Consider the following 57,671-nt stretch of genomic DNA (forward strand, 5'->3'; position numbering starts at 1 on the left):
CAGGCGCTGATTGAGCGGAGTTCCTTCGATCGTATAGCCACCATGTTGCGCGATGGTAATCGCGAGTCGATGATAACGCTGGATTTCGAGTCCTGCGCCAATAATATCTTCCTGGACCGTGGCATCATCAACGCCATTGAGGCTGGTAAAGGTTTGAGCCGTAGCGATTTGGCCGGGCAGGAAAAGCGTCAGCAGTACCTGGCAACGGCGCTGGGGAGCGGAAAGTACAGATGGCGGAGCAAGCGTTGACATCATCTGTAGGATCTCCCGTAAGTATGTTTGATAAGAATAGCTAAAGTTTGCTCATAGATTTGGGGAATGGAATGCTTTCCACCAGGAATGCTGGAGGGCGTCACAGAATTTTTCACGTGGGGATCAGATAGCGGGAGTGGAACGCAGCGCGTTAATCCGCTTTTTCACTGTTTTATCTTTTGTTGAGATATAAAAAATGCCAGAGGGGGTAATGCTGGCGGAGGGTGGTATGAACATGCTCTCGCAGAGAAAGGGTTCCGTTCACCTCAGCAGTGTCATTTCTCTGAAGCGCTGATACCCTTAACACGTTCACAGGGAATATCGTTTCAGAGAAGTGAAAATTTTAGGTGAACGTAGCAATACGACGGAGGCAACAAATTCATTACCTCCGTAACAGCTGTCTGGCGTTACCGCCCACGACTTAGCGTTAATCCCACATCGCCGCCCGGATGGACCGCCAGCAGCGTTTCCTTTGAGTAGCCGCTCTCGCTCATCAGACAGGCACAGGCGGCGTCAAAGATAGCCAGCACCAGTAAAATAGAGGTGGTAGCCAACATGTTCAACGGGTCAGCCTCTCGCTGGACACCGGTGGATATCACCAACCTCGACGCTTTAGCGATGGCCGAATCGGCGTTTTCAGTCACGCTCAGGATTGGCACATTCCTCGCTGTTAGCCCTGGCAGCAGTCGGGTGAGTTCATCCGAATTTCCCCCACGCGACAGCATAATCACCAGGTCGTTAGCGCGTAAGAAGCCCAAATCGCCATGCGCTGCATCCGTCGCGTTGAGATAAATCGCCGGACGTTCCACGCAGGCAAGCATATGCGCGACTTTACGCGCCGCAATACCGGATGTACCGACGCCGGTAACGACGATTTTACCCTGACAACCGCGCAACTCCGCCATCAGCGACTGCCAGAGCGGTTCAGTCAAATGCTGCCCCAGACCCGCAAGGGCATCGCTATAGAGCTGGAATACGCCGCTGGCCTGAGACCATGAATCACTCATGCGTCCTCCTGCATCAACTGGCGGTATTTCATATGGTCCTGATACATCTCGTGGAACACCCGATATTTGCGATCGTAGTACTGCTTGATGCGATTGGTCTGCGGGGTGACCGTTTTACCAATCCGGCTCATTGCCGACATCGCTTCCGGGAAGGTGTCGAATACGCCTGCGGCGATAGTCCCCATCATGGCGCCGCCCAGCAGCATGGCTTCGCTTTCTTCAGGCAGTAGCATGGCGCAGCCAGTGGCGTTGGCATGCTCCTGGACGAAGATCGGGTTTTTCGTTCCGCCGCCGCTGGCCATAATCGTATCGATGGTATAGCCGCTTTGATTCATCGTTTCAATAATATGGCGCGTTCCCAGCGCAATAGCCTGGATGGTCGCGAGGTACTGTAGCGCCATATCTTCCGGCGTGCGCGACAGTTTCAGTCCGGTGATCCCCCCCGTGAGTGTGGGGTTGGCACGCGGCGAGCGGTTGCCGTGGAAATAGGGCAAGATGTGCATGTCGCGGGTCAGAAAGGCGATATCTTCCGGCTCTCCGGCCATTTTACGCAGCAGCGCATTCAGTACTTCATAAATGGTTTGCCCCTGAGACTTCGCCTGGGTCAACAAGGTTTCGTAACAGGGATGCGACTGAATTACGTGGTCGATTAACGCCCCGGTTGCTGACTGTCCACCTTCGTTGAGCCAGTACTCCGGCAGTACTGCTGAGTAGTAAGGCCCCCAGACACCGCCGATAAAACGTGGCTCTTTGGAAATCGCCATGTGCCCGGTGGAGGTGCCGCCAATCAGTGCGACGCGGCGATCGAAATCAGCCACCTCGCCGGAAACACCGCAGGCACCAAGCGTGCCGAGCGTACCGGCGTGGGCATCGATGATCGAGACGCTGACCGCGGTTCCGGGTATCAGCCCCATTTCGCTGGCGGCGCGTGCTGACAGCCCGTGACCAAGCGGTTCGCCCATAGTTTTCACGTAACGGCCAATTTTGGCGGCATCATGTTCCAGCAAGTCTTCCAGCCCAATCTGGCGGAAATAGCTGGCATCCCATTTGTCTTCATGGCCCATGTAGGTCCATTTGCACACTGTTGAACACAATGAGCGCGTGTCATCGCCCGTTGCGCGCCATGTCAGGAAATCGGGCAGGTCAAAGTAATAACCTGCATTGGCCCACGTATTGGGCATATGTTGCTTCAGCCACAGCAGCTTTGGCGTCTGCATTTCCGGCGAAATAATGCCGCCAACGTAGTCCAGCACCCGATGATGCAGGGCGTTGATGCGTTCGGCCTGGGTAATCGCGCGGTGATCCATCCACACAATGATGTTTTGTTCACTGCGCCCGGACGGGCTGATGGTCAGCGGTTTACCTTCTTTATCCAACACCACCAGTGAACAGGTCGCGTCAAAGCCCAGACCTTTCACCTGGATAGGGTTGATATCCGACTGGTTAATCGCATCGCGAACCGCGTTACACACTGCCTGCCAGATGTTATCGGAAGACTGCTCAACAAAATCGGCCTGCGGACGGTAAATTTCGATGGCCCGACTGGCCTGACCGACCATTCTGCCGTTGAGATCAAACACGCCAGCGCGGGCGCTTCCGGTTCCGACATCCACACCAATAAAGTAACTTGCCATAATTTTTTCTCCTGAAATCAGGCTTTACGATTCTGTAATGCGATAAAGAGGATCAGCACCGCGCCCCACAGCGCCATCGTCAGATAGCTGCTAACCCCCAGCAAGTTAAGGCCGCTTTCCAGCATTTGCAGCACAATCAGCGCCAATACCAGGCCGATAATGCGTCCGAAGCCGCCATCCGGATTGATGCCGCCGAGTACGGAGGCAAGGATGGTGACCAGCAGGTAGGACTCACCGTATCCGGCTTTTGCCGAGTTGAATTTCGCCATCATCAGAATGGCGGCGACCCAGCCGAGCAGGGCTGAAATAACGTACACGGAAATTTGTACCCGCACGGTATTCACGCCGCTGTAGCGGGTAGCCTGTTCATTGGAGCCGACGAGATAAAGACTGCGCCCCAGCGTGGTGTGCTCCAGCAGTACCCATAGCAGGATTGCCACCAGGAAAAAGAGCAACAGCGCCACCGGAATACCCGCAATCGTGGCGTTGCCAAGATACTGAATGGCAGTCGGGAAACCCGAAATCACCGTCCCGTTGGAGAGCAGAATATTCAGCCCGGAGATAAGTGTCATCGTGCCGAGGGTGGCGAGAATCGGTGAGACGCCGACCCAGGCAATCAGCGCGCCGTTGAGCGTACCGATAGCCACCGCCACGGCAGCGCCTGCCAGCAGCGCCAGCACCAGAAACAGCGGGTTATCCGGATGGGTGACGATAATCGCTGCCATCACCAGCGAGCAGGCGTTCGCTCCGGCAATAATTGACAGGTTAATGCCGCCGGTCAGCATGGTCATACCCATTCCGAGGGCCAGCATGCCGAGGATCGGTAACTGTGAGCCTATCGACTGGAAGTTAGCGACGCTAAAAAAGCGGCTGCCAAGCAGGGCTGAGAAGACCACGGCAACGACCACAATAATGACGCATTGCAGACGAATGATGGCATCACCGGGTAAAAATCTGGCGATTGTTTTCATCTCAAAGCTCCCTTGCCAGTTTGCGTTTTTCGTTCCAGGCCGTGGCACTAATGCTGACCAGGATAATGGCACCGCTGAACACGGTGTGCCAGTAAGAGGAGACGCTGAGCAGCGTCAGACCATTTTGTAAGAAGGCGAGCAGGACAACGCCGAGCAGGGTTCCGGTCAACGTACCGCGTCCGCCGCTCATGCTGGTTCCGCCGAGTACGACCGCCGCCAGCACCGTCAGCTCAAAACCGAGCAGCGAATTGGGCGCAACTGACTGGGTAATTTGCGCCTGAACCACGGCGGCAATGCCTGCCAGAATACCCATGTAACCATACACGTAGAAATGCAGCTTCAGCAGGTTCAGACCGAGGCGTGACGCTGCGTCGCGATTACCGCCCATGGCGTAAACCTGACGGCCAAGACGGGTATAGTTCATCAGCACAGCGGTAAAGACGATCACCGCCGCCAGGCACAGCAGAGGCAGGGTCAGGCCGTAGTCGTAGCCATCTGCCGCGGTGAACGACAACCAGTTAATGCCGTTCATAAACCAGTCAGGGAAACCGTACAGCCAGGTGCCTTTGGTGGTGTAAACCAGAAGGCCGTAGTAGACGTTAAGCGTGGCGATGGTAATGATGATTGCCGGAACGCGCAGCCAGTAGACCAGGAAGCCATTAATCAGCCCAAGAAGCAGCCCCACCGCAATCGCAATGGTTAACGCCAGTGCGAAGTTGCCGCCGTGGCCGATCACCCAACTGGCCATCGCATACTGGGCAATTGCGGTCATCGCCGGAAATGAGATGTCGATCCCGCCGGAAATCAACACCACAAACAACCCGCAGGCAAGAATGCCGAGAATCGCGTAGCTGGTGGCCACATCTGTCAGATTGCCGAGCGAGAGGAACTCATCGGTGCTGACACTTAGCCCAACCGCCAGCGCCACGACCAGCAGGCCCAGCCAGAATTCATGTTGCCCGATTAAACGGGAGAGATGCATCTTATTCATTGATTACCTCGACCACTTCAGCAATCTCCTCTTCACGGCAGTGATGAGGATTAAATTCCGCCACCAGCCTGCCGCGACGCATCACCAGCACGCGGTGGCTGTTGTAATACGCTTCCGGAATTTCATCGCAAATCATCAGCACCGCCATACCTTGTTCCGCCAGATCGCGGGCGATCTGGTAAATACCCTCTTTGTTGGCGATATCCACGCCAACAGTCGGGGAGTCGAGGATCAGAATGCGCGGATTGGTTGCCACCCATTTGGCAATGGCGATACGCTGGGCATTGCCGCCGGAAAGCGTTTTGACCGGCAGGTGCGGATCGGACACTTTGATATTCAGTTCGCGGATTAAATCGGCGACCAGCTTTTGCGCTTTACGATGATCGAGCAAGCCGCTACCGGTGTGCAGCTGATCAAAGACCGTGACGATGGTGTTGTCGTAGATCGACTGCTCCATGATCAGCCCCTGCGTCAGGCGATCTTCTGAGACGTAGCCGATCCCGTGCTTAATGGCGTCGTGGTTATTACGAAGCGTGACCGGCTGACCGTTAATATGCATCTCGCCGCTTTCCGGGTGCGTCATGCCGAACAGGCTCAAACAAAGCTCGGTACGCCCGGCGCCCAGCAGGCCGACAATGGAAACAATCTCGCCGCCATGCAGCGACAGATTAATGTTTTGGTATTTGCCTCTGCGGCTGAGGTTGCGCAGCTCAAGCAGGGGTTCTCGATCGTCGAATGATTTCTCCGGCAGCGGGCTGTAGTGGAAGCGTTGTCCGGTCATCAGGAAAGCCAGCTCGTGGCTGTCCAGTTCGCTGGCAGGGTACGTGCCCACCAGTTTGCCGTCGCGCATCACGCTGATGCGGTCAGCGACTTCCATTACTTCATCCAGGCGATGGCTGACAAACACCACGCAAATGCCAGCCGCTTTCAGTTCGTTAACCACCTTCAGCAGGCCATTGACCTCCTGACGGGTCAGCGAGGCGGTGGGTTCATCCATAATGACCAGACGTGCATCGGCGGCAATCGCCCGGCAAATGGCGACCAGCTGTCGGTCGGCAATCGAGAGTTTTTCAACTTTTTTGTCGGGATCGATGTTCACACCGATACGCTTCATGGCTGCCAGCGCCTGCTGTTTCATAGCACCACGACGCACCCAGATATCACCGCCCGGCAGATAGCGGTTGACCGCGATATTTTCTGCGACGCTAAAGTTGGGGAACAGCGACAGGTCCTGATAAATAACCTGAATGCCATAATGGGAAGATAGCTGCGGCGTCAGGTGATGGAACAATTTTCCGTCGAGTAAAATCTGCGCGCCTTTTTCCGGGTGATAAACCCCGGAGATCACTTTAATAATGGTGCTTTTACCACAGCCGTTTTGACCCGCCAGACAGTGAACTTCGCCTTTTCTCAGCGTCAGATTCACGTTATCCAGCGCCAGCACGCCCGGGAATTGTTTGCTGATATTCTCAAGAGTGATAAATGCGGTGGTGTCTGTCATGGACAATACCCCTGCGAGCGCCCTGACGGACGCTGAGTGTTAGTTTGGTTGATAGCGCCGACCAGACGGTCGGCGTTAAGGTTCCCTGGTGTTGGCTAAAGCCTTAGAAACCAAGTGATTGTGCGTTGTCTTTGGTGACTTCGAGGATCTTATTAAAGCGGATCACTTTCTTCTCCGTGTCGATATCGGCTTTCCCTAAACCGTCGATACTCAGATCGGCATTGACTTCTTTGCCCTGCAACAGCTGATCGGCGACCGTTACCAGCGCATAGCCCGCATCTTTTGGATCCCACAGCAGCGCTTTTTTGATATCACCGCGCATCAGGTAAGGCGCAGCTTGTGCTGGCATGGCGATCCCGACGACGGCAATTTTATCTTTGGCGCGTTTTTTCTGTACAGCCTGACCCGCACCGATTGGACCCAGCGAGCCGAAACCAATAATCCCCTTCATCTGCGGATAGGTTTTCATCAGATCCAGCGTTGTGGCGTAGGATTTATCGATGCTTTCCGCAACCGGCAGACGTGAAGTGACTTCGAACATTTCCGGATATTTTTCTTTCTGGTACTTGATTGCATAATCCGCCCACGCGTTATGCAGCGGGACCGTCAGCGAACCAACATAGATGGCATAACCCCCTTTGCCGCCCATGTTTTTTGCTAGCTCATCGACGTTGGCTTGTGCGTATTTTTCACTATCGATGGTTTCGATATCCCACTGACCGATTTGCTCGTCCGGGGATTCGTGCGTCAGGACCACAATGCCTTTATCGCGCGCTTTTTTCAGTACTGGCTCAAGAACTTTGGCATCGTTCGGTACCACGATGATCGCGTTGACGTTTTTGGCGATCAGATCCTCAATCACTTTGACCTGCTGTGCCGGATCCGGCGTAGACGGACCGGTCTGGTAAGCGTTCACATCCAGTTTTTTTGCTGCTTCGTTAACACCGGTTTCCATGCGGTTAAACCAGGGAATACCGGTGACTTTGGCAACCACAGCAATTTCATATTTTTCCGCCGCAAAGGACGTGCCGGACAACATGCATGCAGAAACCAGGGTTGCACTGAGTAATGCGAGTTTGAATTTCATAGTTGTACCTTTTGTAGGGGGCAGGACATGTCACGGCGTGAAGTTAACAACGAATGGAAGAGGGAATGAACCACAAGTTTGATGAATGTGATCTATATCCGTTATTGTTAATTTGTGGAAAATAAACAGTTATATTTTGGTTAAAATTGAGCGGATTTTTATTGATGAGAATGAATTTAAAGTTAAAAAAACATTAAAATTAAACCATTAATTAACATTTTATTTTCATTTAACTTAAGTTGTGGCGTAAAAAAGGGATTTAGGCTGACATTGATGAAGAATAAATTATCGAAATTGAGAACTGAATCGATACCGGAAAAGGGTGCTCAACTTTTTTTCGTTCGATGGTATCCTCGGCACACTTGCGCCAAATACGGCATCATTATTTGTGGCGGTGTTGATTTTTAACGTGGAGAACTCATGCAAGGCGTTAAACGTATCATTATGACGTTGTTTCTCGCTGTCCTGTCCTTTGGCGCAGGTGCGCATCCCCACAGCTTTATTCATCTGAAAACCGAAGTCGTGAGCGAGAATGATCGGTTCGTCGCGCTGAAAATGCGCTGGACGATGGATGAAATCACGTCGGCGGATCTGCTTTACGACGCGGGGAATGCTAAACCTGGCGATGAAATTTGGAAGAAACTGGCGGCGGAAGTGATGGCCAACGTTCTCGGGCAGCACTATTTCACCGAAGTGTGGCACGATGGGAAAAAGGTAAAGTTTAAAAACAGACCGACGGAATATGGCATGGAGCGTGAAGAACACCAGGCGGTGCTGACGTTCGTTCTGCCGCTGGCCGAAGCTCAACCACTGAGCGGTCAAAAATATACTATTTCAACCTTCGATCCGACCTACTACGTCGATATGAGCTATGACAAAGACAGCGACGCCCGGCTTTCGCAGACTATAAGCCAGCAATGCCATATTTCAATGCATACGCCGACGCCGAATGAACACATGCTGAGCTTTGCGCAGTCGCTGGATAAAGAAGACGCTCCGCCGGAGGATATGGAATTGGGTAAACAGTTTGCACAGACGGTGACGCTGCAATGTCAGTAGTTTATCAACAACGCGCAGCCAGACGCCGTTGGCTCACGCTATGGCCGCTGGCGGTCTTTTTGTTGCTGGCGACAGGCGGGGGGCTGTGGCTATGGCAAGCCTGGCCTCAGGTAATGATGCAAAGTGTCGTCTGGCAGCGCGACGTTAACCAGCAGATGAGCGGGTTGTTGAAAGCGGTTGCCGCGAATCCCACTCGTGCGGGCGGATCTCTGCTGCTGTTTAGCTTTCTTTATGGGGTATTGCACGCATTGGGGCCGGGGCACGGCAAAATTGTCATCACGACCTGGCTTGCGACGCATCCGTCGAAGCTCAAGTCGAGCATTGGGCTGACGCTGGCGTCTTCACTATTGCAGGGGCTGGTGGCAATAGGACTGGTGGTTGTAGTCCTCACGGTGCTTCAACTGCCTGCCCGGCAGCTGCATATGAGCAGTTTCTGGCTGGAGAAGGGAAGTTATGCGCTGGTTGGCATGTTGGGCGTTTTATTGTGCGTCCGTGCGCTGAAGAAATTGCGCCAGCTGCTGCGTCGCCCGAAATTCACCGCCTTTACGCCGTACCATGTGCATCACGAGGGCTGCGGTTGTGGGCATCAGCATTTGCCCAAGCCGGAACAACTGCAAAGCGGAGATGACTGGCGCGCGCGGCTGATGATTATTCTCTCCATGGGCATGCGTCCCTGCTCTGGTGCAATTATGGTGCTGCTGTTCAGTAAAGTGGTTGGCGTCTTTAGCTGGGGCATGGCGTCGGCGTTGGCGATGGCGGCAGGAACCTCTTTGACGATTACGTCACTGGCTCTGCTGGTACACAGTTTTCGCTCACTGGCGGTGAGACTTAGCGGACATAAAGCGCCGGTGCTGTGGCGACAGATTGGCTGGACAACGCTGGCATTAGCCGGTGGTGCAGTGCTTATTGTTGCTGCGGTAGTGATGTGGATGAGCGCGGTGCCGGTAGGGCGAGGGATAAGACCGTTTTAGGTTAGTGAGCGGAATGGTATGACTTGTAGGCCGGATAAGACGCGAAAGCGTCGCATCCGGCACCACAGCAGATTAACGCTTCAGCGCATCGCTCAGTTCGTCACGCATGTTAGCCAGCATGGCTTTAACAACGCGCGGGTTACCTGCAACGATGTTGCCGGTCGCCAGGTAGTTATGACCACCGGTGAAGTCGCAAACCAGTGCGCCGGCTTCACGCGCAATCAGCTCGCCTGCGGCGAAATCCCAGGGTTTCAAACCAATTTCGAAGTAACCGTCAACGCGCGCAGCGGCCACATAAGCCAGATCCAGCGCAGCAGAACCCGTGCGGCGGAAGTCAGCGCACTCGGTAAACATTTTGCCAAGAATTTTCATATAAGAAGCAGCGTGCTGCTTCGCTTTGAACGGGAAACCGGTGGCGATGATGGTGCCGTCCAGATCGCGGGCGGTGCTGCCACGCAGACGATAGCCGTTCAGCTGTGCGCCCTGGCCGCGAGTTGCGGTGAACAGTTCGTTACGCATTGGATCGTAAACAACGGCGACTTCAGTACGGCCTTTAATGCGTACTGCGATGGATACCGCGAAGTGCGGCAGACGTTTTACGAAGTTAGTAGTGCCATCCAGTGGATCGATAACCCATTGAACATCCTGATCTTCACCAGCGTGCTCACCGCTTTCTTCGGTGATGATGGTGTGCTGTGGGTAAGATTTGCGAATAGTTTCGATAATAATCGCTTCGGCGGCTTTATCGACGTTAGTCACGAAATCATTGCTGCCTTTCTGGCTGGTTTCTACAGAGTCGGGGGTTTCGTAGTGTTTGGCAATTACATTACCCGCCTTGCGCGCTGCGCGCACGGCGATGGTCAGCATCGGATGCATCGGTCTCTCTCACTGGATGTTAAAGAACGGGAAAACGGCGCAGAGTATAGCAGCGAGTTCGGAATATGTCTTCGTTTTATGATAATATGGTCGAATAATCTTTAGCCGAAGAAATACAATGCTGCAAAATATTCGAATTGTGCTGGTGGAAACCTCTCACACTGGCAACATGGGCTCTGTAGCCCGCGCAATGAAAACCATGGGTTTAACCAATCTGTGGTTGGTAAATCCACTGGTTAAACCGGATTCCCAGGCCATCGCTCTGGCGGCAGGTGCCAGCGATGTGATCGGCAGCGCGCAGATCGTCGATACTCTCGATGAAGCGCTGGCAGGTTGCAGCCTGGTGGTAGGCACCAGCGCCCGCTCCCGTACGCTGCCGTGGCCGATGCTGGATCCGCGCGAATGCGGCTTAAAAAGCGTCTCTGAAGCGACGAATTCGCCCGTGGCGCTGGTGTTTGGTCGTGAACGCGTTGGCCTGACGAATGAAGAACTGCAGAAGTGCCATTACCACGTCGCTATTGCCGCGAACCCGGAATACAGTTCGCTGAATCTGGCGATGGCGGTACAGGTCATTTCTTATGAAGTGCGCATGGCCTGGCTGGCGACGCAGGAAAGCGAGAAGACCGCAGAATACGAAGACGCTGAGTACCCGCTGGTCGATGATTTAGAGCGTTTTTACGGTCATCTGGAACAAACGCTGCTGTCGACCGGGTTTATCCGCGAAGGGCATCCGGGACAGGTGATGAACAAGCTGCGCCGTCTGTTTACGCGCGCACGTCCTGAGAGCCAGGAGCTGAACATTTTGCGCGGAATTTTAGCTTCAATTGAGCAACAGAATAAAGGCAAGTAAACGTAACGCCTCCGGCAAGTAAAAATGGCACTGAAGGTTAAATACCTGACTAAATTAGTCAAGTAAATAGTTGACTGATTTAGTCGGGAATGTCAGACTTGCCCCTGCTATGCAATACCCCCATTTTACAATAAAAAACCCCGGGCAGGGGCGAGTTTGAGGCTAAGTAAGACATGAGACTGACATCAAAAGGGCGTTATGCCGTGACCGCAATGTTGGACGTTGCGCTCAACTCCGAAACGGGCCCGGTACCGTTGGCTGATATTTCTGAACGTCAGGGAATTTCCCTGTCATATCTGGAGCAGCTGTTTTCCCGTTTGCGTAAAAACGGTCTGGTTTCCAGCGTACGTGGGCCAGGCGGCGGGTATCTGCTGGGTAAAGATGCCGGCAGCATCGCAGTAGGTGAAGTAATCAGCGCTGTGGACGAGTCAGTAGATGCGACTCGTTGCCAGGGCAAAGGCGGTTGTCAGGGCGGCGATAAATGCCTGACCCACGCGCTGTGGCGCGATCTCAGCGATCGTCTGACCGGCTTCCTCAACAACATTACGTTGGGCGAACTGGTGAATAATCAGGAAGTCCTGGATGTGTCTGGTCGCCAGCACACACATGACGCTCCACGCACTAATCGTGCACAAGACGCGATCGACGTTAAGTTACGCGCATAATTTGCCCGTTATATTTCGTGCCGCAACTGCGTTAGCCGCACTTGCTCGCCCCAGTCACTTACATGATGTAAGCTCCTGGGCACTCTCAAGTTTGCCGCCTTGCTGCAACACGAACTATTTAGGGTAAAGATAATAAGATATTAGAATCAGGCCGGGGTGCCAGACGCCCCGTTAACTCGGTCGTACATCCAGCCGGTTGCCTGATTCCTTGCATTGAAGCGATGTACGGAGTTTATAGAGCAATGAAATTACCGATTTATCTCGATTACTCCGCAACCACGCCGGTGGACCCGCGTGTTGCCGAGAAAATGATGCAGTGTCTGACCCTGGACGGAAACTTTGGTAACCCAGCTTCCCGTTCACACCGTTTTGGCTGGCATGCTGAAGAGGCGGTTGATATCGCCCGTAATCAGATTGCTGACCTGGTGGGTGCCGACCCGCGTGAGATTGTTTTCACCTCCGGTGCGACCGAATCCGACAACCTGGCGATCAAAGGTGCAGCCAACTTTTATCAGAAAAAAGGCAAGCACATCATCACCAGCAAAACCGAACACAAAGCCGTGCTGGACACCTGTCGCCAGCTGGAGCGCGAAGGGTTTGAAGTCACCTACCTCGCCCCGCAGCGTAACGGCATTATCGACCTGAAAGAACTTGAAGCGGCAATGCGTGACGACACCATTCTCGTCTCCATCATGCACGTGAATAACGAAATCGGCGTGGTGCAGGATATCGCGACTATCGGCGAAATGTGCCGTGCGCGCGGCATCATCTATCACGTCGATGCAACCCAGAGCGTGGGCAAACTGCCTATCGATCTGAGCCAGCTGAAAGTCGACCTGATGTCCTTCTCCGGTCACAAAATCTATGGCCCGAAAGGTATCGGTGCGCTGTACGTGCGTCGTAAACCGCGTATTCGTATTGAAGCCCAGATGCACGGCGGCGGTCACGAGCGTGGCATGCGTTCCGGTACACTGCCTGTGCACCAGATCGTTGGTATGGGTGAAGCATATCGTATCGCCAAAGAAGAGATGGAAACAGAGATGGCGCGCCTGCGCAGCCTGCGTAACCGTCTGTGGGACGGCGTGAAAGATATGGAAGAAGTGTATCTTAACGGCGATCTCGAGCAGGGCGCACCGAACATTCTCAACGTCAGCTTCAACTATGTTGAAGGCGAATCGCTGATTATGGCACTGAAAGATTTGGCAGTATCCTCCGGTTCTGCATGTACTTCTGCAAGCCTGGAGCCATCCTACGTGCTGCGTGCGCTGGGGATGACCGACGAGCTGGCACACAGCTCAATTCGTTTCTCTTTAGGTCGTTTCACTACCGAAGAAGAGATTGACTACACCATCAATCTGGTTCGCAACTCCATCGGCCGTCTGCGTGACCTTTCCCCACTGTGGGAAATGTTCAAACAGGGCGTGGATTTGAACAGTATTGAATGGTCACATCACTAATTCGGCACCAATAAGGAGAATTCATCATGGCTTACAGCGAAAAAGTAATCGATCATTACGAGAATCCACGCAACGTGGGCTCTTTTGACAACAGCGACGAGAACGTGGGCAGCGGCATGGTGGGTGCACCGGCCTGTGGCGACGTGATGAAGTTGCAGATTAAAGTCAACAATGAAGGTATCATTGAAGACGCGCGTTTCAAGACTTACGGCTGCGGTTCCGCTATTGCCTCCAGCTCTCTGGTTACCGAATGGGTGAAAGGGAAATCTCTGGACGAAGCACAGGCGATTAAAAACACCGATATCGCCGACGAGCTTGAACTGCCACCGGTGAAAATTCACTGCTCTATTCTGGCTGAAGACGCAATTAAAGCCGCGATTGCGGATTACAAAAGCAAACGTGAAGCAAAATAATTAAGAGTTGAGGTTTTATTATGTCGATTACCTTAAGCGACAGTGCAGCAGCGCGTGTAAATACCTTCCTGGCAAACCGCGGTAAAGGGTTTGGTCTGCGTCTGGGCGTGAGAACCTCCGGCTGCTCAGGTATGGCCTATGTACTGGAATTTGTTGACGAGCCGGCGGCTGAAGATACCGTGTTTGAAGACAAAGGCGTTAAAGTTGTGGTCGACGGTAAGAGCCTGCAATTCCTCGACGGTACGCAGTTAGACTTCGTCAAAGAAGGTCTTAACGAAGGGTTTAAGTTTACTAACCCGAATGTGAAAGACGAATGTGGATGTGGCGAAAGCTTCCACGTATAACGTGCGTCACCCGAAAACCCCACCGTGGCTTTGCTACGTGTGGGGTTTGTTCTAACAGGCTACCCTGAGAATGTTATGGACTACTTCACCCTCTTTGGCTTACCGGCCCGTTATCAGCTCGATACTCAGGCGCTGAGCCTACGTTTTCAGGATCTACAACGTCAGTATCATCCTGATAAATTCGCCAGCGGTTCCCAGGCGGAACAACTTGCTGCGGTTTCGCAGTCCGCCACGATCAACCAGGCCTGGCAAACGCTGCGTCATCCTTTGATGCGCGCGGAATACTTACTGTCTTTACACGGCTTTGATATCCGTAGCGAGCAACACACGGTGCGCGACACCGCGTTCCTGATGGAACAGCTGGAGCTGCGCGAAGAGCTGGACGAAATTGAACAGGCAAAAGACAGTCAACGTCTGGATACGTTTATGCAACGCGTTAGCGAAATGTATAACGTACGCCATCAATTGATGGTGGAACAACTGGATAGCGAGACGTGGGACGCGGCGGCAGATACCGTGCGTAAACTGCGTTTTCTCGATAAACTGCGAAGCAGTGCAGAACAACTCGAAGAAAAACTGCTCGATTTTTAATTTCCGGAAGCGAAAATGGCCTTATTACAAATTAGTGAGCCTGGTCTGAGCGCCGCACCGCACCAGCGTCGTCTGGCGGTAGGTATCGATTTAGGCACCACCAACTCCCTGGTTGCGACCGTACGCAGCGGCCAGGCCGAAACGCTGGCAGACCATGAAGGTCGCCACCTGTTGCCGTCAGTGGTTCACTATCAGCAACAGGGCTACTCTGTCGGTTACGATGCCCGCGCCAATGCCGCGCTGGATACGGCAAACACCGTCAGTTCGGTAAAACGCATGATGGGCCGCTCTCTGACGGATATCCAGGCGCGTTACCCGCATTTACCTTATACCTTCCAGGCAAGCGAAAATGGCTTGCCGATGATTGAAACCGCTGCCGGTTTGCTTAATCCGGTGCGCGTCTCCGCTGACATTCTGAAAGCGCTGGCCGCGCGGGCAACCGAATCGCTGTCCGGAGAACTGGACGGCGTGGTGATCACCGTTCCGGCTTACTTTGACGATGCACAGCGTCAGGGGACCAAAGACGCCGCGCGTCTGGCGGGTCTGCACGTATTGCGTTTGCTGAACGAACCGACAGCTGCGGCGATCGCCTATGGCCTGGACTCAGGTCAGGAAGGCGTGATCGCCGTCTATGACCTTGGCGGCGGCACGTTTGATATTTCTATTCTGCGCCTGAGTCGCGGCGTGTTCGAAGTGCTGGCGACCGGCGGTGATTCCGCGCTCGGCGGCGACGACTTTGACCATCTGCTGGCAGATTACATTCGCGAGCAGGCGGGTGTTGCCGATCGCAGTGATAACCGCGTACAGCGCGAGCTGCTGGATGCCGCGATTGCTGCGAAAATCGCGCTTAGCGACGCCGATTCTGTGACGGTTAACGTGGCGGGATGGCAGGGTGAAATCACCCGTGAAACCTTTAATGAACTCATTTCCGCACTGGTTAAGCGTACGCTGTTGGCCTGCCGTCGCGCGCTGAAAGATGCGGGCGTTGAGCCGCAGGATGTGCTGGAAGTGGTGATGGTCGGTGGTTCAACACGCGTGCCGCTGGTGCGTGAACGCGTCGGTGAATTTTTTGGCCGTACGCCGCTGACCTCTATCGACCCGGACAAAGTGGTCGCTATTGGTGCGGCAATCCAGGCAGATATTCTGGTCGGAAATAAACCGGACAGCGAAATGCTGCTGCTGGACGTTATCCCGCTGTCGCTTGGTCTTGAAACCATGGGCGGTCTGGTGGAGAAAGTGATCCCACGTAACACCACGATTCCGGTGGCGCGCGCGCAGGATTTTACCACCTTTAAAGATGGCCAAACCGCGATGTCCATTCACGTGATGCAAGGCGAGCGTGAGCTGGTGCAGGACTGCCGTTCCCTGGCGCGTTTTGCGCTGCGCGGTATCCCGGCGTTGCCGGCGGGTGGCGCGCATATCCGCGTGACCTTCCAGGTGGACGCCGACGGCCTGCTCAGCGTCACCGCGATGGAAAAATCTACCGGCGTTGAGTCCTCAATTCAGGTTAAACCGTCCTACGGTCTGACCGACAGTGAAATCGCCTCCATGATTCAGGATTCGATGAGTTTTGCCGAGCAGGACGTTAAAGCGCGTATGCTGGCAGAACAGAAAGTCGAAGCGGCACGCGTGCTGGAGAGTTTATCCGGTGCGCTGAACGCTGATGCCGCGCTGTTAAGCGCCGCAGAACGTCAGGCTATCGACACCGCCGCCGCGCATTTGAGCGAGGTTGCACAGGGTGACGATGTTGACGCGATAGAACAAGCCATTAAAAACGTAGACAAACAAACCCAGGAATTCGCCGCTCGCCGCATGGACAAATCCGTCCGTAGCGCGCTGAAGGGCCATTCCGTGGACGAGGTTTAATATGCCAAAGATTGTTATTTTGCCTCATCAGGATCTCTGTCCCGATGGCGCAGTTCTGGAAGCTGAGACCGGCGAAACCATTCTTGACGTTGCCCTGCGTAACGGTATTGAGATTGAACACGCCTGTGAAAAATCCTGTGCCTGCACAACCTGCCACTGCATCGTACGTGAAGGTTTTGATTCTTTGCCGGAAAGCACAGAAGAAGAAGACGATATGCTGGATAAAGCCTGGGGACTGGAGCCGGAGAGCCGTTTAAGCTGTCAGGCGCGCGTCACCGAGGACGATTTAGTGGTCGAAATCCCACGTTACACAATCAATCATGCACGTGAGCATTAACAGAGGGTAGTATGGGACTGAAGTGGACCGATAGCCGTGAAATTGGCGAGGCGCTGTACGACGCGTTCCCCGATCTCGACCCTAAGACCGTTCGTTTCACCGATCTGCACCAGTGGATCTGTGACCTGGAAGAGTTCGATGATGATCCGCAGGCATCGAACGAAAAAATCCTTGAGGCCATTTTGCTGGTCTGGCTGGACGAAGCCGAATAAGTCAACGGGCTGCCCACGGGTGGCCCGTTTTCCTGTATGCGCGAAAATAAGGATAAATAAAATGACAGAAGCCATGAAAATTACGCTTTCCACGCAACCCGCCGACGCCCGCTGGGGTGAAAAGGCGACATACAGCATTAATAATGACGGCATTACCCTGCACCTGAACGGAAAAGATGACCTCGGCCTTATCCAGCGCGCTGCCCGTAAAATTGACGGCCTGGGTATTAAACATGTCCAACTGGAAGGTGAAGGCTGGGATACCGAACGTAGCTGGGCGTTCTGGCAGGGCTACAAAGGACCAAAAGGCACCCGCAACGTTGAGTGGGCTGCTCTGGACGAGACACAGCGCAAAGAGCTGGATAACCGTCTGAAGATTATTGACTGGGTGCGCGATACCATTAACGCCCCGGCAGAAGAGCTGGGCCCGGAACAGCTGGCGCAACGCGCAGTAGACCTGCTGTGTTCTGTTGCCTGCGATAACATCTCTTATCGGATCACTAAAGGCGAAGATCTGCGCGAGCAGAACTACATGGGATTGCATACCGTAGGTCGTGGCTCCGAACGTCCTCCGGTGCTGCTGGCACTGGATTACAATCCAACTGGCGATAAAGAAGCTCCGGTTTATGCCTGTCTGGTTGGCAAGGGAATTACCTTTGACTCCGGCGGATACAGCATCAAGCAAAGCGCATTTATGGACTCGATGAAGTCTGATATGGGCGGCGCGGCAACGGTGACCGGCGCGCTGGCGTTCGCCATCACCCGTGGTCTGAACAAGCGCGTGAAGCTGTATCTGTGCTGCGCGGATAACCTGATCAGCGGTAACGCCTTTAAGCTCGGCGATATTATTCACTATCGCAACGGTAAAAAAGTTGAAGTGATGAATACTGATGCTGAAGGGCGTCTGGTGCTGGCCGATGGCCTGATCGACGCCAGCGCGCAAAAACCAGAATTGATCATTGATGCTGCCACGCTGACCGGTGCGGCAAAAACGGCACTGGGCAACGATTACCACGCGCTGTTTAGCTTTGATGATCAACTGGCTGCCCGTCTGCTGGCAAGTGCGGCGCAAGAAAACGAGCCGTTCTGGCGTCTGCCGTTGGCAGAGTTCCACCGTAGCCAGTTGCCGTCTAACTTTGCCGAGCTGAATAATACCGGCAGCGCGGCTTATCCGGCGGGTGCAAGCACTGCGGCGGGCTTCCTGTCCCATTTCGTGGAAAACTATCAGCAAGGCTGGCTGCACATCGACTGCTCTGCAACCTATCGCAAAGCGCCGGTTGAGCAGTGGGCTGCGGGCGCAACCGGTTTAGGTGTGCGTACTATCGCGAATCTGTTGACCGCATAATTCATGATTGTATGGCCGGATGGCGCTACGCTTATCCGGCCTACATGTATTTACCCAATTTGTGATCCTTATGTCCGAAACGAAAAACGAATTAGAAATCCTGCTGGAGCAAGCGGCGACAGAGCCTGCGCATCGTCCGGCATTTTTCCGTACTTTACTGGAGTCTACCGTCTGGGTGCCAGGTACTGCCGCAGAAGGTGAGACGGTGGTTGAAGATAGTGCGCTCGACCTTCAGCACTGGGAAAAAGAAGATGGCACGACCGTGATCCCGTTCTTCACCTCTCTGGAAGCCTTGCAGCAGGCGGTTGAAGAGGAGCAGGCATTTGTTGTCATGCCTGTGCGCACGTTGTTTGAAATGACGCTTGGCGAAACGCTGTTTCTCAACGCGAAACTGCCGACCGGCAAAGAATTTATGCCGCGTGAAATAAGCCTGCTGATGGGAGATGAAGGGAATCCGCTCAGTACCCAGGAAGTACTGGAAGGCGGTGAATCGCTGATCCTCTCTGAAGTCGCTGAACCTCCGGCGCAGATGATTGACTCGCTGACCACGCTGTTTAAAACCATTAAACCGGTAAAACGGGCATTTCTTTGCTCAATCAAAGAAAGTCCGGATGCCCAACCCAACCTGTTGATTGGCATTGAAGCCGACGGTGATATTGAAGAGATCATTCATGTCGCGGGCAGCGTGGCGACTGATACGTTGCCAGGTGATGAACCGATTGATATCTGCCTGGTGGTCAAAGGTGAGAAGGGCGTGAGCCACTTTATCACTGAGCACATCGCACCGTTCTACGAACGCCGCTGGGGCGGTTTCCTGCGCGACTTTAAACAGAATCGGATTATCTAAATTGTAAGCCGGATAAGCGAAGCGCTATCCGGCATTTCCAGCTTTATAATACCGGTTCTACCGGTAAATCGTTGCGAGCACCCCACTCGCTCCATGCGCCGTCATACAACGCGACGTTGGACACACCCAGCGTGGCAAGTGCCAGCACCACCACGGCAGCCGTTACGCCTGAGCCACAGCTGGCGATAATTGGGCGGTCAAAGCTCACGCCGTGGCTGAAGAAGATAGCATCCAGCTCTTCGGTGGTTTTCAGTTCGCCGTCACGAACCAGTTCGGTCCACGGCACGTTAAGCGCACCGGGCACATGACCACGCTTGAGGCCTGGTCGCGGCTCATCAACTTCGGCGTTAAAACGCGCTGCCGGGCGAGCATCGACAATCTGTGCGGTTTTTTCATGGCTGGCCAGCAGGACATCGGTCACCCGCACTACGGCCTCTGGCGTAAACGCAGCGTCAAACTCGCCTTCGGGCAAATCAACGTTCCCTTTCTGCAACGGTAACGCATCACGCTGCCAGCTCGCAAAACCGCCTGCCAAAATGGAGACATTTTCGACGCCAAACGTGCGCAGCATCCACCAGGCTCGCGGGGCAGAAAACAGATTGCCATCATCGTAGATGACCAGGTGTTTATCCTGATGTACACCCAGCTCGCGCATGGCTACGGCGAAAGCCTCCGGACGTGGCAGCATATGCGGCAACGCAGAAGTATGGTCGGAGAGCGCTTCGATATCAAAAAAGACCGCGCCAGGGATATGGCCGGCGCGATACTCCTCGCCAACATCGCGTTCTTCCTGTCCTGGAGGAGCCATCCGGGCATCAATAATTTGTATTTCCGGATCGTCAATGTGTTCGACAAGCCAGTCGGCAGCGACAAAGAAGGCGGTGGTCATAGGCATCTCCATTTTTACCAGGTTTCGGCAAATTGTCGGCTGTTTACCGTAAAGCGACAAGTAAAAGAGGCTGATTTGTCAGGTGGACCCACATTAATCACGAAAATTCAGACAACAACATCTCATTACTGACTTCCACCGCCTGAAATCTGACGCATAATAGTTGTTCTACGTAGCTAACGGGCCACTCAGGCCAGGGATGAAAAATGAAACGATTACACGTAGTGGCCTGTCTGCTGATATTGGCGTTGGCGGGGTGCGATAATAACGATAAGCCGTCGATGGCGGCAAAAAATGATACGCCCGCCCCACAGACCACGTTGGCAAAAGATCCGGCGCAATTACATAAGCTGATGCAGCAAAGCCAGGGCAAGCCGCTGACGCTGCTGGATGCCTCAGAAGTCCAGTTGGATGGTGCGGCGACGCTGGTGCTGACTTTTTCTATTCCTCTCGATCCTGAACAAGATTTTTCTCGCGTACTACACGTGGTTGATAAAAAAAGCGGCAAAGTGGATGGAGCCTGGGAACTGGCGCCAAATTTGAAAGAGCTACGCTTACGCCATCTCGAACCTAATCGCGAACTGGTGGTGAGCATCGAGCGTGAGTTGCTGGCGCTGAATAAAGCAACGTTCGCTATCGACTATGAAAAAAACATTACCACCCGCGATGTCCAGCCAAGCGTAGGCTTCGCCAGTCGTGGCTCGCTGCTGCCAAGCAAAGTGATTGAAGGGCTGCCGGTGATGGCCCTTAACGTTAATAGCGTGGATGTGAACTTCTTTCGCGTTAAGCCTGAATCGCTCGGTGCGTTTGTCAGCCAGTGGGAATACCGCAACTCGCTGTCTAACTGGGAGTCTGACAATCTGCTGAAGATGGCTGAACTGGTTTATACCGGGCGCTTTGACCTTAATCCTGTGCGTAACACCCGCGAGAAACTGCTGCTACCGCTTAGCGATATCAAACCGCTGCAGCAGGCGGGAGTTTACATTGCGGTTATGAATCAGGCTGGAAAATACAACTACAGCAATGCCGCTACGCTGTTTACGCTCAGTGATATTGGCGTGTCTGTGCACCGTTACCACACTCAACTGGATGTCTTTACGCAGAGTCTGGAAAATGGCGCTGCGCAGCAGGGTATTGAGGTCACGTTACTCAACGAAAAAGGGCAGACGCTGGCGCAGGCGACCAGCGATGCGCAAGGACATGTAAAGCTGGAGAATGATAAAGACGCTGCCTTATTGCTGGCTCGCAAAGACGGACAAACCACGCTGCTGGACCTGAAGCTCCCGGCGTTAGATCTGGCTGAGTTTGATATCGCTGGCGCGCCGGGATACAGCAAACAGTTCTTTATGTTTGGTCCTCGTGACCTCTATCGCCCCGGCGAAACGGTGATCCTCAACGGATTACTGCGTGACAGCGACGGCAAAACGTTACCCGACCAGCCGGTGAAGCTGGAAGTCGTGAAACCCGACGGACAGGTTTTACGCTCGGTAGTTAGCCAACCGGAAAACGGCTTGTACCGCTTTAGCTGGCCGCTGGACAGCAGCGCACCAACCGGCATGTGGCATATTCGTGCCAATACTGGTGACAACCAGTCACGGATGTGGGATTTCCATGTCGAAGATTTTATGCCGGAGCGGATGGCGCTTAACCTCACCGCCAGTAAGATGCCGGTGGCGCCAACTGATGAAGTGAAGTTCTCTGCGGTGGGCTATTACCTGTATGGCGCGCCCGCCAACGGCAATGCTCTGCAAGGACAGCTTTATCTGCGACCATTGCGGGATGCGGTGCAGGCATTGCCGGGGTTCCAGTTTGGGAATATCGCTGAAGAAAACCTTTCCCGTAGCCTCGATGAAGTTCAGCTCACGCTGGATGACCACGGACGCGGCGAAGTAATCACTAACAGCCAGTGGCAGGAGACGCATTCCCCGTTACAGGTCATTCTGCAAGCCAGCCTGCTGGAATCAGGTGGTCGCCCGGTGACGCGTCGGGTTGAACAGGCCATCTGGCCTGCGGATACGCTGCCGGGTATTCGTCCGCAGTTTGCAGCGAAAGCCGTTTATGACTACCGCACCGATACCACCGTGAATCAGCCCATCGTTGATGAGGGCAGCAATGCCGCGTTTGATATTGTGTATGCCAACGCACAAGGCGAGAAAAAAGCGGTATCCGGTTTGCAGGTGCGCTTGATCCGTGAACGTCGTGATTATTACTGGAACTGGTCTGAAGGCGAGGGGTGGCAATCACAGTTCGATCAAAAAGATCTGATTGAGGGGGAGCAGACCCTGGATCTTAAGGCCGATGAAACCGGTAAAGTCAGCTTCCCGGTTGAGTGGGGTGCTTACCGTCTGGAAGTGAAAGCTCCGAATGATGCGGTGAGCAGCGTGCGCTTCTGGGCCGGTTATAGCTGGCAGGATAACAGCGACGGCAGCGGGTCAGTGCGTCCTGATCGTGTGACCCTGAAACTGGATAAACCCAGTTATCGTCCCGGTGATACCATGAAGCTGCACATTGCCGCACCCGCCGCCGGCAAAGGTTATGCGATGGTGGAGTCCAGCGAAGGCCCGCTATGGTGGCAAGAGATAAACGTGCCGGCAGAGGGGCTTGATATCTCCATTCCGGTCGATAAAACCTGGAACCGCCACGATTTGTATCTCAGCGCACTGGTGGTTCGTCCGGGCGATAAGTCTCGCTCGGCAACGCCCAAAAGGGCTGTCGGCCTTCTGCATTTACCGTTAGGTGATGAAAACCGTCGTTTGGGGCTGGCGCTGGAAAGCCCGGCGAAAATACGGCCAAATCAGCCGTTGACCGTCAAGATTAAAGCCAGCGTTAAAAATGGCGACGTGCCTAAACAGGTTAACGTACTGGTCTCTGCCGTTGACAGCGGGGTATTGAACATTACCGATTACGCCACGCCGGATCCGTGGCAGGCGTTTTTCGGGCAAAAACGCTATGGCGCGGATATTTATGATATTTACGGCCAGGTGATAGAAGGGCAAGGACGTTTGGCGGCGCTGCGCTTTGGTGGTGATGGCGATGAGTTAAAACGCGGCGGCAAACCTCCAGTCAATCACGTTAATATTGTGGCGCAACAGGCATTGCCAGTCATGCTTAACGACCAGGGCGAAGGTACGGTGACATTACCGATTGGTGATTTCAACGGCGAGTTGCGGGTTATGGCGCAAGGCTGGACGGCGGATGATTTTGGCAGCAGTGAAAGCAAAGTGATTGTCGCCGCACCGGTGATTGCTGAACTGAACATGCCGCGCTTTCTGGCTGGGGGGGATACGTCGCGCCTGACGATGGACGTGACCAACCTGACTGACAAACCACAAACGCTGGACATTAAGCTCGTGGCCAGCGGTTTACTGGAGCTGATGGGGCAAGATCCCGCGCCGGTAAATCTGGCACCGGGCGTACGGACAACATTGTTTGTTCCGGTACGTGCACGAGAGGGTTTTGGCGATGGCGAAATTCAGGCGCAGATTAGCGGTCTGACGTTACCGGGCGAAACGCTGCCGGTTCAGCATAAGCAGTGGAAGATTGGCGTGCGTCCGGCGTTCCCGGCGCAAACCATCAACAACGGTGTCGCACTTCAGCCGGGTGCAACCTGGCAGCTTCCGGGCGAAGAACTGATGAGCTTCTCTCCAGCGACGATGCAGGGACAACTGCTGTTCAGCGGTAAACCGCCGTTGAATCTGGCGCGCTACATCCGTGAACTGAAAGCTTATCCTTACGGTTGCCTCGAGCAAACGGCGAGCGGGTTATTCCCGTCATTATACACCAACGCCGCGCAGATGAAGGCATTAGGTATCGCGGGCGACAGCGATGAAAAACGCCGCGCGGCAATAGAGATTGGTATCTCTCGTTTACTGCAAATGCAACGTGATAACGGCGGTTTCGCACTGTGGGATAAGAACGGGTCGGAAGAGTACTGGTTGACCGCGTATGTGATGGATTTCCTCGTTCGGGCGAATGAACAAGGCTATAGCGTTCCGACAGAGGTCATTAACCGGGGCAATGAGCGATTGCTGCGCTACTTGCAGGATCCGGGCATGATGTCGATTCGTTATACCGACGACGCTTCAGCGAGCCGGTTTGCCGTCCAGGCCTACTCCGCGCTGGTACTGGCTCGTCAGCAGAAAGCCCCGCTAGGTGCGCTGCGTGAAATCTGGGAGCGTCGTACGCAGGCGGCTTCGGGTTTACCGTTGTTACAATTGGGGATTGCGCTGAAAAACATGGGCGATGCTAACCGCAGTGAACAGGCGCTGACGCTGGCGTTGAATACACCACGCCGCGATGCGCATCAGTGGATGGCGGATTACGGCAGTCAACTTCGCGACAACGCGCTGATGCTGGCATTGCTGGAAGAAAACAAACTTAAACCTGAGGTGCAAAATACGTTGCTGAACACCTTGTCAGAACAGGCCTTTGGGCAGCGTTGGCTCTCTACTCAGGAAAATAATGCGCTGTTCCTTGCCGCACATACGTTGCAGGACTTGCCTGGCTCATGGCAGGCGCAAACGTCATTCTCTGAACAACCGTTAGCCGCAGAGAAATCACAGACGCGTAATCTGGATGCCGACGCGCTGTCTACGCTGAGCGTGACCAATACAGGTAGCCTGCCGCTGTGGCTGCGTTTGGATGTGAGTGGTTACCCGCAAACCTCGCCGACGCCTGCCAGTAATGTGCTGCACATTGAGCGTCAGATCCTGGGACTCGACGGGAACAGCAAATCGTTGGATTCTCTGCGCAGCGGCGAGCTGGTGCTGGTCTGGCTGGAGGTGAAAGCCAGTCAGAACGTACCGGATGCGCTGGTGGTCGACTTACTGCCTGCGGGCCTGGAACTTGAAAACCAGAATCTGGCCAACGGCAGCGCCAGCCTGCAGGATAGCGGCAGCGAAGTGGCGAATCTGCTCAATCAGATGCAGCAGGCGGATATCCAGCATGTTGAGTTCCGTGATGATCGCTTTGTCGCCGCGGTGGCGGTTAACGAAGGACAACCGGTTACGCTGGTGTATCTGGCGAGGGCGGTAACGCCGGGGACCTACCAGGTTCCTGTCCCGCAGGTGGAATCAATGTATGTTCCGCAGTGGCGCGCGACCGGTGCGACAGAGGGACTTTTGATTGTCAGACCGTAAATGATGCGCGTGTTGGGTAAGCGCGGCTGCTGGCACTGGCTGGTAGCCGCTACGCTATTGTTTGTGGTGGCGGTTTGGGCAGCAGATAAAATCTGGCCGCTGCCGCTTCACGAAGTCGATCCGGCGCGTGTCGTGGTGGCCTATGATGGTACGCCGCTCTGGCGCTTCGCCGATGCAGACGGCATCTGGCGTTATCCGGTGACAATTGATGAAGTGTCACCCCGGTATCTCGAGGCGTTAATCAACTACGAAGACCGCTGGTTCTGGAAACATCCTGGCGTTAATCCTTTTTCAGTGCTGCGCGCGGCATGGCAGGACCTCTCCTCTGGGCGTGTGGTTTCTGGCGGCAGCACGCTCACCATGCAGGTCGCACGATTGCTCGATCCCCATCCCCGCACCTTCGGCGGCAAGTTCCGCCAACTCTGGCGCGCATTGCAACTGGAATGGCATCTCTCCAAGCGCGACATCCTGACGCTGTATCTCAACCGTGCGCCGTTTGGCGGTACGCTACAGGGCGTGGGGGCGGCAAGCTGGGCCTATCTGGGGAAATCGCCAGCACAATTGAGTTATTCCGATGCCGCGCTGCTGGCCGTCCTGCCGCAGGCACCGAGCCGCCTACGACCGGATCGTTGGCCGGACCGTGCTGAAGTGGCGCGCAATAAAGTGCTGGAACGCATGGCAACGCAGGGCATTTGGTCAGTCAGGCAGGTGCAGGAATCACGCGAAGAACCAGTTTGGCTGGCGCCCAGACAAATGCCGCAGTTAGCGCCGTTATTCTCGCGCATGATGCTGGGAAAAAGCCGGAGCGATAAAATCGTGACTACCCTTGATGCCGGATTACAGCGCCAACTGGAAGAACTGGCGCAAAACTGGAAAGGACGCTTACCTGCGCGCAGTTCGCTGGCGATGATCGTGGTCGATCACACCGATATGAGCGTGCGTGGCTGGGTGGGGTCGGTAGATATGAATGACGACTCCCGTTTTGGTCATGTGGATATGGTGAATGCGATCCGTTCGCCGGGCTCGGTGCTAAAGCCGTTTGTTTATGGTCTGGCGCTGGATGACGGACTCATCCATCCCGCTTCGTTATTGCAGGATGTACCGCGTCGAACCGGGGATTATCGACCAGGAAATTTTGACAGTGGTTTTCATGGCCCGGTGAGTATGAGTGAAGCGTTGGTGCGTTCGCTGAATTTACCCGCTGTGCAGGTACTCGAAGCCTATGGCCCGAAGCGTTTTGCCGCATCCTTACGTAACGTTGGCTTATCGCTGTATCTACCCGCCGGGGCCGCACCGAATCTGTCGCTGATTTTGGGCGGTGCGGGAGCAAAGCTTGAGGATATGGCAGCGGCTTACAGCGCCTTTGCCCGCCAGGGGAAAGCGGGAAAATTGCGCCTACAGCCAGACGATCCGCTGCTGGAGCGTCCGCTGATGTCGGCGGGCGCGGCGTGGATTATTCGCCGCATTATGGCCGATGAAGGGCAGCCGTTGCCGGATAACGCGCTGAGCCGGGTGGTCCCTCTGGCGTGGAAAACGGGCACCAGCTATGGCTATCGCGACGCATGGGCGATTGGCGTTAACGCCCGTTATGTGATTGGAATCTGGACCGGCAGACCCGACGGTACGCCAGTAGTGGGTCAGTTTGGTTTCGCCAGTGCCGTGCCGTTGCTCAATCAGGTCAACAATCTTTTGCTCTCTCGCGGGACAAATCAGCCGGAAGATCCACGCCCTGAATCCGTGAGTCGCGGTGTGGTGTGCTGGCCGGGCGGGCAATCTCTTGCCCCCGGTGACAGCAACTGCCGACGCCGTCTGTCTACCTGGCTACTGGACGATAGCCAGCCGCCAACGTTGTTATTGCCCGAACAGGAAGGAGTGAGTGGCATTCGTTTCCCCGTCTGGCTGGACGATGAAGGTCAACGTGTGGCAGCGGATTGCCCGCAGGCGCACGAGCAAACGTTAATCGTCTGGCCTTTGCCACTGGAGCCGTGGTTACCGGAGTCAGAGCGACGTGGGGCAAGGCTACCGCCGGTCTCAGCCACGTGTCCGCCACTGGGACAGGATGTTTCACTGCCGCTGCAGTTGACAGGCGTTCGCGATGGCGCGATTGTAAGGCGTTTACCCGGTTCTGCGCAGGCCTCATTGCCGGTACAAACCAGCGGCGGGACAGGCGAACGTTGGTGGTTTCTTAACGGTGAACGGCTGGATGAACGAGGACGTCGCCTGACGCTACGGTTGGCGAACAAAGGGGATTATCAATTGCTGGTGATGGATGATGCCGGACAGGTGGCGACGGTGAGATTTTCATTGCAGTAGACCAATTGGTTACTGTTTGTTGCTAAAATTCATCTTATTTTAAAGAAATGTTATCTTCGTCAATAGTCAATTGCCAGGATGCTCTTTATAATCCGCGCCAGGTAAACCACAACAAAACATCTTTTTCAGAGGTAATCATGGCTATTGAACGTACTTTTTCCATCATCAAACCAAACGCGGTGGCAAAAAACGTTATTGGGAGCATCTTTGCGCGCTTTGAAGCTGCAGGGTTCAAAATTGTCGGTACTAAAATGCTGCACCTGACCGTTGAGCAGGCGCGCGGCTTCTACGCCGAGCATGATGGCAAGCCGTTTTTTGACGGTCTGGTTGAGTTCATGACCTCTGGTCCGATCGTTGTTTCTGTTCTGGAAAGCGAAAATGCCGTACAGCGCCACCGCGATCTGCTGGGCGCAACTAACCCGGCAAATGCGCTGGCAGGCACTCTGCGCGCAGATTACGCTGACAGCTTTACTGAGAACGGTACCCACGGTTCCGATTCCGTTGAGTCAGCGGCGCGCGAAATCGCCTATTTCTTTGGGGAAGGCGAGGTTTGCCCTCGTACTCGCTAATCTCCCGCGTCTTTCACGTCGCAGATGCGTTGGCTGCGTTCGTTTACTCCGGTCACATAGTTTTCTATGCTCCCGGAGATGCTCGAACTTGCCGCCTTCCTGCGACGCGAAATCCTTTGGAGATGAATTAGCGATTTACATATTATTTTCGCTAATGCTTCGTGCAAACGTGGCATCCCTGCGCCAGACTTTGTACAATGCAACGCCCCGGAAGAGCAGATCGCTTGCCGGGGCGTTTCTTTTTAACCCTCCACGGGCCACAACGTGTAACAACGAGGCCGGAAAAAATTATGTCTGAATTAGTTAACACCTCTGAAGTCGTCATTCCTGCGGTTCCAAATAAAAATGGAAAAATTAACCTGCTGGATCTGAACCGTCAGCAAATGCGCGAATTCTTCAAAGAAATGGGCGAAAAACCGTTTCGTGCCGATCAGGTCATGAAGTGGATGTATCACTATTGCAGCGACAACTTTGATGACATGACTGACATCAATAAAGTGCTGCGTAACAAGCTGAAAGAAGTGGCTGAAATTCGCGCCCCGGAAGTGGTGGAAGAGCAGCGTTCCTCTGACGGTACGATCAAATGGGCCATTGCGGTTGGCGATCAACGCGTAGAAACCGTGTATATCCCGGAAGACGATCGCGCTACCCTGTGTGTTTCTTCACAAGTCGGTTGTGCATTAGAGTGTAAATTCTGCTCTACAGCGCAACAGGGCTTTAACCGTAACCTGCGGGTGTCGGAAATCATTGGTCAGGTCTGGCGTGCGGCGAAAATCGTCGGCGCGGTGAAAGCAACGGGCGTGCGTCCTATCACCAACGTGGTGATGATGGGGATGGGCGAGCCTCTGCTCAACCTGACCAACGTGGTGCCAGCGATGGAAATCATGCTGGACGACTTTGGTTTCGGGCTGTCCAAGCGTCGCGTTACGCTCTCCACCTCGGGCGTTGTGCCTGCGCTGGATAAGCTGGGCGATATGATCGACGTCGCGCTGGCGATTTCTCTGCATGCGCCGAACGATGAAATTCGTGACGAAATTGTGCCTATCAACAAAAAGTACAATATCGAAACGTTCCTTGGCGCCGTCCGTCGTTATCTGGAGAAATCCAACGCTAACCAGGGTCGTGTAACCATTGAATATGTGATGTTGGATCACATCAATGATGGCACTGAACACGCGCATCAGTTGGCCGAACTGCTGAAAGATACGCCGTGTAAGATCAACCTGATCCCGTGGAACCCGTTCCCGGGCGCGCCGTATGGTCGTAGCTCTAACAGCCGTATCGATCGTTTCTCCAAAGTGTTGATGAGCTATGGTTTCACCACCATCGTGCGTAAAACACGTGGCGATGACATTGATGCAGCCTGCGGTCAGCTGGCGGGCGACGTTATCGACCGTACCAAGCGTACTCTGCGTAAGCGTATGCAGGGCGACGCTATCGACATCAAGACCGTTTGATGTTGAGTGCACTACGGTATAATTCATGTACCGTAGTGCAACGTAAGCCAGATGAGGTTCCTTGTTGTTGTCGTCAGGTCAATAATAACGGTGCGTTTTTGTCGACTTTAAGGCAGTATGTAACGGCGCAACAAGCGTTTAACCCTCAGGTTTACGCTGTTTTGTCATTGATGGTCTGACGGTTTTATACTGTCTGACGAAGGTTAACTGACCAGATGTTTCGCGGTGTGGGTGAGCATTATGGCTCGCCGGCATCAGAACCCAAATATTACGCAGCTGTAGCGAATGAATACTGAAGCCACGCACGACAAAAATGAAGCACTCTCCACCGGCGTTCGTCTGCGCAATGCCCGTGAACAACTCGGATTCAGCCAGCAGGCAGTCGCGGAGCGACTTTGCCTGAAGGTCTCCACGGTACGCGATATTGAAGAAGATAAGGCGCCAGCCGATCTCGCTTCAACATTCCTGCGCGGGTATATCCGTTCTTATGCGCGTCTGGTGCATATTCCTGAAGAAGAACTGTTGCCAGGGCTGGAAAAACAGGCTCCGATTCGTCCTGCTAAAGTCGCGCCGATGCAGAGCTTTTCGCTCGGTAAGCGTCGTAAGAAACGCGACGGCTGGTTAATGACCTTTACCTGGCTGGTACTGTTTGTCGTTGTCGGACTGACAGGTGCCTGGTGGTGGCAGAACCATAAAGCGCAGCAGGAAGAGATCACCACCATGGCCGATCAATCCTCCGCTGAGTTGAATGCCGGTAAAGAGGGGGCGCAGAATGTACCGTTAGATACCAGCGCTGCGGCAAGCCAGGATACCACGTCGGTAGCTGAAAATGGCGCGGTAACGGATGCGGCGCCAGCGCAACAAGATGCCGCAGCGACTCAGGCTCCGGCTGCTGATGCGCAACAGAACGCCGTTGTAGCACCTTCTCAGGCTAACGTTGATACCGCAACCACAGCGCCAACCGCTCCGGCCGCCGCAGCACCGTTGCCGACTGACCAGGCGGGCGTTACAACACCGGCTGGCGATCCTAACGCGCTGGTAATGAACTTTACCGCCGACTGCTGGCTGGAAGTCACCGATGCGACCGGTAAGAAACTGTTCAGCGGGATGCAACGTAAAGATGGCAATCTGAATCTGACCGGTCAGGCGCCGTACAAACTGAAAATTGGCGCTCCGGCGGCAGTGCAGATTCAGTTCCAGGGTAAACCTGTCGACCTGAGTCGTTTTATCAGAACTAACCAGGTTGCGCGTCTGACCGTTAATGCCGAACAATCACCGGCTCAGTAACAGACGGCAATGCGGGAGATTTTTTAATGCATAACCAGGCTCCAATTCAACGTAGAAAATCGACACGAATTTACGTTGGGAACGTGCCGATCGGCGATGGCGCTCCCATCGCCGTACAGTCGATGACCAATACGCGTACCACAGATGTGGAAGCAACGGTTAATCAGATTAAAGCGCTGGAACGCGTAGGCGCAGACATTGTTCGTGTCTCTGTACCGACAATGGATGCAGCAGAGGCGTTCAAGCTTATCAAACAGCAGGTTAACGTCCCGCTGGTTGCCGATATTCACTTCGACTATCGTATCGCGCTGAAGGTGGCGGAATACGGCGTTGATTGCCTGCGTATTAACCCAGGCAATATCGGCAACGAAGAGCGCATTCGCATGGTGGTTGACTGCGCTCGTGATAAAAATATTCCGATCCGCATCGGCGTTAATGCCGGTTCGCTGGAAAAAGATCTGCAGGAAAAATACGGAGAACCGACGCCGCAAGCGCTGCTGGAATCTGCTATGCGCCATGTGGATCACCTCGATCGCCTCAACTTCGATCAATTCAAAGTCAGCGTTAAAGCGTCTGACGTTTTCCTCGCCGTAGAGTCTTATCGCTTGCTGGCGAAACAGATTGATCAGCCGTTGCATCTGGGGATCACCGAAGCCGGTGGTGCACGCAGCGGGGCGGTAAAATCCGCGATCGGTTTAGGATTGCTGCTGTCTGAAGGGATCGGCGATACGCTGCGCGTTTCTTTGGCTGCCGATCCGGTGGAAGAGATCAAAGTTGGCTTCGACATCCTGAAATCGCTGCGCATTCGTGCGCGCGGGATCAACTTTATCGCTTGCCCAACCTGCTCGCGTCAGGAGTTTGACGTTATCGGCACGGTGAACGCGCTGGAGCAACGCCTGGAAGATATCATTACGCCAATGGATGTTTCGATCATCGGTTGCGTGGTAAACGGCCCTGGTGAAGCGCTGGTTTCTACGCTGGGCGTGACGGGCGGTAACAAGAAAAGCGGTCTGTATGAAGACGGAGTGCGTAAGGACAGACTCGATAACGACGACATGATTACGCAGCTTGAAGCCCGCATTCGTGCTAAAGCAAGTATTCTGGACGAAGCGCGTCGTATCGACGTGCAGCAGCTTGAAAAATAACAACGTGATGGGAAGCGGCGTGCTTCCCGTGTATGATTGAACCCGCATGGCGCCCGCATTGTTCGGGTTAGCGCTGAGGGTTCATTTTTATATTCATAAAGAGAATAAACGTGGCAAAAAACATTCAAGCCATTCGCGGCATGAACGATTATCTGCCTGGCGAAACCGCCATCTGGCAGCGCATTGAAGGCACTCTCAAAAACGTGCTCGGCAGCTATGGTTACAGTGAAATCCGCTTGCCGATTGTAGAGCAGACCCCGTTATTCAAACGCGCGATTGGTGAAGTCACCGACGTGGTTGAAAAAGAGATGTATACCTTTGAGGACCGTAATGGCGACAGCCTGACGTTGCGTCCTGAAGGGACTGCGGGCTGCGTACGCGCCGGCATCGAACATGGTCTCCTGTACAATCAGGAACAGCGTCTGTGGTATATCGGGCCGATGTTCCGCCACGAACGTCCGCAAAAAGGGCGCTATCGTCAATTCCATCAGTTGGGTTGCGAAGTTTTTGGCCTGCAAGGCCCGGACATCGATGCTGAACTCATTCTGCTGACCGCCCGCTGGTGGCGTGCGCTGGGTATTTCCCAGCATGTGAGACTTGAACTGAACTCCATTGGTTCGCTTGAAGCACGTGCGAACTACCGTGATGCGCTGGTCGCTTATCTGGAACAGTATAAAGATAAACTGGACGAAGACTGTAAGCGCCGCATGTACACCAACCCGTTGCGCGTGCTCGACTCCAAAAACCCGGAAGTACAGGCACTGCTCAACGATGCGCCTGCGCTGGGCGACTATCTGGATGACGACTCGCGCGAGCATTTTGCAGGCTTGTGCAAACTGCTGGAATCCGCAGGTATTGCCTACACCGTCAATCAGCGTCTGGTTCGTGGTCTTGATTACTACAACCGTACCGTATTTGAGTGGGTCACCACCAGTCTGGGTTCACAAGGTACCGTGTGTGCAGGTGGTCGTTATGACGGTCTGGTAGAGCAACTTGGCGGCCGCGCAACGCCGGCGGTAGGCTTTGCTATGGGCCTTGAACGACTTGTTTTGTTAGTTCAGGCAGTTAATCCGGAATTTAACGCAGATCCTGTTGTCGATATATACCTGGTCGCTTCAGGGGCAGACACGCAGTCAGCGGCAATGCGACTTGCAGAACGTCTGCGCGATGAAGTTCCTGGTGTGAAACTGATGACAAACCACGGCGGCGGCAACTTTAAGAAACAGTTTGCCCGCGCCGATAAGTGGGGCGCCCGCGTTGCACTAGTACTGGGCGAGTCCGAAGTGGCTGACGGTACTGTTGTAGTGAAGGATTTGCGCTCTGGTGAGCAAACGGCAGTAGCGCAGGATAGCGTTGCCGCGCATTTGCGCACTCTATTGGGCTAAGGAGAAGGACAGCGTGGAAATTTACGAGAACGAAAACGACCAGGTTGATGCGGTAAAACGCTTCTTTGCTGAAAATGGCAAAGCGCTGGCTGTTGGGATCATTTTAGGGGTTGGCGCGCTGGTTGGCTGGCGTTACTGGACCAGCCATCAGACAGAGTCCGCACGCTCTGCTTCTCTGGCTTATCAAAATACGGTGACTGCGGTTAGCGCGGGTAAACCGGATAGCATTCCTGCTGCAGAGAAATTTGCCGCAGAGAACAAAAATACTTACGGCGCGTTAGCTTCACTGGAACTGGCGCAACAGTTTGTTGACCAAAATGAACTAGAGAAAGCTGCAAGCCAATTGCAACAAGGCTTAGCTGCGACCAGCGATGAAAATCTCAAAGCGGTGATTAACCTGCGTCTGGCTCGTGTTCAGGTTCAGCTTAAACAGGCTGATACCGCGCTGAAAACGCTCGACACCATTAAGGGTGAAGGGTGGGCGGCCATTGTTGCCGATCTGCGCGGTGAAGCGTTGCTGAGCAAAGGCGACAAACAAGGCGCGCGTAGCGCATGGGAAGCGGGCGTGAAAAGCGATGCCTCTCCTGCTCTGAGCGAAATGATGCAGATGAAAATCAATAATTTGTCCATCTGAGAGGGACCCGATGCAATTGCGTAAATTACTTCTGCCAGGGCTGCTTTCTGTTACCCTATTGAGCGGCTGTTCACTGTTTAGTGGCGAAGAAGATGTCGTTAAGATGTCCCCATTACCGGTGGTTGAAAACCAGTTTACTCCGTCCACTGCATGGAGCACCTCTGTAGGCAACGGTATTGGTGATTTCTATTCCAATCTTCATCCTGCGCTGGCGGATAATGTTGTCTATGCAGCTTCACGCGCCGGTGTCGTGAAAGCGTTGAATGCAGACGACGGTAAAGAAGTCTGGTCTGTTAATCTGGGTGAGAAAGACGGCTGGTTCTCCCGTGCATCAGCACAGCTTTCTGGCGGTGTCACCGTGTCCGGCGGGCATGTTTATATCGGCAGTGAGAAAGCGCAGGTTTATGCGCTGAACACCAGCGACGGTACCACCGCATGGCAGACGAAAGTTGCCGGGGAAGCGCTGTCTCGTCCGGTTGTTAGCGATGGCATGGTGTTGATCCACACCAGTAACGGCCAACTGCAAGCCTTGAACGAAGCTGACGGCGCCATCAAATGGACCGTTAACCTCGATATGCCTTCTCTGTCACTGCGCGGAGAATCTGCGCCAGCGACCGCTTTTGGCGCTGCCATTGTCGGTGGCGATAATGGTCGCGTAAGCGCCGTGCTGATGCAGCAGGGCCAGATGATTTGGCAGCAACGCATTTCGCAGGCGACAGGTCCAACGGAAATCGATCGTCTGAGCGACGTTGATACCACACCGGTTATCGTCAATGGCGTTGTTTACGCGCTGGCTTATAATGGTAACCTGACGGCGCTGGATCTGCGTAGCGGGCAGATCATGTGGAAACGTGAACTGGGCTCGGTGAATGATTTTATCGTCGACGGTAACCGTATCTACCTGGTTGACCAGAACGACCGCGTACTGGCGCTGACCACCGACGGCGGCGTGACGCTGTGGACGCAAAGCGATCTGCTGCACCGTCTGCTGACGTCCCCGGTATTGTATAACGGCAATCTGGTTGTGGGTGATAGCGAAGGCTACCTGCACTGGATCAACGTTGACGATGGCCGTTTTGTTGCCCAGCAGAAAGTTGACAGCTCTGGTTTCCTGACTGAGCCGGTCTCTGCTGATGGTAAACTGCTGATCCAGGCGAAAGACGGTACGCTGTACTCTATTACGCGTTAATCGTCCCGGCCGCTCGCTTTGAAAAACGGCTCCTGGTGCAGGGGCCGTTTTACTGTTTTTAACAACGGCGCAAAATGCGCCCGTTGTCTGATGATTTTTTAAATGAGGCTTTAAACATGGTACCTGTGGTCGCGCTTGTCGGGCGCCCTAACGTTGGCAAATCCACGTTATTTAACCGTCTAACTCGCACCCGAGATGCGCTGGTTGCGGATTTCCCGGGTCTGACTCGTGACCGTAAGTACGGTCGTGCGGAAATTGAAGGCCGCGAGTTTATCTGTATTGATACCGGCGGTATTGATGGCACCGAAGACGGTGTTGAAACCCGTATGGCGGAACAGTCGCTGTTGGCTATTGAAGAAGCGGACGTTGTGCTGTTCATGGTGGATGCGCGTGCTGGCCTGATGCCTGCAGATGAAGCTATTGCGAAGCATCTGCGTTCACGCCAGAAACCGACGTTCCTGGTCGCCAACAAAACTGACGGACTCGATCCTGACCAGGCGGTTGTTGATTTTTACTCACTGGGGTTGGGCGAAATTTATCCGATCGCGGCGTCTCATGGTCGTGGCGTTCTTAGCCTGCTGGAACATGTTCTGCTGCCGTGGATGGATGACGTTGCTCCGCAGGAAGAAGTGGACGAAGACGCGGAATATTGGGCGCAACTGGAAGCCAAAGAAAACGGCGAAGAAGAGCCTGAAGACGATTTCAACCCGCAGGATCTGCCGATCAAACTGGCGATTGTTGGTCGTCCGAACGTAGGTAAGTCCACGCTTACTAACCGTATTCTCGGCGAAGATCGTGTGGTGGTTTACGACATGCCGGGGACCACGCGTGACAGTATTTATATCCCAATGCAGCGTGATGAACGCGAATATGTGCTCATCGATACCGCAGGCGTGCGCAAGCGCGGCAAAATTACCGAAGCGGTAGAAAAATTTTCAGTTATCAAAACGCTGCAGGCGATTGAAGACGCCAACGTGGTGATGCTGGTGATTGACGCGCGCGAAGGTATTTCCGATCAGGACCTGTCGCTGCTGGGCTTTATCCTCAATAGTGGACGCTCACTCGTTATCGTAGTCAATAAGTGGGATGGCCTGACACAGGAAGTGAAAGAGCAGGTCAAAGAGACGCTGGACTTCCGTCTGGGCTTTATTGATTTTGCGCGCGTACACTTTATCTCTGCGCTGCACGGCAGCGGTGTCGGTAATCTGTTTGAATCGGTCCGTGAAGCGTACGACAGCTCCACCCGCCGCGTTAGCACCGCGATGCTGACTCGCATCATGACCATGGCGGTAGAAGATCATCAGCCGCCGCTGGTGCGTGGTCGTCGCGTTAAGCTGAAATATGCTCACGCCGGTGGTTATAACCCGCCAATCGTGGTGATCCACGGCAATCAGGTTAAAGACCTGCCGGATTCGTACAAGCGCTATCTGATGAACTATTTCCGTAAATCTTTGAACGTGATGGGGACGCCGATCCGCATTCAGTTTAAAGAAGGAGAAAACCCGTTTGCTAACAAACGCAATACGTTGACTCCCACTCAGATGCGTAAACGTAAGCGTTTGATTAAGCATATTAAAAAAAGCAAGTGATCGTTGCTTGATGCTGATAAAAACCCGCGCTTGTCGCGGGTTTTTTTCGTTAATTCATCGCCAGCCTCAACCCGTGCGATGTCAATTACTATTCGTTTTTTACCAAGTTTAAATCTAAGAAAGTAGACATTTGTCGAGTTTTCATCTTAAAGTCCGGGGTCTGGTACTAGACAAAACTAGTCTTAGGTTATCAAATGGTTAAATAAATTTTCGCCGCATGTAAAAAATCGGTCAGATACGTAACTGACTGGCGTACATCGCGGTGTCTACACGCACGACGACATAACTTTCGGGAGAATTATGCAATCCTCTGTTAATCAAAAAGAAAGCCGAACTTTCTTCGGCCATCCTTATCCGCTCGGCTCGCTGTTCTTCACAGAGATGTGGGAGCGTTTCTCGTTTTATGGCATTCGCCCGTTACTGATCCTGTTTATGGCGGCTACCGTTTATGACGGCGGCATGGGGCTGGCGCGTGAAAACGCCTCGGCGATCGTGGGTATCTTTGCCGGTACGATGTACCTCGCCGCGCTGCCGGGCGGCTGGTTGGCGGATAACTGGCTCGGTCAGCAAAAAGCAGTGTGGTACGGTTCTATTCTGATTGCGCTCGGCCATCTGTCGATTGCGCTCTCGGCCATCATGGGGAACAACCTGTTTTTTATCGGCCTGATGTTTATCGTGCTCGGCTCCGGTCTGTTTAAGACCTGTATTTCGGTCATGGTAGGCACGCTGTATAAAAAAGGCGATGCGCGCCGCGACGGCGGTTTCTCGCTGTTCTACATGGGCATCAACATGGGGTCGTTCATCGCGCCGCTGATCTCCGGCTGGCTGATTAAAACCCACGGCTGGCACTGGGGTTTTGGTATTGGTGGCATCGGGATGCTGGTCGCGCTGATTATTTTCCGTGTTTTTGCCGTTCCGTCGATGAAGCGCTACGATAGCGAAGTCGGTCTGGATTCCACCTGGAATAGTCCTGTTGTGAAACGTAACGGCGTGGGCGCGTGGCTGCTGGCGCTGGCCGTCGGCGTGGTGGTTATCGTTACGCTGATTGCGCAGGGCGTGATTGTGATAAACCCGGTCGCGGTTGCCAGCATGCTGGTGTACGTGATCGCCGCATCCGTTGCTCTCTACTTCATCTACCTGTTTATCTTTGCTGGTCTGAACCGTAAAGAGCGCGCCAGACTGCTGGTTTGTTTTATCCTGCTGGTCTCCGCCGCGTTCTTCTGGTCGGCGTTTGAGCAAAAACCAACCTCGTTTAACTTGTTCGCCAATGACTACACTAATCGTATGATCGGTGATTTTGAAATCCCGGCGGTTTGGTTCCAGTCAATCAACGCGCTGTTTATCATTCTGCTGGCACCTGTGTTTAGCTGGGCGTGGCCGAAGCTGGCGAGCATGAACATTCGTCCGAGCAGCATCACCAAGTTCGTTATCGGTATTCTGTGTGCGGCGGCAGGTTTTGGTCTGATGATGCTGGCGGCGCAAAACGTGCTGAGCAACGGCGGGGCAGGCGTTTCACCATTCTGGCTGGTGGGTAGTATTCTGATGCTTACGCTTGGCGAACTGTGTCTGAGTCCGATTGGTCTGGCAACCATGACGCTGTTGGCACCGGAAAGAATGCGTGGGCAGATGATGGGTCTGTGGTTCTGCGCCAGTGCGCTGGGTAACCTGGCCGCGGGGCTGATTGGTGGTCATGTGAAGGCTGACCAACTGGATATGCTGCCGGATCTCTTCGCGCGCTGTTCGATTGCGCTGCTGATCTGCGCTGCAGTACTGATCGTCCTCATTGTTCCGATTCGTCGCATGCTGGAAAATACGCAAACTAAACCGGTGACCAGCGCCTGATAACACCTCGTTTGTGCCGGGGCAGACGTTGTGTCCCGGCCATTTAATTTTCGAGGTAAGAACATGCTGTTTGGGTTTGTTGGCCTTGGCGCAGTCGTTGAAACGGCATACTTGCCTGCATTACATAACCTCTTTAGTGATTCACTACGCTGAGCGGGTTTTGATGTTCGCTCCACTAAACAGCCTGCAGGCGTGACGCGTTGCACATCCTTCGAAGAACTGCTTACTCAGCCTTTTGATATCTTGTTTATCACGACCTTTTCCCTGCACCATCTTGAGGTGTTTGAACAAGTCCTGGCCTTTCCCATCGCATGTACCGTGGTTGAAAATCCACTGGCGATCTGGCTCAACAAATATGCGGGGCCTGATGGCGGACAAAAAGGTCTGCGGATTTATCTTCGCGACGGGAACATCATCAGCCATGACCGATGCGGTGCGGAAGAAGTGGAGTGCCTGCTAACGTTACAACAGCAGTTACGTGGGCCACATTACGCGCATGGTGTTAAAATAAAAACAAGAATACATTTTCTGTACAAGGACACGATATGTCGATTACATGCCCGGATTGTCATGCTGAGCTGGAGCCACAAAACGGTGTGGCGCACTGCGAGCAGTGTCACAAAGATATTCAGCTGGAAGCGCGTTGTCCGGAATGCCATTTGCCACTGCAAGTGTTAAAAGCCTGCGGCGCGGTGGATTATTTCTGTCAGAATGGCCATGGGCTGATTTCGAAGAAACGCGTGGAGTTTGTGCCGGTTTAATCCGGCTTTTTCTTACGCGTTTTCTTTGCCACCGTTACGCCTTTCACTTCGCTCTCTACCCAACCATCTGACAGTCGGGTGGTGAGCACATCGCCGGCCTTCACCTGTTTGGTTTGCTTCAGCACTTTGCCGTCTGTCGCGGTAGTGACGCTATAACCACGTGCCAACGTGGCCAGCGGGCTGACGGCTTCCAGATGCGTGACCGCATTGCCAAAACGTTCTCGCTGCTCGCTGACGCGCGAGCGAATATTTTCCGCCAGTCGGTATTCCAGTTGTTGAATACGTGTTTGCGTGCGGTGGATACGCGGCTGCGGGTTTTGCTGATTCAGACGCTGTAGTATGCGCTGTTGACGCTGATTCGCCTGTTTGATCTTATTCTCAAGTGCGAAGTTCATTCTCTGACGCAGTCGTTCCAGCACGGTCTGCTGGCGGGCCAGACGCAACTGCGGATGCTGTTGTTGCAGGCGGTGAAAAAGCTGGGTAAATCGACGAGTTCGGTTGGCGAGATAGTAGTCCATCGCCATCTCCAGACGCTGCTGACCATGCTGAATTTGACGCAGCAGTTCAAGTTGGTTGCGGCTGACAATCTCCGCCGCGGCTGATGGCGTGGGCGCTCGCAGATCGCCGACAAAATCGGCAATAGTGACGTCAGTTTCGTGGCCGACGGCGCTGACTACTGGAATGTTGCTGGCAAAGATCGCTCGCGCTACACGTTCGTCGTTAAAGCTCCATAAATCTTCCAGCGAGCCGCCGCCGCGTCCGACGATTAATACGTCGCATTCGTTGCGGGCATTCGCCAGCTCAATGGCGCGTACAATTTGTCCTGGCGCATCATCGCCCTGGACTGCGGTCGGGTAGATAATAACGGGCAGGGAAGGGTCGCGACGCTTCAGGACGTGAAGAATATCGTGCAGTGCAGCCCCGGTTTTAGAGGTGATAACCCCGACGCAGTGGGCCGGTGAGGGCAGTGTTTTTTTGAATTGCTGATCGAACAGCCCTTCAGCCTGCAGTTTGGCCTTCAGTTGCTCATATTTTTGCTGCAACAAGCCTTCGCCAGCTGGCTGCATGCTCTCGACGATTATCTGGTAGTCCCCACGCGGCTCATACAATGTAATGTTGGCGCGTACCAGTACCTGTTGCCCGTGCTGTGGGCGGAACGTTACCCTGCGGTTACTGTTGCGAAACATCGCGCAGCGAACCTGAGCGGTGTCATCTTTGAGCGTGAAATACCAGTGACCCGAGGACGGCTGAGTGAAATTGGATATTTCACCGCTGATCCATACTTGCCCCATTTCCTGCTCAAGCAGCAAACGAACCGTCTGATTCAGGCGGCTTACGGTAAAAATTGAGGTGGTCTGAGAGGATAACATGTGAGCGGGATCAAATTCTAAATCAGCAGGTTATTCAGTCGAAAGTAACATGCCCACAGAGGAGCGCAAGGTTTTTTTGCAAAAAAGTGTGGATGCAATCGGTTACGCTCTGTATAATGCCGCGGCAATATTTAATAACCTCCCAGGTGAGATATTGCCCATGCTACGTATCGCAAAAGAAGCCCTGACGTTTGACGACGTCCTCCTCGTTCCCGCTCATTCTACCGTTCTGCCGAATACTGCTGACCTCAGCACCCAGTTGACGAAAACCATTCGCCTGAACATTCCTATGCTCTCCGCAGCAATGGACACCGTGACGGAAGCGCGCCTGGCAATTGCTCTGGCCCAGGAAGGCGGCATCGGTTTTATCCACAAAAACATGTCCATCGAGCGCCAGGCGGAAGAAGTTCGCCGCGTGAAGAAACACGAATCTGGCGTGGTAACTGACCCACAGACCGTACTGCCAACCACCACGCTGCGCGAAGTGAAAGAACTGACCGAGCGTAACGGTTTTGCAGGCTACCCGGTTGTGACGGAAGATAACGAACTGGTCGGCATCATCACCGGTCGCGACGTACGTTTTGTGACCGATCTCAGCCAGCCAGTGAGCGTTTACATGACCCCGAAAGAGCGTCTGGTGACCGTTCGCGAAGGTGAAGCGCGTGATGTTGTTTTTGCCAAAATGCACGAAAAACGCGTTGAAAAAGCGTTGGTTGTTGATGACAGCTTCCACCTGCTCGGCATGATCACGGTTAAAGATTTCCAGAAAGCAGAACGTAAACCTAACGCCTGTAAAGACGAGCATGGTCGTCTGCGCGTTGGCGCTGCTGTCGGCGCGGGTGCTGGTAACGAAGAGCGTGTTGACGCGCTGGTTGCCGCGGGCGTTGACGTACTGCTGATTGACTCCTCTCACGGTCACTCTGAAGGCGTATTGCAGCGTATTCGTGAAACTCGCGCTAAATATCCGGATCTGCAGATCATCGGCGGTAACGTTGCAACGGGCGCAGGCGCTCGCGCACTGGCGGAAGCCGGCTGCAGCGCGGTTAAAGTCGGTATCGGCCCTGGCTCCATCTGTACGACTCGTATCGTGACCGGCGTAGGTGTACCGCAGATCACCGCTGTTTCTGACGCCGTTGAAGCGCTGGAAGGCACCGGTATTCCGGTTATCGCCGATGGCGGTATTCGCTTCTCCGGCGACATCGCGAAAGCAATCGCTGCCGGTGCTGCTGCAGTGATGGTTGGTTCCATGCTGGCGGGTACCGAAGAATCCCCGGGCGAAATCGAACTGTACCAGGGCCGTTCTTACAAATCATACCGCGGTATGGGCTCTCTGGGTGCGATGTCCAAAGGCTCCTCCGACCGTTACTTCCAGAGCGATAACGCTGCTGACAAACTGGTCCCGGAAGGTATCGAAGGCCGTGTAGCGTATAAAGGCCGCCTGAAAGAGATCATCCACCAGCAGATGGGTGGCCTGCGCTCCTGTATGGGCCTGACCGGCTGTGGTACTATCGACGCGCTGCGCACTCAAGCAGAGTTTGTACGCATCAGCGGTGCGGGTATTCAGGAAAGTCACGTTCACGATGTGACCATCACCAAAGAGTCCCCTAACTACCGCATGGGCTCCTGATAAGTTTCCGCGCCCGGCTATATGCCGGGCGAATTTGTTTCACTTGCCTCGGAATTAGCGTCAATGACAGACAATATTCATAAACATCGCATTCTCATCCTCGATTTCGGCTCGCAGTATACTCAGCTGGTTGCACGTCGCGTACGTGAACTGGGCGTCTACTGTGAACTGTGGGCATGGGATGTTACGGAAGCACAAATTCGCGAATTCAACCCAAGCGGTATCATTCTTTCCGGTGGTCCGGAAAGCACCACCGAAGCAAACAGCCCGCGCGCGCCAGAATACGTTTTCAATGCCGGTGTGCCGGTATTCGGCGTCTGCTACGGCATGCAGACTATGGCAATGCAGCTCGGTGGTCATGTTGAAGGATCTAACGAACGTGAATTCGGCTATGCGCAGGTAGAGGTTCAGACCGACAGCGCGCTGGTGCGTGGTATTGAAGACTCCCTGACCGCCGATGGCAAACCGCTGCTGGACGTATGGATGAGTCACGGCGATAAAGTGACCGCTATCCCGGAAGGTTTCGTTACTGTCGCCAGTACCGACAACTGCCCGTTCGCCATTATGGCGCACGAAGAAAAACGCTTCTACGGCGTGCAGTTCCACCCGGAAGTGACCCACACCCGTCAGGGCATGCGTATGCTGGAGCGCTTTGTGCGCGATATCTGTCAGTGTGAAGCGCTATGGACGCCGGCAAAAATTATCGATGACGCCGTTGCCCGCATTCGCGAGCAGGTTGGCAATGATAAAGTGATCCTCGGCCTGTCCGGTGGCGTGGACTCCTCCGTCACCGCGATGCTGCTGCACCGTGCGATCGGTAAAAACCTGACCTGTGTGTTCGTTGACAACGGTCTGCTGCGCCTGAACGAAGCCCAGCAGGTAATGGATATGTTTGGTGACCACTTTGGACTGAACATCGTTCACGTTGAAGGCGAACAGCGTTTCCTGGACGCGCTGAAAGGTGAGAACGATCCGGAAGCGAAACGTAAGATCATCGGCCGCGTATTCGTTGAAGTGTTCGACGAAGAAGCGCTGAAACTGGAAGATGTGAAATGGCTGGCGCAGGGTACTATCTACCCTGACGTGATTGAATCCGCGGCTTCCGCCACCGGTAAAGCGCACGTCATTAAATCTCACCATAACGTCGGCGGCCTGCCGAAAGAGATGAAGATGGGTCTGGTTGAACCGCTACGTGAGCTGTTCAAAGACGAAGTGCGTAAGATTGGTCTGGAGCTGGGCCTGCCATACGACATGCTGTACCGTCACCCGTTCCCGGGGCCGGGTCTCGGCGTGCGCGTACTGGGCGAAGTGAAGAAAGAGTACTGCGACCTGCTGCGTCGTGCGGATGCTATCTTCATTGAAGAATTGCACAAAGCTGACCTGTACAACAAAGTCAGTCAGGCGTTCACCGTGTTCCTGCCGGTGCGTTCCGTTGGCGTCATGGGCGATGGCCGTAAGTACGACTGGGTTGTTTCCCTGCGTGCTGTTGAGACCATCGACTTTATGACCGCCCACTGGGCGCATCTGCCGTATGACTTCTTAGGCCGAGTCTCTAACCGCATCATCAACGAAGTTAACGGTATTTCCCGCGTGGTGTATGACATCAGCGGTAAGCCGCCAGCTACCATTGAGTGGGAATAATATCTCTCTCCGTTAGCGGTTTTTGAACGGTAATATGTCAAACCCTCTTTAACAGAGGGTTTTTTATTGCGCTCACACCGGAGAACAACTTATTAATCAACTAACTGTAGCTGGGGAGGAGATTGGGGTGACACATTCTCCACGCGGATATCCATCTGCGGATACGGCAGGGCAATATGGTTGGCGTCCAGGGCTTCTTTAATGTTTTCCAGCAGATCGTAATAGGTATTCCAGTATTCGATGTTGGGTACCCATACGCGGACGTAAAAATTCAATGCTGAAGCGCCCAGTTCGCCCAGACGAACGGTTACTCCACGTTGCTTATCGATGCGGCTATCCTGCTCGATAATCTGGTTAATCACGCGCTTAACATCTGCTATCCGGGTCTGATAGCCCACGCCAATCACCAGATCGATCCGACGAAAAGGGTGGCGGGAATAGTTAATGATATTGTCAGCGATGATCTTACCGTTTGGAATGACCACTTCTTTACTGTCGGCGGTGAGCAGGGTGGTGGAGAAAATATGCACCTTTTCCACCGTTCCGGTGACTGCGCCAATTTGTACCACTTCTCCGGCGCGGAAAGGACGCAGGGAGACCAATAGTACGCCAGCGGCAAAGTTGGAAAGCGATCCTTGTAGCGCGAGCCCAATGGCCAACCCGGCGGCACCAATGACGGCAATAATGGAGGATGTTTCGATACCGACGCGACCCAATGCGGCAACAATGGCGAAAGCGAGGGTAATGTAACGTACCAGCGCGGTGAAGAACTGGATAATGGTTCGGTCAACTTTACGTTTTAACAGTAACTTTTCCAGACCACTGGAGAGCAGGCGAGAGACAAATTTACCGACAAACAGTAAAATTACGGCGGCAACGATATTCCACCCGAATCGAATAACCGCATCGCTGTGTCCAGCGATCCATTCAAGACCGCTGCTTATTTTCGGAAATAACGAAAAACCACTCATGGTATAACCCTGTAGAATTTAAAATGGTAATGATTCAAATAAGCATTTAATTCCATACATAATATTAATGCTTTCATCTGTGATATTTTTTGGCGATATTAATTGACGTCTATTTGAACACGGTGTGTTTTTTTATACCCAGTCAATCGGAACGTAAAAATCAGCGCGAATGGTGCGGTGAAGTGGGATTAAAAGATTGTGCATTTGTGCGAAAACACGGTTTATCATCCGATAACTCCGTGCGAGTGGTGGGTAAGGCAGCGTTTTGTTTCATCACTTAAATCCCTTACCGGATGGTTAAATGTCAGGCGATTAGCCATCCGGTAAGGAATCTTAATGCTGAGATACTACAGGCGCGAGCGATCAGCGCACGTCGGTTTGAGCAGGAGATGCCTGTTGCGGCTGGGTGATCTGCTGAGATTCTTTTTTGCTCTGGTGGTGCTGCCACGCACCTATAGCGGAGTAGACGAAGCGTCCGAAGAAGAAGAGAAAGCTGATAAGCAGTACGATCCGGATCATGCGACTATTAAATCGATGTCGTTTGCGTAGGCTGGTAACCTGGCTCACAAAAGGTTCCTTGTAGTGTACCCAACTGAGGGCGATATTCACATTAAGGCATACTGTGGGGCAATGGTCAATTTTTCGTTATGTAAAATTGCTTCAGTTGTTTCATCCTCATATGTTATGAAAATTAATATTATTATTTGCATTAATAATGAATTAACGATAAGAAACGATGAAAAGAGTAATAATTGATTAATGAGAGTCTTTTTTTTTGATATATGTCAAACGTCACTGTTTGATGATAACTAAAATCGATGAGACATCGTAATGTATTTAACTTTATCGTTTAGAGTCAGGTGGGATGCCTGTCTGAATACCCCCTGCAGGATGTGCGGGATTCTACTGAGCATCTATGAAACTCAAAAAACATTATATTGGTATGAGAGATAGATGGTGGGCGTTACCTCTCATCTTACCATCTTTGCTGTTGCCTATATTGAGCACTGCTAATACCTATGCCCATATTAGTTCTGGGACCGTAATTCTTTTCTACATGCCTTTGGCGTTGATGATTAGCCTGATGCTATTTTTTGGCTGGGCGGCATTGCCGGGAATTATCATTTCCATTATCTGCTACAAATATCCGCAGGTTGGGTTATTTGAAACGCTCTCAATAATTTCGCACTTTATTGTTACGATAGTGCTGAGCTGGGGAGGGTATAAAGTATTTGCTCCCCGGCGGAACAACGTATCTCACGGTGACTCTCATCTGATGTTTCAGCGCATGTTTTGGCAGGTCTTCTGCCCGGCGACGCTGTTTCTGATCCTCTTCCAGTTTGCCGCGTTTGTGGGCGTTTATGAGAGTAAATCCGGCATGGTGGGGGTTATGCCCTTTAATACTGGCACGCTGATCAACTATCAGGCCATGCTCGTCGGGAATCTGGTTGGGGTTCCTTTGTGCTACTTTATTATTCGCACGATCCGCAACCCTTTGCATGTCAGAGGCTATTTTTCTCAATTAAAGCAGCAGTTTGATAACAAAGTTACCAAAACCGAGTTTGCGATCTGGCTGATTATATTGGCTGTACTTATGGCATTACTGTGTATGCCATTAAATGAACAAAGCTCAATATTTAGCACAAATTATACGCTGTCGCTGTTGCTACCCGTCATGCTCTGGGGAGCAATGCGTTACGGCTACAGATTTATTTCGCTGATATGGTCTGTCGTACTTATTACCGCAATTCATTATTACCAGCGTTATATGCCCTGGTATTCTGGCTACGATACCCAGCTTGCCATTACCTCGTCGAGTTATCTTGTTTTCTCCTTCATCGTGAACTTCATTGCCGTACTGGCAACGCGCCAACGCTTTGTTACCCGGCGCAATCATCGTCTGGCATTCTTTGATCCGATGGTGCATCTGCCAAATTTGCGCGCATTGAACCGGGATTTGAAAAAAACGCCATGGTCAGTACTCTGCTTTTTGCGTGTTCCGGGCATGGAGTTACTGGTAAAAAATTACGGCATTATGCTGCGTATCCAGTACAAGCAAAAACTCTCACAGTGGATAACGCCACAGTTGGAACAGGATGAGCATGTCTATCAGCTATCGGGTAATGACTTAGTTTTGCGTTTTAACACCGAGTCTCATCAGGAGCGCATTGAGGCCCTGGACAGGCATATCAAGCAGTTCCGTTTTATTTGGGATGGCATGCCTTTACAGCCGCAGGTGGGGATCAGTTTTTGCTATGTCCGTTCTCCTGTTAACCATATCTATCTGTTACTGGGAGAGTTAAGCACCATTGCCGAACTTTCTCTGGCGACCAATGCGCCAGAGAACTTGCAGCGCCGGGGCGTAATGCACTTGCAACGTGATCTGAAAGATAAGGTTGCGATGATGAATCGTCTACAGCAGGCGCTGGAGCACAATCGTTTTTTCCTGATGGCGCAGCCGATTTCTGGCGTACGCGGCGATGTTTATCATGAAATCCTGCTGCGTCTTGAGGGGGATGACGGTGAAACCGTCGCCCCTGATTGCTTCTTGCCGGTCGCGCATGAGTTTGGCTTGTCGTCCAGTATTGATCTATGGGTGATTGAAAATACGCTGAAGTTTATGGCGCAGAATCGGGAAAAAATGCCCGCCCGTCGGTTTGCCATTAACTTGTCACCCACGTCGATATGTCGCGCCCGACTTCCGCATGACATCAACCAGCTACTGGTTAAGTACAAGGTTGAAGCATGGCAGTTGATCTTTGAAGTTACGGAAAGCAACGCCTTAACCAATGCGGAACAGGCACAGGCAACGTTACTGCAGCTGCAATCTATGGGCTGTCAGATTGCGATTGATGATTTTGGCACCGGATACGCCAGCTATGCGCGGCTGAAGAATGTGAATGCCGATATCCTGAAAATTGACGGCAGCTTTATTCGCAATATCGTTTCGAACAGCCTCGACTACCAAATCGTGGCTTCTATTTGCCATCTGGCGCGGATGAAAAGAATGCAGGTGGTTGCAGAGTATGTTGAAAGTGAAGAAATACGCAGTGCGGTAATTTCGCTGGGAATTGATTACATGCAGGGATATTTGATTGGTAAACCCCTGCCATTGCATGAAACGCTGGAAGAACAGGCGCCAGTTGAACTGGCACCTGCTGAGAGTTTATGCGGCGATATCGGGTGAGCTTTCTTCTTCAATTTTGAGACGCCAGCCGGTTACGCCCTCCCAGTATTGCTGCTCTTTTTCCAGATCGAGCAACACCAGCGCATTTTGGCTAAACCAGTCATGCGGGAAGCGTAAGGTCCAGTGGTTGTCGTCGGTTATCAGAGTCAGGGATGGCGGCGTAGTAGTCGCCTGGCGCTGATTATTCAGCAGCACGCCCAGGCGCAACAACTGAATTAACGGCAGAAACTGTTTTTTCTTGAATAACGTAAAGCGAGGCAAGTCATCCAGTTTCACCGCTTTGCGATGATAACGAACTAATGTTGCCATCATCAGCTGTTGTTCCTGATTAAACCCCGGTAAATCGCTGTTTTGTAAGATATAAGCAGAGTGGCGATGTAAACCGCTGTGGTTGATGTTCAGCCCAACCTCATGCAGCATCGCTGCCCAGCGCAGTAACGCTTCCAGTTGAGGATTGGCCAGTTTTGGCTGCTGCGTATGCCACTGGTCGTACATTTTCATCGTCGTTTCCAGCACGCGCCGGGCCTGTTCGCTGTCGATGTTGTACTGATTCGCCAGACTGCTGGCGGTACGGCTGCGAACGTCCTGGTGGCGAAAACGTCCTTCCATCTCATACAGCACGCCTTCGCGTAGCGCGCCATCAGAAAGGCGAAGTTCGCGGATCGCCAGTGCGTCAAAAACGCCGCACAGAATCGCGAGCCCGGGAACAAATACCGCCTTTCGCTCCTCTGACAGCCCCGGCAGGCTGAGCGCATCAAATGAGGCATGCTTCAGCACTTCAAATGTAAGTTTGTCCAGGCGTTCGGGGGTGATAAAACCGTCTTTTTCACCCATCTCCAGCAGCACTTCGTGTGCCGCTTTAATCGTGCCTGACGCGCCCATTGCGACATTCCAGCCCTGAATGCGAAACTGCCACGTTAAGGTTTCGAGCTTCTGCGCTGCTGCCATGCGGGCACGCTGAAAGTTTTCCCGGCTGATAACACCGCCCGGGAAATACATCTGGGCAAAACTGACGCAGCCCATACGGCGGCTTTCGACCAGCCTGGGCTCGAAATCTTCGCCGATCACCAGTTCTGTTGACCCACCGCCGATATCAATAACCAGCTTGCGGCCTTTTTCCGGCTGGGTGTGTTCCACACCCATAAAAATCAGTCGGGCTTCTTCATTACCGGAAATAATCTCAATCGGGTAGGGGATGACTTTTTCTGCTCGCTTGAGAAAATCGGTCGCATTTAGCGCCTGACGTAAAGTATGGGTTCCCACGATGCATACGCTTGACGGGGGAAAGCCCTGCAGACGTTCGGCAAATAGCGACAGGCAGCTTAATCCGCGTTCCATTGCCTCTTCGCTCAGTTTGTTATCTTCGCCGAGGCCATCCGCCAGGTGAACGCGTTGTTTCAGTCGTCCGATTATCTGCATTGCGCCATCAACCACGCGGGCAATGACCATATGGAAACTGTTTGAACCAAGGTCGACCGCAGCAAATTCCTGCGGCCGTGGAGTCTTGTCGTGTATTGGCATAGCGTTAGTCAGGTTGCTCGAGTGATTTGATGTAATCGTAAATCGCCAATTGTGACTGAACTTTACGGCGGTTTCCGCGCGGTACGTAGCGATTACTGAGTTCTTTATCGATGAAGCGAGCCTTCACCGTGTCGCTGAACAGGATATCGATAATATCCAGCACGCGCTGCTTAAGACGAGGGTCCAACAGCGGAGTGGCGACCTCGATACGATAGTCGATATTGCGGGTCATCCAGTCTGCGGAGGAGAGGTATACCTGCTTATCGCCACCGTTTTCGAAAATATAAACCCGGTCGTGTTCAAGGTAGCGGTCAACAATGCTTATCACGCGAATATTGTCACTGATACCTTCCAGGTTTGGGATCAGAGAACACATACCGCGAATCAACAAATTAACCGTTACGCCTGAGCTTGAGGCCGCATAGAGACGATCAACCAGGCCTTTATCGACCAGGTTATTCAGTTTTAGTGTGATACCAGAAGGCTGGCCTTGCTGTGCATTAGCGATCTCTTTGTCGATCATCGCGTACAGCAGACGGCGTGAGTTCTGCGGAGAAACCAGCAGATAATCGAACGTCACCGGACGATACGGGTTTTCGATGAAGTTGAAAACCCGGCGAACCTCGTTGGTGATGCGCGAATCAGCGGTAAGCAACGAGTAGTCGGTATACAGTCGCGCCGTTTTTTCGTTGAAGTTGCCCGTCCCGATATGCGCATAGCGCACGACTTCATCACCTTCTTTACGTGAGATAAGGAACAGTTTGGCATGAATTTTCAGACCCGGCGCAGAGAAGATAACGTGAACGCCCGCTTCGGTAAGACGTTTGGCCCAATGGATATTGGCTTCTTCATCAAAGCGCGCCTGTAATTCCACGACCACGGTCACTTTTTTACTGTTATGCGCGGCATGGATCATCGCGTCAATGATGCGCGAGTCTTTTGCCACACGGTAGATATTGATCTTTATCGCCAGTACGCTTGGGTCGAAGGAGGCCTGACGCAATAGTTCGAGAACATGCTCAAAGGTGTGATATGGGTAATACAGCAGTACATCGCGTTCACGGATTGCATCAAATCCGTTACGGAATTTCTCGTTGTCGAACCAGATGTGGCGCAGACGTGGCAGCGGTTTATTTACCAGGTTGGCTTTGCCAACGTTGGGGAAGTTAATAAAGTCTTTGAAGTTATGGTAACGCCCGCCTGGCACAATCGAATCGTAGCGAGAAATCGTCAGTTTTTCACGCAGTACCTCAACCAGCGCATTGGGCATGTCGCGCTGATAGACGAAGCGTACAGGCTCTGCGGTCAGACGCTGTTTCAGGCTGGATGACATCAGCTCCATCAGGCTCGATTCCATCTCGTGCACCAAATCGTATTCAGCGTCACGGGTCATTTTCATCGAATAGGCGTTCAGCGCATCGTAATCAAAGAATCCTTTGAAAATGTCGTCAAGGCAGTAACGTAAGATGTTGTCCAGGAGGATCATCGGTTTGCGACGGCGCGGAGTTTCCGGCGGCAGATTCACAAAACGGGGAACCTTATCAGAAGGGATTTCCAGCAGCGCGTAGCGGATTGTATCGCCACGGATAATTTCCACCGCCAGATAGGTGTAGTCATCTTTCAGAAACTGAACTAAATCCGTCTCGCGATTAATCAGAATCGGCGTAATGTGCTGGCGGAGATATTGCTTGAAGTAATGGCGTAACCAGCTCTGTTGATTGGCCGACAGCTGACGTTCGTTGATGAGGAAAATCTGATTGCGCGCCATCTCCAGCAACAACTCGTTGTACAGTCCGTCAAATTCCTGATCGGCTTTTAATACGCGAGCCTGGATTTTGCCCAACAGATGGCGGGAGTGAGAGTTTGAACCCTGTTCTTCGCTAATAATGATTCGGCGCTTCAGTTCGGCAAAGCGAACCTTGTAAAATTCGTCGAGGTTGTTGGAATAGATGCCTAAGAAACGCATCCGTTCGATCAACGGGTTTGATTTATCAGCTGCTTCCTGGAGTACGCGTTCGTTGAACGCTAACCAACTGAGTTCTTTCTCTATGTATAGCTTTTCCTGACCCATTACCACTTTTACTCCGTTTCATTCACGGGACACTACCGATTTATTATGGCGAGCATTGCTCTCAGATGTCCAACTGTGCCAGAAAAATATGACAATAAACCGTCTGATAGCAAAGAGAAAGGGGGAGCATAGATGAATACCGGAGATGTTAACCGGAAAAGGTATTTATGCCTGTAGACCGGAGGGTGAGATCCGGTTTACAGGTTTTTTTATTATTCGTCGGCGGCGTAGCCTTGTGGCGGCAGACGAACGCCGTCCAGCCATGCAGCGTTATCACGCATCTTCAGTCGACCATCGGTAAACCAGCTTACCACCAGCGGATAAATGGTGTGCTCCTGGGCCTGAACCCGTGCCGTGACATCATCTTCGCTGTCGCCTTCAAATACCGGAACCTTGGCCTGGAGAATAACCGGTCCACCGTCCAGTTCATCGGTGACGAAGTGGACGGAGGTCCCATGCTCTTCATCGCCATTTTCCAGCACCTGACGGTGCGTGTGCAGGCCTGGATACTTCGGCAATAAAGACGGGTGGATATTCAGCAATCGTTCAGAATAGTGTGCGACAAACGCCGGGCTGAGGATGCGCATATAACCGGCCAGCACCACCACATCGGGTGCCCAGGCGTCAATCTCTTGCATCAGTTGGCGGTCGAAGGCTTCGCGACTGGCAAACTGGGCGGCTTCCAGCGAGTACGCCGGAATATTCGCTTCGCGTGCGCGTTCAAGGCCGAACGCATCGGCCTTGTTACTGAATACTGCACGTATGGTGCCATTGATTTTTTTCTGTTCGCAGGCGTCAATTATCGCCTGCAAATTGCTTCCGTTGCCGGAAATGAGCACCACAATGTTTTTCATTCAATAACCACACGCTGTTCGGAATCAGAAGCTTTGATGATACCGATTTTCCATGCGTTTTCACCTTTCTCATTGAGCAAAGCCAGGGCTTTGTCCACTTCCGGAGCTGGCAGGGCGATAACCATGCCTACGCCGCAGTTAAAGGTGCGATACATCTCATGCTGGCTAACGTTACCCGCCGTTTGCAGCCAGTTGAAGACGGCTGGCCATTGCCATGAAGATTCGTCGATCACGGCCTGCGTGTTGTCTGGCAGAACGCGTGGAATATTTTCCCAGAAACCGCCGCCGGTCAGATGGGCAATGGCATGCACATCAACCTTCTCGATCAGTTCCAGAATGGATTTTACGTAAATGCGGGTCGGGGCCAGCAAGTGATCGGCCAGCGACTTGCCTTCGAGCTCGGTGGTTTCCGGGTCACAACCGCTGACTTCAACAATTTTACGCACCAGAGAGTAGCCGTTGGAATGCGGACCGCTGGAGCCGAGCGCAATCAGTACGTCGCCGTCAGCCACTTTAGAACCGTCGATAATTTCTGATTTTTCGACGACGCCAACACAGAAGCCCGCCACATCGTAATCTTCGCCGTGGTACATCCCCGGCATTTCTGCCGTTTCCCCGCCGACCAGTGCACAGCCAGACTGCAGACAACCTTCCGCAATCCCGTTAATGACGCTGGCTGCGGTATCTACATCCAGTTTGCCGGTCGCATAGTAGTCGAGGAAAAACAGCGGCTCAGCACCCTGAACGACAAGATCGTTCACGCACATAGCGACAAGGTCAATACCGATAGTGTCGTGACGTTTCAGATCCATTGCCAGACGCAGTTTTGTGCCAACGCCATCAGTGCCGGAAACCAGTACCGGTTCACGATATTTTTGCGGCAATGCGCACAGCGCACCGAAGCCACCCAGACCACCCATAACTTCCGGACGACGCGTTTTCTTTACTACGCCTTTGATTCGATCAACCAGAGCATTACCTGCATCAATATCAACACCGGCATCTTTGTAGCTAAGAGAGGTTTTATCGGTCACTGCCTGCTTCCCCACATGTTTACTTGCAGTAAAAGTTAAATTCGGCGCAATTCTAACAGGGAAAGCAAACGTTTGCGAGCCTGCTCTGCATCAAGTTTTATCTGCTGATTTTTTCAGCATTTTACAATCATTTATCTATTTGTTTGAACTGCGCCACGAAAATGAAACCGGGTACAGTCTTGTGCTTGAAACCTGCCAGCCGAATGCACAGTATCGTACTGAAACCGGTTTCTGTTTTCTGTTACGAACCTCATTTATACCCTAAATAATTCGAGTTGCAGGAAGGCGGCGACGCAGCGAATCTCCAGGAGCGTACATAAGTACGTAACTGGAGTGAGCGAGAAAAGCCAACGCACATGCAGCTTGAAGTATGACGGGTATAGAGCGTTTTGCGCAGACTCATCACGATAGGGGAAGGGGATGTCAGGATTTAAAGCAGATTTCATGTGGGGTGGCGCTGTCGCTGCTCATCAACTGGAAGGTGGCTGGCAGGAGGGCGGTAAAGGAATTAGCGTTGCCGATGTCATGACGGCGGGGGCGCATGGTGTGGCGCGTGAAATTACTGACGGTGTCATTGCCGGTAAAAATTACCCTAACCACGATGCCATCGATTTTTATCATCGCTATAAAGACGACATAAAGCTGTTTGCCGAAATGGGGTTTAAATGTTTTCGTACTTCTATTGCCTGGACGCGGATTTTTCCCTTAGGCGACGAAGCGCAACCCAACGAAGCTGGCCTGCAGTTCTATGATGATCTGTTCGACGAATGTCTGAAATATGGCATTGAGCCGGTGATTACGTTGTCGCACTTCGAGATGCCCTACTATCTGGTGACGGAATATGGCGGCTGGCGCAACCGTAAGCTGATCGACTTTTTTGTCCGTTTTGCCCGGGTGGTTTTCACTCGTTACCAGCACAAAGTGAAGTACTGGATGACGTTTAATGAGATTAACAATCAGGCAAATTATCACGAAGACTTCGCGCCCTTTACTAACTCTGGTCTGAAATACCTGCCCGGTGAAGATCGCGAACCGGTCATGTACCAGGCGGCGCACTATGAGCTGGTAGCGAGCGCGCTGGCAGTAAAGGCCGCACGTGAGATAAATCCGGCGCTGCAAATTGGTTGCATGATTGCGATGTGCCCAATTTATCCGCTGACCTGTGCGCCGAATGACATGATGATGGCGATGAACGCCATGCACTGCCGCTACTGGTTCACTGACGTACACGTGCGCGGCAAGTATCCGCAGCATCTGATGAACTATTTCGAACGCCGTGGCTTTTTACTTGATATCACCGAGGAAGATCGCCAGGTACTGACTGAAGGCTGCGTTGATTACATTGGCTTTAGTTATTATATGTCTTTCGCGACGCAGGCTACGGCAGATAATCCACAGCTGGATTACGATGAGTCGAAAAGCCTGGTTTCTAACCCGTACGTGCAGAAGTCGGACTGGGGCTGGCAGATTGATCCGGTCGGTTTGCGCTATTCCCTGAACTGGTTCTGGGATCACTATCAACTGCCGCTGTTTATTGTAGAAAACGGCTTTGGTGCGATTGACGTGCAGCAGGCCGACGGCTCGGTGGATGATTCCTATCGTATTGACTATATGGCCGCGCATATCCGCGAAATGAAAAAAGCGGTGGTGGAAGATGGCGTGGATCTGATGGGCTATACCCCGTGGGGCTGTATTGATTTAGTCTCGGCCGGGACGGGGGAGATGAAAAAACGCTACGGTTTTATCTATGTTGATAAAAATAATGACGGGAGTGGGACATTAGCACGCTCGCCGAAGAAATCTTTTTCCTGGTATCGAAACGTCATCCAGAGCAACGCTGAAAATATTTAAAATTCATAGTGTTGACAATAAGCCCCGACCTCAAAGCGGGGCTTGTTTTATACTCATCATCCGGACGCAAACGATTTTGGTTGATCCATATCAAGCGTATGCAGTGTTGCGCCAGAGACGAAAAGCGGTATAATCCGGCGATTTTTTTTGTGGTTGCCACTCGTCTGAGGAAAGGAGAAGAGTATGAAGATCGTGGAAGTCAAACACCCACTCGTCAAACACAAGCTGGGACTGATGCGTGAAAACGACATCAGCACTAAACGCTTTCGTGAACTCGCCTCGGAAGTTGGCAGCCTGCTGACTTATGAAGCAACCGCTGGTCTGGAAACCGAAAAGGTGACCATTGAAGGCTGGAATGGTCCGGTTGAAGTTGACCAAATCAAAGGTAAAAAAATCACCGTTGTGCCAATTCTGCGTGCGGGCCTGGGCATGATGGAAGGCGTACTGGAAAACGTTCCAAGCGCGCGTATCAGCGTGGTAGGTATGTACCGCAATGAAGAGACGCTGGAGCCGGTTCCATACTTCCAGAAGCTGGTTTCTAACATTGATGAGCGTATGGCGCTGATCGTTGACCCGATGCTGGCAACCGGCGGTTCGGTTATCGCTACCATCGACCTGCTGAAAAAAGCAGGCTGCAGCAGCATTAAAGTACTGGTACTGGTTGCCGCGCCGGAAGGTATCGCGGCGCTGGAAAAAGCGCACCCGGATGTCGAGCTGTACACCGCCTCCATCGATCAGGGACTGAACGAGCACGGATACATTATTCCTGGGCTCGGCGATGCCGGCGATAAGATTTTTGGTACCAAGTAAATGAATAAATAAAAAGAAGCCGACTTTAAGAGTCGGCTTTTTTTTGAATAAAACAACCCAATCGCTAATAACAAACAACACTCAGAGGAAAACACTATGACGCGCCGTGCTATCGGGGTGAGTGAAAGACCGCCGCTTTTACAGACAATCCCGCTTAGTTTGCAGCACCTGTTCGCCATGTTTGGCGCAACGGTACTGGTGCCAGTCCTGTTTCATATCAACCCTGCTACCGTTCTGCTGTTTAACGGCATTGGTACGTTACTGTATCTCTTTATTTGTAAAGGTAAAATTCCGGCTTACCTCGGTTCCAGTTTCGCGTTTATTTCCCCGGTTCTGCTGCTGCTGCCGCTAGGGTATGAAGTGGCGCTGGGCGGTTTCATTATGTGTGGCATCCTTTTCTGCCTGGTTTCATTCATTGTTAAGAAAGCCGGTACTGGCTGGCTGGATGTAATGTTCCCGCCTGCGGCTATGGGCGCAATCGTTGCCGTCATCGGTCTGGAGCTGGCAGGGGTCGCTGCGGGCATGGCGGGATTACTGCCTGCTGAAGGACAAGCGCCAGACTCAACAACCATCATCATCTCAATGGTGACGCTGGCGGTGACGGTATTTGGTTCCGTACTGTTCCGTGGCTTTATGGCGATTATCCCGATTTTGATTGGGGTGCTGGCCGGTTACGCGCTCTCCTTCGTGATGGGCGTCGTGGACACCACGCCGATAGCGCAGGCTCACTGGTTTGCTCTGCCAACGTTTTACACACCGCGCTTTGAATGGGTCGCTATTCTGACCATTCTGCCTGCGGCGCTGGTGGTTATTGCTGAACACGTCGGGCACCTGGTGGTAACGGCGAATATCGTAAAAAAAGATTTGATTCGCGATCCAGGCTTGCATCGTTCTATGTTTGCTAACGGCTTGTCGACGGTGATCTCCGGCTTCTTCGGTTCTACGCCGAACACCACGTACGGCGAGAACATCGGCGTTATGGCGATTACCCGCGTTTACAGTACCTGGGTTATTGGTGGCGCGGCGATTTTCGCCATTCTGCTCTCTTGCGTGGGTAAACTGGCTGCGGCGATCCAAATCATTCCACTGCCGGTCATGGGCGGCGTATCTCTGCTGCTGTACGGCGTGATTGGTGCTTCCGGTATTCGCGTGCTAATCGAGTCAAAAGTTGATTACAACAAAGCACAGAACCTGATCCTGACCTCGGTTATTTTGATCATCGGCGTCAGCGGCGCGAAAGTTCACATCGGTGCTGCTGAG

47 protein-coding genes and 1 pseudogene (2 of these 48 cut by a window edge) are annotated in these 57,671 nt (G+C 53.1%); 32 read left to right on the plus strand and 16 right to left on the minus strand.

Annotated features, from left to right (window positions below):
• The 7 genes from csiE to OGX99_RS14650 all read right to left on the minus strand — a co-directional run.
• Positions 1–255, minus strand: partial view of a stationary phase inducible protein CsiE gene (gene csiE / locus OGX99_RS14620; protein WP_151224090.1) — the start only. The gene continues 1,023 nt to the left of window position 1, outside the view; 255 of the gene's 1,278 nt are visible here — the first part of the coding sequence; it begins with the start codon at positions 253–255; its stop codon lies off the left edge, out of view.
• Positions 256–659: 404 nt separating this feature from the next.
• Positions 660–1,259, minus strand: a complete 600-nt coding sequence (locus OGX99_RS14625; protein WP_151217666.1) for a KpsF/GutQ family sugar-phosphate isomerase — start codon at positions 1,257–1,259, stop codon at positions 660–662.
• Positions 1,256–2,893, minus strand: coding sequence for an FGGY-family carbohydrate kinase (locus tag OGX99_RS14630; RefSeq protein WP_149692231.1), 1,638 nt, complete (start codon positions 2,891–2,893; stop codon positions 1,256–1,258). The genes OGX99_RS14625 and OGX99_RS14630 overlap by 4 nt, the downstream gene beginning before the upstream one ends.
• Before the next feature lie 17 nt (positions 2,894–2,910).
• A complete protein-coding gene (locus tag OGX99_RS14635; RefSeq protein WP_151224088.1) occupies positions 2,911–3,864 on the minus strand; it encodes an ABC transporter permease in 954 nt (317 codons plus the stop codon).
• A 1-nt stretch (position 3,865) separates the two neighbouring features.
• Positions 3,866–4,855 (minus strand): ABC transporter permease, encoded by a 990-nt coding sequence (locus OGX99_RS14640; protein ID WP_151217664.1) that lies wholly within the window; start codon positions 4,853–4,855, stop codon positions 3,866–3,868.
• Complete coding sequence (locus OGX99_RS14645; RefSeq protein ID WP_151217663.1) at positions 4,848–6,356, minus strand: sugar ABC transporter ATP-binding protein; 1,509 nt, start codon at positions 6,354–6,356, stop codon at positions 4,848–4,850. The genes OGX99_RS14640 and OGX99_RS14645 overlap by 8 nt, the downstream gene beginning before the upstream one ends.
• 103 nt (positions 6,357–6,459) lie before the next feature.
• Positions 6,460–7,443, minus strand: a complete 984-nt coding sequence (locus OGX99_RS14650; RefSeq protein WP_003037665.1) for an autoinducer 2 ABC transporter substrate-binding protein — start codon at positions 7,441–7,443, stop codon at positions 6,460–6,462.
• 420 nt (positions 7,444–7,863) lie between these two features.
• On the opposite strand from OGX99_RS14650, the gene OGX99_RS14655 reads away from it, so the two are divergent.
• Together OGX99_RS14655 and OGX99_RS14660 are read left to right on the plus strand one after the other, a co-directional pair.
• On the plus strand, positions 7,864–8,502 hold the full coding sequence (locus OGX99_RS14655; RefSeq protein WP_137375884.1) for a DUF1007 family protein: 639 nt from the start codon (positions 7,864–7,866) through the stop codon (positions 8,500–8,502).
• Complete coding sequence (locus OGX99_RS14660) at positions 8,493–9,473, plus strand: nickel/cobalt transporter (protein ID WP_210904476.1); 981 nt, start codon at positions 8,493–8,495, stop codon at positions 9,471–9,473. The genes OGX99_RS14655 and OGX99_RS14660 overlap by 10 nt, the downstream gene beginning before the upstream one ends.
• A 72-nt stretch (positions 9,474–9,545) precedes the next feature.
• Here OGX99_RS14660 and suhB read toward each other — a convergent pair whose 3' ends face one another.
• Positions 9,546–10,349 carry an inositol-1-monophosphatase gene (suhB, locus tag OGX99_RS14665; RefSeq protein ID WP_003037670.1) on the minus strand — a complete coding sequence of 268 codons (804 nt, stop codon included), beginning with the start codon at positions 10,347–10,349 and terminating at the stop codon, positions 9,546–9,548.
• 118 nt (positions 10,350–10,467) lie between these two features.
• Here suhB and trmJ point away from each other — a divergent pair, with 118 nt between their 5' ends.
• The 11 genes from trmJ (at position 10,468) to sseB (ending at position 19,276) form a co-directional block, all read left to right on the plus strand.
• On the plus strand, positions 10,468–11,199 hold the full coding sequence (trmJ, locus tag OGX99_RS14670; protein WP_151217661.1) for a tRNA (cytosine(32)/uridine(32)-2'-O)-methyltransferase TrmJ: 732 nt from the start codon (positions 10,468–10,470) through the stop codon (positions 11,197–11,199).
• A gap of 173 nt (positions 11,200–11,372) precedes the next feature.
• Entirely contained in the window at positions 11,373–11,864 is a 492-nt protein-coding gene (iscR, locus tag OGX99_RS14675; protein ID WP_003037674.1) for a Fe-S cluster assembly transcriptional regulator IscR, read from the plus strand.
• A gap of 242 nt (positions 11,865–12,106) precedes the next feature.
• Positions 12,107–13,321, plus strand: a complete 1,215-nt coding sequence (iscS, locus tag OGX99_RS14680) for a cysteine desulfurase (protein ID WP_151217660.1) — start codon at positions 12,107–12,109, stop codon at positions 13,319–13,321.
• Positions 13,322–13,347: 26 nt separating this feature from the next.
• Positions 13,348–13,734 (plus strand): Fe-S cluster assembly scaffold IscU, encoded by a 387-nt coding sequence (iscU, locus tag OGX99_RS14685; protein WP_002913991.1) that lies wholly within the window; start codon positions 13,348–13,350, stop codon positions 13,732–13,734.
• A 20-nt stretch (positions 13,735–13,754) separates the two neighbouring features.
• Positions 13,755–14,078, plus strand: coding sequence for an iron-sulfur cluster assembly protein IscA (gene iscA / locus OGX99_RS14690; RefSeq protein ID WP_003037681.1), 324 nt, complete (start codon positions 13,755–13,757; stop codon positions 14,076–14,078).
• Between the two features lie 75 nt (positions 14,079–14,153).
• Entirely contained in the window at positions 14,154–14,669 is a 516-nt protein-coding gene (gene hscB / locus OGX99_RS14695) for a co-chaperone HscB (RefSeq protein ID WP_005120410.1), read from the plus strand.
• Positions 14,670–14,684: 15 nt separating this feature from the next.
• Complete coding sequence (hscA, locus tag OGX99_RS14700) at positions 14,685–16,535, plus strand: Fe-S protein assembly chaperone HscA (protein ID WP_151217659.1); 1,851 nt, start codon at positions 14,685–14,687, stop codon at positions 16,533–16,535.
• 1 nt (position 16,536) lies between these two features.
• On the plus strand, positions 16,537–16,872 hold the full coding sequence (fdx, locus tag OGX99_RS14705; protein ID WP_003037690.1) for an ISC system 2Fe-2S type ferredoxin: 336 nt from the start codon (positions 16,537–16,539) through the stop codon (positions 16,870–16,872).
• 11 nt (positions 16,873–16,883) lie between these two features.
• Entirely contained in the window at positions 16,884–17,084 is a 201-nt protein-coding gene (gene iscX / locus OGX99_RS14710) for a Fe-S cluster assembly protein IscX (protein ID WP_003037694.1), read from the plus strand.
• A 61-nt stretch (positions 17,085–17,145) separates the two neighbouring features.
• Positions 17,146–18,429 carry an aminopeptidase PepB gene (pepB, locus tag OGX99_RS14715; RefSeq protein WP_187253557.1) on the plus strand — a complete coding sequence of 428 codons (1,284 nt, stop codon included), beginning with the start codon at positions 17,146–17,148 and terminating at the stop codon, positions 18,427–18,429.
• A gap of 70 nt (positions 18,430–18,499) precedes the next feature.
• Entirely contained in the window at positions 18,500–19,276 is a 777-nt protein-coding gene (gene sseB / locus OGX99_RS14720; protein ID WP_286544039.1) for an enhanced serine sensitivity protein SseB, read from the plus strand.
• Positions 19,277–19,319: 43 nt separating this feature from the next.
• Here sseB and sseA read toward each other — a convergent pair whose 3' ends face one another.
• The gene (sseA, locus tag OGX99_RS14725; RefSeq protein ID WP_187258602.1) at positions 19,320–20,165 is read right to left on the minus strand and encodes a 3-mercaptopyruvate sulfurtransferase; all 846 of its coding nucleotides are present in this window, start codon (positions 20,163–20,165) and stop codon (positions 19,320–19,322) included.
• A gap of 206 nt (positions 20,166–20,371) precedes the next feature.
• Between sseA and OGX99_RS14730 the strand changes: the two genes are divergently transcribed.
• The 13 genes and pseudogenes from OGX99_RS14730 to OGX99_RS14790 all read left to right on the plus strand — a co-directional run bounded on the left by OGX99_RS14730 (position 20,372) and on the right by OGX99_RS14790 (position 39,474).
• Positions 20,372–25,303: an alpha-2-macroglobulin family protein gene (locus tag OGX99_RS14730; protein ID WP_286544041.1), complete on the plus strand. Its 4,932-nt coding sequence runs from the start codon at positions 20,372–20,374 to the stop codon at positions 25,301–25,303.
• Positions 25,304–27,616, plus strand: a complete 2,313-nt coding sequence (gene pbpC, locus OGX99_RS14735) for a peptidoglycan glycosyltransferase PbpC (protein ID WP_286544043.1) — start codon at positions 25,304–25,306, stop codon at positions 27,614–27,616.
• Positions 27,617–27,753: 137 nt separating this feature from the next.
• Positions 27,754–28,185 carry a nucleoside-diphosphate kinase gene (gene ndk, locus OGX99_RS14740; protein ID WP_003037710.1) on the plus strand — a complete coding sequence of 144 codons (432 nt, stop codon included), beginning with the start codon at positions 27,754–27,756 and terminating at the stop codon, positions 28,183–28,185.
• A 290-nt stretch (positions 28,186–28,475) separates the two neighbouring features.
• On the plus strand, positions 28,476–29,642 hold the full coding sequence (rlmN, locus tag OGX99_RS14745; RefSeq protein ID WP_003037713.1) for a dual-specificity RNA methyltransferase RlmN: 1,167 nt from the start codon (positions 28,476–28,478) through the stop codon (positions 29,640–29,642).
• A 285-nt stretch (positions 29,643–29,927) separates the two neighbouring features.
• Positions 29,928–30,929, plus strand: a complete 1,002-nt coding sequence (gene rodZ, locus OGX99_RS14750) for a cytoskeleton protein RodZ (RefSeq protein WP_151217655.1) — start codon at positions 29,928–29,930, stop codon at positions 30,927–30,929.
• A 26-nt stretch (positions 30,930–30,955) separates the two neighbouring features.
• On the plus strand, positions 30,956–32,074 hold the full coding sequence (ispG, locus tag OGX99_RS14755) for a flavodoxin-dependent (E)-4-hydroxy-3-methylbut-2-enyl-diphosphate synthase (RefSeq protein ID WP_016154000.1): 1,119 nt from the start codon (positions 30,956–30,958) through the stop codon (positions 32,072–32,074).
• A gap of 110 nt (positions 32,075–32,184) precedes the next feature.
• Positions 32,185–33,459 (plus strand): histidine--tRNA ligase, encoded by a 1,275-nt coding sequence (hisS, locus tag OGX99_RS14760; RefSeq protein ID WP_151224082.1) that lies wholly within the window; start codon positions 32,185–32,187, stop codon positions 33,457–33,459.
• A 13-nt stretch (positions 33,460–33,472) separates the two neighbouring features.
• Positions 33,473–34,093, plus strand: coding sequence for a YfgM family protein (locus tag OGX99_RS14765; protein ID WP_151217653.1), 621 nt, complete (start codon positions 33,473–33,475; stop codon positions 34,091–34,093).
• Positions 34,094–34,103: 10 nt separating this feature from the next.
• A complete protein-coding gene (gene bamB, locus OGX99_RS14770) occupies positions 34,104–35,282 on the plus strand; it encodes an outer membrane protein assembly factor BamB (RefSeq protein WP_151217652.1) in 1,179 nt (392 codons plus the stop codon).
• A 116-nt stretch (positions 35,283–35,398) separates the two neighbouring features.
• Positions 35,399–36,871 (plus strand): ribosome biogenesis GTPase Der, encoded by a 1,473-nt coding sequence (der, locus tag OGX99_RS14775; protein WP_079939511.1) that lies wholly within the window; start codon positions 35,399–35,401, stop codon positions 36,869–36,871.
• A 300-nt stretch (positions 36,872–37,171) separates the two neighbouring features.
• On the plus strand, positions 37,172–38,713 hold the full coding sequence (locus OGX99_RS14780; RefSeq protein ID WP_151217651.1) for a peptide MFS transporter: 1,542 nt from the start codon (positions 37,172–37,174) through the stop codon (positions 38,711–38,713).
• 63 nt (positions 38,714–38,776) lie between these two features.
• A pseudogene (locus OGX99_RS14785) lies at positions 38,777–39,202 on the plus strand (hypothetical protein); the annotation flags it as partial.
• A 56-nt stretch (positions 39,203–39,258) separates the two neighbouring features.
• A complete protein-coding gene (locus tag OGX99_RS14790) occupies positions 39,259–39,474 on the plus strand; it encodes a zinc ribbon domain-containing protein (RefSeq protein ID WP_187253550.1) in 216 nt (71 codons plus the stop codon).
• Here the strand turns inward: OGX99_RS14790 and xseA are convergent.
• Positions 39,471–40,844, minus strand: coding sequence for an exodeoxyribonuclease VII large subunit (gene xseA / locus OGX99_RS14795; protein WP_286544047.1), 1,374 nt, complete (start codon positions 40,842–40,844; stop codon positions 39,471–39,473). The genes OGX99_RS14790 and xseA overlap by 4 nt on opposite strands.
• A gap of 160 nt (positions 40,845–41,004) precedes the next feature.
• Between xseA and guaB the strand changes: the two genes are divergently transcribed.
• Both guaB and guaA read left to right on the plus strand, forming a co-directional pair.
• On the plus strand, positions 41,005–42,471 hold the full coding sequence (gene guaB / locus OGX99_RS14800) for an IMP dehydrogenase (RefSeq protein WP_187253548.1): 1,467 nt from the start codon (positions 41,005–41,007) through the stop codon (positions 42,469–42,471).
• Positions 42,472–42,534: 63 nt separating this feature from the next.
• Positions 42,535–44,112 carry a glutamine-hydrolyzing GMP synthase gene (guaA, locus tag OGX99_RS14805; protein ID WP_151217648.1) on the plus strand — a complete coding sequence of 526 codons (1,578 nt, stop codon included), beginning with the start codon at positions 42,535–42,537 and terminating at the stop codon, positions 44,110–44,112.
• Between the two features lie 92 nt (positions 44,113–44,204).
• Here the strand turns inward: guaA and mscS are convergent, their stop codons facing one another.
• Together mscS and OGX99_RS14815 are read right to left on the minus strand one after the other, a co-directional pair.
• Entirely contained in the window at positions 44,205–45,083 is an 879-nt protein-coding gene (gene mscS, locus OGX99_RS14810) for a small-conductance mechanosensitive channel MscS (protein WP_286544052.1), read from the minus strand.
• Positions 45,084–45,446: 363 nt separating this feature from the next.
• Positions 45,447–45,650, minus strand: coding sequence for a YfgG family protein (locus OGX99_RS14815; protein WP_286544055.1), 204 nt, complete (start codon positions 45,648–45,650; stop codon positions 45,447–45,449).
• Between the two features lie 349 nt (positions 45,651–45,999).
• Between OGX99_RS14815 and OGX99_RS14820 the strand changes: the two genes are divergently transcribed.
• On the plus strand, positions 46,000–48,270 hold the full coding sequence (locus tag OGX99_RS14820) for a bifunctional diguanylate cyclase/phosphodiesterase (protein ID WP_210904484.1): 2,271 nt from the start codon (positions 46,000–46,002) through the stop codon (positions 48,268–48,270).
• Here the strand turns inward: OGX99_RS14820 and ppx are convergent.
• From ppx to purM, 4 genes are all read right to left on the minus strand, one after another.
• The gene (gene ppx / locus OGX99_RS14825; RefSeq protein WP_286544058.1) at positions 48,250–49,791 is read right to left on the minus strand and encodes an exopolyphosphatase; all 1,542 of its coding nucleotides are present in this window, start codon (positions 49,789–49,791) and stop codon (positions 48,250–48,252) included. The two genes, OGX99_RS14820 and ppx, sit on opposite strands and share 21 nt — an antisense overlap.
• 4 nt (positions 49,792–49,795) lie before the next feature.
• A complete protein-coding gene (gene ppk1 / locus OGX99_RS14830) occupies positions 49,796–51,862 on the minus strand; it encodes a polyphosphate kinase 1 (RefSeq protein ID WP_286544060.1) in 2,067 nt (688 codons plus the stop codon).
• A gap of 212 nt (positions 51,863–52,074) precedes the next feature.
• A complete protein-coding gene (purN, locus tag OGX99_RS14835; RefSeq protein WP_101741993.1) occupies positions 52,075–52,716 on the minus strand; it encodes a phosphoribosylglycinamide formyltransferase in 642 nt (213 codons plus the stop codon).
• On the minus strand, positions 52,713–53,750 hold the full coding sequence (gene purM / locus OGX99_RS14840) for a phosphoribosylformylglycinamidine cyclo-ligase (protein ID WP_003838485.1): 1,038 nt from the start codon (positions 53,748–53,750) through the stop codon (positions 52,713–52,715). The genes purN and purM overlap by 4 nt, the downstream gene beginning before the upstream one ends.
• A gap of 420 nt (positions 53,751–54,170) precedes the next feature.
• Between purM and OGX99_RS14845 the strand changes: the two genes are divergently transcribed.
• The 3 genes from OGX99_RS14845 to uraA all read left to right on the plus strand — a co-directional run.
• Positions 54,171–55,601 (plus strand): 6-phospho-beta-glucosidase, encoded by a 1,431-nt coding sequence (locus OGX99_RS14845; protein ID WP_252837829.1) that lies wholly within the window; start codon positions 54,171–54,173, stop codon positions 55,599–55,601.
• A 183-nt stretch (positions 55,602–55,784) separates the two neighbouring features.
• Positions 55,785–56,411 (plus strand): uracil phosphoribosyltransferase, encoded by a 627-nt coding sequence (upp, locus tag OGX99_RS14850; RefSeq protein ID WP_003037929.1) that lies wholly within the window; start codon positions 55,785–55,787, stop codon positions 56,409–56,411.
• Positions 56,412–56,507: 96 nt separating this feature from the next.
• On the plus strand, positions 56,508–57,671 hold the 5' portion of the coding sequence (gene uraA, locus OGX99_RS14855; protein WP_003037932.1) for a uracil permease. Its footprint extends 126 nt past the window's final position; the window shows 1,164 of its 1,290 coding nt (coding positions 1–1,164); the start codon lies at positions 56,508–56,510; its stop codon lies off the right edge, out of view.

The organism is Citrobacter sp. Cu096 (genome assembly GCF_030332285.1).
Classification (GTDB): domain Bacteria; phylum Pseudomonadota; class Gammaproteobacteria; order Enterobacterales; family Enterobacteriaceae; genus Citrobacter; species Citrobacter meridianamericanus.

Coding starts and splice junctions, on each gene's coding strand:
- hscA (WP_151217659.1), top strand. CDS start 14,685: ATGGCCTTATTACAAATTAGTGAGCCTGGTCTGAGCGCCGCACCGCAC.
- fdx (WP_003037690.1), top strand. CDS start 16,537: ATGCCAAAGATTGTTATTTTGCCTCATCAGGATCTCTGTCCCGATGGC.
- mscS (WP_286544052.1), bottom strand. CDS start 45,083: ATGAGTGGTTTTTCGTTATTTCCGAAAATAAGCAGCGGTCTTGAATGG.
- suhB (WP_003037670.1), bottom strand. CDS start 10,349: ATGCATCCGATGCTGACCATCGCCGTGCGCGCAGCGCGCAAGGCGGGT.
- ppx (WP_286544058.1), bottom strand. CDS start 49,791: ATGCCAATACACGACAAGACTCCACGGCCGCAGGAATTTGCTGCGGTC.
- sseB (WP_286544039.1), top strand. CDS start 18,500: ATGTCCGAAACGAAAAACGAATTAGAAATCCTGCTGGAGCAAGCGGCG.
- OGX99_RS14820 (WP_210904484.1), top strand. CDS start 46,000: ATGAAACTCAAAAAACATTATATTGGTATGAGAGATAGATGGTGGGCG.
- bamB (WP_151217652.1), top strand. CDS start 34,104: ATGCAATTGCGTAAATTACTTCTGCCAGGGCTGCTTTCTGTTACCCTA.
- iscA (WP_003037681.1), top strand. CDS start 13,755: ATGTCGATTACCTTAAGCGACAGTGCAGCAGCGCGTGTAAATACCTTC.
- pepB (WP_187253557.1), top strand. CDS start 17,146: ATGACAGAAGCCATGAAAATTACGCTTTCCACGCAACCCGCCGACGCC.
- ndk (WP_003037710.1), top strand. CDS start 27,754: ATGGCTATTGAACGTACTTTTTCCATCATCAAACCAAACGCGGTGGCA.
- iscR (WP_003037674.1), top strand. CDS start 11,373: ATGAGACTGACATCAAAAGGGCGTTATGCCGTGACCGCAATGTTGGAC.
- guaB (WP_187253548.1), top strand. CDS start 41,005: ATGCTACGTATCGCAAAAGAAGCCCTGACGTTTGACGACGTCCTCCTC.
- OGX99_RS14635 (WP_151224088.1), bottom strand. CDS start 3,864: ATGAAAACAATCGCCAGATTTTTACCCGGTGATGCCATCATTCGTCTG.
- OGX99_RS14660 (WP_210904476.1), top strand. CDS start 8,493: ATGTCAGTAGTTTATCAACAACGCGCAGCCAGACGCCGTTGGCTCACG.
- ppk1 (WP_286544060.1), bottom strand. CDS start 51,862: ATGGGTCAGGAAAAGCTATACATAGAGAAAGAACTCAGTTGGTTAGCG.
- OGX99_RS14845 (WP_252837829.1), top strand. CDS start 54,171: ATGTCAGGATTTAAAGCAGATTTCATGTGGGGTGGCGCTGTCGCTGCT.
- OGX99_RS14730 (WP_286544041.1), top strand. CDS start 20,372: ATGAAACGATTACACGTAGTGGCCTGTCTGCTGATATTGGCGTTGGCG.
- iscS (WP_151217660.1), top strand. CDS start 12,107: ATGAAATTACCGATTTATCTCGATTACTCCGCAACCACGCCGGTGGAC.
- iscX (WP_003037694.1), top strand. CDS start 16,884: ATGGGACTGAAGTGGACCGATAGCCGTGAAATTGGCGAGGCGCTGTAC.
- ispG (WP_016154000.1), top strand. CDS start 30,956: ATGCATAACCAGGCTCCAATTCAACGTAGAAAATCGACACGAATTTAC.
- der (WP_079939511.1), top strand. CDS start 35,399: ATGGTACCTGTGGTCGCGCTTGTCGGGCGCCCTAACGTTGGCAAATCC.
- OGX99_RS14655 (WP_137375884.1), top strand. CDS start 7,864: ATGCAAGGCGTTAAACGTATCATTATGACGTTGTTTCTCGCTGTCCTG.
- OGX99_RS14645 (WP_151217663.1), bottom strand. CDS start 6,356: ATGACAGACACCACCGCATTTATCACTCTTGAGAATATCAGCAAACAA.
- hscB (WP_005120410.1), top strand. CDS start 14,154: ATGGACTACTTCACCCTCTTTGGCTTACCGGCCCGTTATCAGCTCGAT.
- purN (WP_101741993.1), bottom strand. CDS start 52,716: ATGAAAAACATTGTGGTGCTCATTTCCGGCAACGGAAGCAATTTGCAG.
- pbpC (WP_286544043.1), top strand. CDS start 25,304: ATGATGCGCGTGTTGGGTAAGCGCGGCTGCTGGCACTGGCTGGTAGCC.
- OGX99_RS14790 (WP_187253550.1), top strand. CDS start 39,259: ATGTCGATTACATGCCCGGATTGTCATGCTGAGCTGGAGCCACAAAAC.
- rodZ (WP_151217655.1), top strand. CDS start 29,928: ATGAATACTGAAGCCACGCACGACAAAAATGAAGCACTCTCCACCGGC.
- OGX99_RS14650 (WP_003037665.1), bottom strand. CDS start 7,443: ATGAAATTCAAACTCGCATTACTCAGTGCAACCCTGGTTTCTGCATGC.
- rlmN (WP_003037713.1), top strand. CDS start 28,476: ATGTCTGAATTAGTTAACACCTCTGAAGTCGTCATTCCTGCGGTTCCA.
- OGX99_RS14625 (WP_151217666.1), bottom strand. CDS start 1,259: ATGAGTGATTCATGGTCTCAGGCCAGCGGCGTATTCCAGCTCTATAGC.
- upp (WP_003037929.1), top strand. CDS start 55,785: ATGAAGATCGTGGAAGTCAAACACCCACTCGTCAAACACAAGCTGGGA.
- sseA (WP_187258602.1), bottom strand. CDS start 20,165: ATGACCACCGCCTTCTTTGTCGCTGCCGACTGGCTTGTCGAACACATT.
- xseA (WP_286544047.1), bottom strand. CDS start 40,844: ATGTTATCCTCTCAGACCACCTCAATTTTTACCGTAAGCCGCCTGAAT.
- iscU (WP_002913991.1), top strand. CDS start 13,348: ATGGCTTACAGCGAAAAAGTAATCGATCATTACGAGAATCCACGCAAC.
- OGX99_RS14640 (WP_151217664.1), bottom strand. CDS start 4,855: ATGAATAAGATGCATCTCTCCCGTTTAATCGGGCAACATGAATTCTGG.
- guaA (WP_151217648.1), top strand. CDS start 42,535: ATGACAGACAATATTCATAAACATCGCATTCTCATCCTCGATTTCGGC.
- OGX99_RS14780 (WP_151217651.1), top strand. CDS start 37,172: ATGCAATCCTCTGTTAATCAAAAAGAAAGCCGAACTTTCTTCGGCCAT.
- trmJ (WP_151217661.1), top strand. CDS start 10,468: ATGCTGCAAAATATTCGAATTGTGCTGGTGGAAACCTCTCACACTGGC.
- OGX99_RS14630 (WP_149692231.1), bottom strand. CDS start 2,893: ATGGCAAGTTACTTTATTGGTGTGGATGTCGGAACCGGAAGCGCCCGC.